We start from the raw sequence: 56,043 nt of genomic DNA on the forward strand, positions 1-56,043 counted from the left end.
TCATCGGCGAGATCTCCGAGGAGTTCGCGCGCGGCACCGCCGACCTCACCGACCGCCAGAATGTGCAGTACCACTGGATCCGGATCGAGGACGTCCCCGAGATCTGGCGCCGCCTGGAGGCCGTCGGCCTGTCGACCACCGAGGCCTGCGGTGACACCCCCCGCGTGATCCTCGGCTCGCCCGTCGCCGGCATCGCCCGGGACGAGATCATCGACGGCACGCCCGCCATCGACGAGATCTACCGCCGCATCGTCGGCAACCCCGACTTCTCGAACCTGCCCCGCAAGTTCAAGTCCGCGATCTCCGGCTCGCCGCTGCTCGACGTGGCGCACGAGATCAACGACATCGCCTTCGTCGGCGTGAACCACCCCGAGCACGGCCCCGGCTTCGACGTCTGGGTCGGCGGCGGCCTCTCCACCAACCCCAAGCTCGGCGTGCGCCTGGGCACATGGGTCTCCCTCGACGAGGTCCCGGACGTCTACGAGGGCGTCATCTCGATCTTCCGCGACTACGGCTACCGCCGCCTGCGCACCCGCGCCCGGCTGAAGTTCCTCGTCGCCGACTGGGGCCCGGTCAAGTTCCGCCAGGTCCTGGAGGACGAGTACCTGGAGCGCAAGCTCACCGACGGCCCCGCGCCCGAGCAGCCCTCCGGCCAGTGGCGCGACCACGTCGGCGTCCACCAGCAGCAGGACGGCCTCTTCTACGTGGGCTTCGCGCCCCGCGTCGGCCGCGTGGACGGCGCCACCCTGACCAAGATCGCGGACGTGGCCGCGCGGCACGGCTCCGGCCGCCTGCGCACCACCGCCGAGCAGAAGATGATCGTGCTCGACATCGAGGCCGACCAGGTCGACTCCGTGGTCGCGGCCCTGGAGGCGCTGGACCTGCGGGTCAAGCCGTCCCCGTTCCGCCGCGGCACGATGGCCTGCACCGGCATCGAGTTCTGCAAGCTGGCCATCGTCGAGACGAAGGCGCGCGGCGCCTCGCTGATCGACGAACTGGAGCGCCGCCTGCCGGAGTTCGCCGAGCCGCTGACCATCAACATCAACGGCTGCCCGAACGCCTGCGCCCGCATCCAGGTGGCGGACATCGGTCTCAAGGGCCAGCTGGTCCTGGACGAGGACGGCAACCAGGTGGAGGGCTACCAGGTCCACCTGGGCGGCGCCCTCGGCCTGGAGGCCGGCTTCGGCCGCAAGGTCCGCGGCCTCAAGGTCACCGCGGCCGGTCTGCCCGACTACGTCGAGCGGGTCGTCACGCGCTTCCAGGACCAGCGCGAGGACGGCGAGCGCTTCGCCTCCTGGGTCACCCGTGCGAACGACGAGAGCCTGTCATGAGCGAGCGCGCCGCACCCTTCTACTGCCCGTACTGCGGCGACGAGGACCTCTTCCCCAACGAGGCCGGTCACGGCGCCTGGGAATGCAGGGCATGCAACCGAGCCTTCCAGCTGAAGTACCTCGGGCTGCTGGCCCGGGGCGTTCAGTCCAACGGACCCGGAGGCGAAGAGATATGACGACGGTTCAGGCAACCGGGACGGAAACCCTCAAGGAGCTGGCCGAGCGCGCGGGCCGCGACCTGGAGGACGCCTCCGCCCTGGAGATCCTCACCTGGGCGGCCGAGACCTTCGGCGCGAAGTTCTGCGTCACCTCCTCCATGGAGGACGCGGTGGTCGCCCACCTCGCCTCCCGCGCCTTCCCCGGCGTCGACGTGGTGTTCCTGGACACGGGCTACCACTTCGAGGAGACCATCGGCACCCGTGACGCGGTCGAGGCGGTGATGGACGTCAACGTCATCACGCTGAGCCCCCGCCGGACGGTGGCCGAGCAGGACGCCGAACACGGTCCGAAGCTCCACGACCGCGACCCCGACCTGTGCTGCGCGCTGCGGAAGGTCAAGCCCCTCGAAGAGGGACTGACCGCCTACGACGCCTGGGCGACCGGCCTGCGCCGCGACGAGTCCCCGACCCGGGCGAACACCCCGGTCGTCGGCTGGGACGAGAAGCGCCGCAAGGTGAAGGTCTCGCCGATCGCCCGCTGGACCCAGGACGACGTGGACGCGTACGTCGCCGAGCACGGCGTGCTCACCAACCCCCTCCTGATGGACGGTTACGCCTCGGTGGGCTGCGCTCCCTGCACCCGCCGCGTGGCGGAGGGCGAGGACGCCCGCGCCGGCCGGTGGGCCGGACGGGGCAAGACCGAGTGCGGACTGCACGGCTGATGACGACGCGCGAAGACCGCGAACGGCACGAAGACCTTACGGAGAAGAAGCAGATGAGCGTGAGCGACCAGGGCGCCACGGTGTGGCTGACCGGGCTGCCCAGCGCAGGGAAGACCACCATCGCCTACGCGCTGGCCGAACGGCTGCGCGACGAGGGACACCGGGTGGAGGTGCTCGACGGGGACGAGATCCGCGAGTTCCTCTCGGCCGGTCTCGGTTTCACCCGTGAGGACCGGCACACCAACGTGCAGCGGATCGGCTTCGTCGCCGAACTGCTCGCGAGCAACGGGGTCAAGGCCCTGGTGCCGGTGATCGCGCCGTTCGCCGACAGCCGCGAGGCCGTCCGCAAGCGGCACGCCACCGAGGGCACCACCTACCTGGAGGTGCACGTCGCGACCCCGGTCGAGGTGTGCTCCGAGCGGGACGTGAAGGGCCTGTACGCCAAACAGGCGGCGGGCGAGATCTCCGGTCTGACCGGGGTCGACGACCCGTACGAGGCGCCGGAGTCCCCGGACCTCCGTATCGAGTCGCACACGCAGACCGTGCGGGAGTCGGCCTCGGCCCTGCACGCGCTGCTCACCGAGAGGGGTCTGGCATGACCACCGCCGCACACCTGCACACCGATTCCGGTTCCGACGCGCCGTACGCGCTGTCGCACCTCGACGCCCTCGAATCGGAGGCCGTGCACATCTTCCGCGAGGTGGCGGGCGAGTTCGAGAAGCCGGTGATCCTCTTCTCCGGTGGCAAGGACTCCATCGTCATGCTCCACCTGGCGCTGAAGGCCTTCGCCCCGGCGCCGGTCCCCTTCACGCTGCTGCACGTGGACACCGGGCACAACTTCCCCGAGGTCCTGGAGTACCGCGACCGCACGGTGGCCGAGCACGGACTGCGCCTGCACGTGGCCTCCGTCCAGGAGTACATCGACGCCGGCAAGCTCCGCGAGCGCCCCGACGGCACCCGCAACCCGCTCCAGACCGTCCCCCTCACCGAGGCGATCCAGCGGCTCAGGTTCGACGCCGTCTTCGGCGGCGGTCGCCGCGACGAGGAGAAGGCCCGCGCCAAGGAGCGCGTGTTCTCCCTGCGCGACGAGTTCTCCCAGTGGGACCCCCGTCGCCAGCGCCCCGAACTGTGGCAGCTCTACAACGGCCGGCACGCCCCCGGCGAGCACGTCCGGGTCTTCCCGCTGTCCAACTGGACCGAGCTGGACGTGTGGCAGTACATCGCCCGCGAAGGCATCGAACTCCCGCAGATCTACTTCGCCCACGAGCGCGAGGTCTTCCTGCGCCACGGCATGTGGCTGACGGCCGGCGAGTGGGGCGGCCCCAAGGAGGGCGAGGTCCCCGAGACCCGTCTGATCCGCTACCGCACGGTGGGGGACATGTCCTGCACCGGCGCCGTGGACTCCGACGCCACCAGCCTCGACGCGGTCATCACCGAGATCGCCGCCTCCCGCCTCACCGAGCGGGGCGCCACCCGCGCCGACGACAAGATGTCCGAGGCCGCGATGGAAGACCGCAAGCGCGAAGGGTACTTCTAAGATGACCAGCACCACCGAGCAGGGCGCCGGCCTGGCCGACCTCGCCGCCACCACCCTGCTGCGCTTCGCGACCGCCGGTTCCGTCGACGACGGCAAGTCCACCCTGGTGGGACGGCTCCTGCACGACTCCAAGTCGGTCCTGACCGACCAGTTGGAGGCCGTGGAGGCCGCCTCGGCCAAGCGCGGACAGGACACGCCCGACCTCGCCCTCCTCACCGACGGCCTGCGTGCCGAGCGCGAGCAGGGCATCACCATCGACGTGGCCTACCGCTACTTCGCGACCACCCGGCGCCGGTTCATCCTCGCCGACACCCCCGGGCACGTGCAGTACACCCGCAACATGGTCACCGGTGCCTCCACCGCCGACCTCGCGGTGGTCCTCGTCGACGCCCGCAACGGCGTCATCGAGCAGACCCGCCGGCACGCGGCCGTCGCCGCCCTGCTGCGCGTCCCGCACGTGGTCCTCGCCGTCAACAAGATGGACCTGGTCGAGTACCGGGAGTCCGTCTTCGCGAAGATCGCCGAGGAGTTCACGGCCTACGCCTCCGACCTCGGCGTCCCGGAGATCACCGCGATCCCGATCTCGGCCCTGGCCGGGGACAACGTGGTCGAGCCGTCCGCGAACATGGACTGGTACGGCGGCCCGACGGTGCTGGAGCACCTGGAGACGGTCCCCGTCAGCCACGACCTGACGGCCTGCCCGGCCCGCTTCCCGGTCCAGTACGTGATCCGCCCCCAGTCGGCGGAGCACCCGGACTACCGCGGCTACGCCGGCCAGATCGCCTCCGGCGTGCTGCGCGTCGGCGAGGCCGTCACCGTCCTGCCGTCCGGCCGCACCAGCACCATCGCGCGCATCGACGCGCTCGGCCAGAGCGTGGACATCGCCTGGGCCCCCCAGTCGGTGACCCTGCGCCTCAAGGACGACATCGACATCTCGCGCGGCGACCTGATCGCGCCGTCCGCGAGCACGCCGGCCACCACGCAGGACGTCGTCGCGACGGTCTGCCACGTGGCCGACCAGCCCCTGGTCGTGGGCGCGCGGGTGCTGATCAAGCACACGACGCGCACGGTCAAGGCCATCGTCAAGGAGATCCCCTCGCGGCTGACCCTCGACGACCTGTCCCAGCACCCGAACCCCGGGCAGCTGGTGGCCAACGACATCGGCCGCGTCGTCGTCCGCACCGCCGAGCCCCTCGCGCTCGACGCGTACGCCGACTCGCGCCGCACCGGATCGTTCCTGCTGATCGATCCGGCCGACGGAACCACCCTGGCGGCGGGCATGGCGGGCGAGTCCTTCGCCTCCCAGGCCCAGACCACCGTCCAGGCGGACGAAGAGGGATGGGACTTCTGACCATGCTTCCCGACATCTACTCGACCTTCGCGAAGGAGGGCGGCCGCGTGGGCAGCGGCGCCCTCGGCAGCGGCCAGGGAGGGGTGGCGCGATGTGCGCGATGACGTACGCGCACTGCCTGCGCGCCCACTCCCCCCACCAGCCGTACCCGTCCCCGCTCCATAGACGAAGACCCGCGTCATGACGCCATGACGCTTCGAGAGGAAGTCCTCCCGTGCCTGCCACCGGTACCCGCACCACCCTGCGCCGCAGCATCGTCGCCGCTGCCGCCCTGCCGCTCCTGATCGGCGCCCTCGCCTCCTGCGGCTACGGCTCCGAGGCCAAGAAGGACGAGCCCAAGGACGCCTCGCCCGCCGCGGCGGCCGACGGCGCCAAGAAGCTCTCCGCCTCCGAGGTCCGCATCGGGTACTTCCCGAACCTGACCCACGCGACCGCTCTGGTCGGCCTCCAGGAAGGCCTGATCGAGAAGGAACTGAACGGCACCAAGGTCAAGCCGCAGTCCTTCAACGCCGGCCCGTCCGAGATCGAGGCCCTCAACGGCGGCTCTCTCGACATCGGCTTCATCGGCCCCTCGCCGTCGATCAACGGTTACGTGAAGTCCAAGGGCTCCAACCTCCGCATCATCTCCGGGTCCGCCTCGGGCGGCGTCAAGCTGGTCGTGAACCCGGACAAGATCAAGACCCTGGACGACCTCAAGGGCAAGAAGATCGCCACCCCGCAGAAGGGGAACACGCAGGACGTCGCGTTCCTCAACTGGATCGCCGAGAAGGGGTGGAAGGTCGACCCGGAGTCCGGCAAGGGTGACGTCTCCGTCGTCCGCACGGACAACAAGGTCACCCCGGACGCCTTCAAGCAGGGCTCCATCGACGGCGCCTGGGTGCCGGAGCCGACCGCTTCCAAGCTCGTCTCCGACGGCGGAACCGTCCTCCTCGACGAGACCGCCCTGTGGCCCGACAAGAAGTTCGTGATCACGAACATCATCGTGTCGCAGAAGTTCCTCAAGGAGCACGCGGACGTGGTCGAGGCCGTGCTGAAGGGCACGGTCAAGACCAACGAGTGGATCAACGCCAACCCCGACAAGGCGAAGGCCTCCGCCAACGCCAAGCTCGCGGCGGACAGCGGCAAGCCCCTCGACGCGAAGGTCATCGACCCGGCCTGGACGAGCATCCTCGTCACCGACGACCCGCTGGCCTCCACCCTCAAGACGGAGTCCGACTGGGCGGTCAAGGCCAAGCTCATCGAGCAGCCCGACCTGGCCGGCATCTACGACCTCTCGCTCCTGAACAAGGTGCTGAAGGCCGCCGGCAAGCCCGAGGTCTCCGACGCCGGTCTCGGCGCCAAGTAAGTCCGTAGATCAGCAACCCAGGAGGTGACGACCATGGCCACCACGCTCGCCAAGGCTGCCGAGGGCACCACCGCGGAGCGGCACCAGCACGCCGCCCGCATCGAGCACGTCTCGAAGTCCTTCTCCGGCCCGGCCGGATCGCAGCTCGTCCTGGACGACATCAGTCTCGATGTCGCTCCCGGCGAGTTCGTCACCATCCTGGGCGCCTCGGGGTGTGGCAAGTCCACCCTGCTCAACCTGGTCGCCGGCCTGGACAAGCCGTCCGCGGGGTCGATAGAGACCCCCGGCGGCCGGCCGGCGCTCATGTTCCAGGAGCACGCCCTCTTCCCGTGGCTGACCGCGGGCAAGAACATCGAACTGGCCCTGCGCCTGCGCGGGGTCGCCAAGGCCGACCGCAAACCGGAGGCCGAACGACTGCTGGAACTGGTCCGCCTCGGCGGCGCGTACGGCAAGCGCGTCCACGAGCTCTCCGGCGGCATGCGCCAGCGCGTCGCGCTCGCCCGGGCCCTGGCCCAGGACAGCCGACTGCTGCTCATGGACGAGCCCTTCGCCGCCCTCGACGCCATCACCCGCGACGTGCTGCACGGCGAACTCACCCGCATCTGGGCCGAGACCGGGCTGTCCGTCCTCTTCGTCACGCACAACGTGCGCGAGGCCGTCCGCCTCGCCCAGCGCGTGGTCCTGCTCTCCTCCCGCCCCGGTCGGGTCGCGAAGGAATGGACCGTGGACATCACCCAGCCGCGCCGCATCGAGGACGCGGACGTGGCCGAGCTGTCCCTAGAGATCACTGAACACCTGCGTGGGGAGATCCGCCGCCATGGCCAGCACTGACACCACCCCGAAGGCCGCGGCCAAGAACGACGACCTGGCCGGCCTGGAGGCCGGACTCGACGCGCTCGACGCGGTCCAGACCCACCGCACCTCCTTCCGCGAGTTCTTCACCAAGAAGACGCTGCCCCCGCTGCTGGCCGTCGGTCTCGTGCTGGTCGTGTGGCAGGTGCTCGTCTCGATGAAGGTCGCCGACGAGACCAAGCTGCCCGCGCCGTCCGCGGTCTGGGACAGCCTCTCCGAGATGTGGGCCAAGGGCACCCTGCTCGACATCATCTGGACCAGCGTGTCGCGCGGTCTGCTCGGCTTCCTGCTGGCCCTCGCCATCGGCACCCCGCTCGGCCTGCTCGTCGCCCGGGTGAAGTTCGTCCGCGCCGCGATCGGCCCGATCCTCCAAGGCCTTCAGTCCCTGCCCTCGGTGGCCTGGGTGCCGCCGGCGGTCCTCTGGTTCGGCCTCAACGACGCCATGATGTACACGGTGATCCTGCTCGGCGCCGTCCCGTCCATCGCCAACGGCCTCGTCTCCGGCATCGACCAGATCCCGCCGCTGTTCCTGCGCGCCGGACGCACCCTGGGCGCCACCGGCCTGCGCGGTGCCCGACACGTGGTCATGCCCGCCGCGCTGCCCGGCTACCTGGCCGGCCTCAAGCAGGGTTGGGCGTTCTCCTGGCGCTCCCTGATGGCCGCCGAGATCATCGCCAGCTCCCCCGACCTGGGCCTGGGCCTGGGCCAGTTGCTGGAGAACGGCCGCAACAACATCGACCTGCCCGGCGTGTTCCTCGCGATCCTGCTGATCCTCGTGGTCGGCATCGCCATCGACCTGCTGATCTTCAGCCCGGTCGAGCGGTGGGTGCTGCGCAGCCGCGGCCTGCTGGTCAAGAGCTGAGTTCCGTGTCCCGCGCCCTTCTGGTCATCGCCCACGGCAGCCGCGACCCGCGGCACGCGGCGACCGTGCACGCCCTCGTCGGGCGGGCGCGGGCGCTGCGGCCGGGGCTCCGGGTGGAGACCGCCTTCCTGGACTTCAACGCCCCGACCGTCCCCCAGGCCCTGGCCTCGCTGTACCTGTCCGGCGTACGGGAGGTCGTGGCCCTTCCGCTGCTGCTGACCCGGGCCTTCCACGCCAAGGCGGACATCCCGGCGGTGCTCGCCGAGTCCACGTCCCGACTGCCGGGCCTCGCGGTCCGCGTGGCGGACGTGCTCGGACCGTCGCCGCTGTTGGTGTCGGCCCTGGAGCGGCGCCTGACCGAGGCCGGAGTCGGCCTCACCCCGGCGGAGCGCGCCGGCACCGGTGTGGTGCTCGCGTCCGCCGGATCCTCGGACCCGGAGGCGATCGCAGTGATCGCTGAAATCGCGCGGGAGTGGCGGCACACCGGTTGGTGCGCCGTGCGGCCTGCGTTCGCCTCCGCTGCTCTTCCCCGTACGGAGGACGCCGTACGGGCCCTGCGGGCCGAGGGCGTCGAACGGATCGTCGTCGCCCCGTACGTGATCGCCCCCGGCCGGCTCCCGGACCGGATCGCGGCCGGCGCCGCGGAGTCGGGAGCGGACGCGGTGGCCGGTGTCCTGGGCGCCGCCCCGGAACTGGCCCGCCTCCTCCTCCTCCGCTACGACGCGTCCCTCTGCGCCCCGGCCCGCCTCCCGGCCCTGTCGGCCTGAGCGCGGCTCTCGGACGGCCTAGCCCCGGGACTCCGCCTCGTCGGCGAGGGCCGTCAGGTCGGCGATGGACATCGCGCCCGGCGGGAGGGACTCCCGCGCGAAGATGTTCGCGGCGTGCCGGAGCACCTCGTTGACCGGGGTCGCCACCCCGTGCAGCCGGCCCAGCAGGGCGATCTCCCCGTTGAGGTAGTCGGCCTCCACCGAGCCCGTTCCGCGCGCCAGGCTCTGCCAGGAGGAGCCGCCCCGCACTCCGGCGGGCTGGAGGACCTTGCCCTCGCGGGCCGCCGCCTGTTCGGCCTCCGGGGTGTGATCGATGCCGGCCGCGTCGTAGACGGCTTCCGCCTCGGCGATGGCCCGCAGCAGCAGGGTCTCCTTCGCCGGGTCCGGTTCGGGGCCGGTGGTCGCCTGGACGGCGTTGCCCAGGTTCCCGAGCAGCTTGGCGTACTTCCAGCGCATCACGTCCTCGACGACGGGCGCGCCGAAGCCGGCCGCCTCCAGGTCGGCGGCGACCTCCCTGATCCGCCGGTCGGCGCCGCCGGTCGCGCGCCCCAGATGCAGGATCCCCGTCAGCGGGGCGCACAGCGCGGAGACGGTGCCCGGCTCCAGGAAGGTGGAGGGCAGCCAGACGCACACCCCGTACACGCGCGCGAAGCGCCGTAGGGCCATGCGTTCGCTCTCCACGCCGTTCTGCGCGCAGAGCAGCGGCAGGCGTTGGGCCGCCGTGCCGCCGCCCGCGACCTCCGCGTCACCCCAGGCGTCGAGCGCGGCCACCGCGTCCTGGGTCTTCACCGTGAGCAGCAGGACGTCGTCCGGGCGCAGTTCGCCGAGTTCGGCGGGTCCGGCGACGACCGGGAGCCGGTGGACACGGGTCCCGTCGGCGGTGGTCAGGCTGAGACCGTCAGCCTTCAGCGCCTCGGCGTGCGCGCCGCGCGCGACGAGGATGGTGTCGCGGCCCGCCTCGGCGAGCCTGCCCCCGATGGCCGCGCCGATCGCGCCGGCGCCGATGATGATGTATCGCATGACCCGAGCCTGGCACAGCCGCGGCGGTGTTCCCCGGTCGGGTCGACGGGCGGACGGTGGAGCGGGCGGGGTGGGCGGGCGGCGAGGGCGGGCCGCGGCTCAGGGGCTGTCGGGCCCGGTGAGTTCGACGAGTTTGACGACCGTGTTCCAGTTGCGGGTGGTCACGTCGAACCCCTTGACCACGGCCGGCCTGGCCAGGGCCTCGCCCAGTTTGGAGCGGCCCAGGCCGTCGGGGGCGTAGAGGTAGACGACGCGGTCGCCGAGGCGGAACTCCTCGGGGAGGAATCCCGTCCCGCCGAGGGCGGCGAAGCGCTCCGCGCCGGGTTGCGCGGAGAAGAAGGTGGCGTGGAGCTGCCTGCCCTCCAGTTCGGCGGCGGGGAAGGGGCAGGCGTCGGCGACGGCCCGCAGGTAGGCGGCCTCGACGACCAGGCAGGGCACCCGGAAGCCGAAGTGGGCCTCGATGGCCGCCTCCAGTTCACGGGCGAGGGCGTCCGGGTCGGTCCGGGCACTGGCGAAGACGGCGTTGCCGCTCTGCAGGTAGGTCCGCACCCCCGCGTGGCCGAGCCCTTCCAGGACGGTGCGCAGCTCGGCCATCGGGACCTTCTTGTTCCCGCCGACGTTGATGCCGCGCAGCAGGGCCGCGTACTTCTTGTCGCTCGTCATGGCCGCACCCTAAGGGCCGCCTGTGACAGCTCGGCTTCGATGAGGTCGGCGGCCAGGGGGGCGCCGCCCTCGGTGGCGGTCCGCTCGCGGAGGGCGGCGGCGCGCGGGGCGGTGGCGGGGTCGGCGAGGAGTTCCAGGACGGCCGTGCGCAGGGTGTCGGCGTCGGCCTCCTCCATGGGGACGTGTCGGGCCACGCCGAGGGAGACCAGCATCTCGGCGTTGCCGAACTGGTCGACGGCCTGGGGGACGGCGACCATCGGGGTGCCGGTGGCGAGGCCCTCCTGACTGCCGCCGGCGCCCGCGTGTGTGAGGAAGGCGTCTGCCTTGCCGAGGATGTCGAGCTGGGGGACCCGGCGGTGGACCTCGGCGTTGGCGGGGATCTCGCCGAGGTCCGCCCGGTCGGTGGAGCGGCCGATCTGGAGGACGACGTACCAGTCGGGGTCGTCGCGGAAGGCGTCCAGGCAGGCCCGGTAGAAGGCGGGTCGCCGGGTGAAGGTGGAGCCGAGGGAGACGAGGAGCAGTTTCCGGCCCTCGGCGGCCGGCGGCCGTTCCCAGGTGCCCTGGGTGGCGCTGCGGTCTCCCTGGCAGGCGCCGACGAAGGTGTGGACGTCGAGGTCGACCCGGTCGGCGTGCGGTTGGAGGGCGCTCGGGATGAGGACGATGCTGCGGCGGGGTCGGCCGACGAAGCGGTCGGAGTCGTCCTCGATGCCGTTCTCGTCGAGCCAGGTCCGGAAGCGGGCGAGGTGGTCCCGGCCGCGTTCGCTCGCGCGCAGGGCGGCGGTCATGGGGGCGCCGACCTCCTCCTCGTAGCCGGTCCAGGCGACGAGGTTCGGGGAGAGGGAGACGGCGGGGACGCCCCAGCGGCGGGCCAGGACGATCGCCGGGTAGGAGGTGATGTCGTGCAGGACGAGGTCGGGCTCGTCGCCCTCGAAGGCGGCGGCGAGTTGGGGGAGGGCCTGGATCGCGTCGTCGAGGAAGGGTGCGAGCTGGTCGACGAGTTCGGTGCCCCAGGCGTCTGGGTCGTCCTCGGTGGGGAGGGTGGAGGTCCAGACGACGGGGGTGGCTCCGGTCTCGGCGACGAGGTCGGCGTAGCCGGCGGGGATCGCGTAGCTGACGCGGTGGCCGCGGGCGACGAGTTCCCGGATCACCTCGATGCTCGGGTTGACGTGGCCGGCGGCGGCGATGGAGAACATGGCGATGTGGGCGGGTTCGGCAGGGGTCATGTCTCCAGGTTAACGAGACGAGACGTCTCGTGCACGTCTTTTACGTACGTCCCCGCGCCCCTCCTCCCCCGGGGCGCCGCCGGCGGCCCCTCGGGATGCGAGACTGACCCGCACCACGAAGATCGACGGACCAGGGACGAGACGGACGGCATGGACGAGGCACGGGCCAGGGACGTACTGCAGGAGGCGGGCCTCGACGAGCCCGCCGAGCTGCTCGCCTTCGGGGAGAACGCCGTCTTCGCCGTCGGGGACCTGGTGGTGAAGGTCGGCCGGGAAGCCGGGCTGTTGGAGCGGGCCGAGCGGGAGCTCGCCGTCGCCGGCTGGCTCGCGGACGCCGGGATCCCCGCCGTCCGCGCGGCCGAGCCCGACCCCCGGTTGGTGGCGGGACACCCGCTGACCCTGTGGCACCGGCTCCCCGGAGCCGTCCGCCCGGCCGGCCCCGAGGACCTCGCGGCGCTGCTGCGGCCCCTGCACGCGCTGCCCGCCCCGCCCTTCGCGCTGCCCGCGCGCGACCTCCTCGGCGGGGTCGAGCGCTGGCTCCGCCTCGCCGGGGACCACGTCGACCCGAGGGACGCCGCGTACCTGCGCGACCGGCGCGACGCCTACGCCGGCGAAGTGGCCGCCCTCGTCCCGCGCCTGGCCCCGGGCGTGATCCACGGCGACGCCCTGCCGCGCAACGTCCACGTGGGCCCCGACGGGCCGGTCCTGATGGATCTGGAAACCGTCGCGGGCGACCTGCGCGAGCACGACCTCGTGGTGATGGCGCTCTCCCGCGACCGCTACGGACTGCCCGCCGCCGCCTACGAGGCCTTCACCGACGGCTACGGGTGGGACGTGCGCGAGTGGGACGGCTGCGCGGTGCTCCGCGGCGCCCGGGAGACGGCGAGCTGCGCCTGGGTCTCCCAGCACGCGCCGTCCAACCCGAAGGCACTGGCCGAGTTCCGCCGCCGGGTGACCTCGCTGCGCGACGGGGACACCGAGACGCGCTGGCACCCCTTCTGACGGCCCGAGGGGTCGGCGCCCGCTAGGTCGGCCCCTGCGGGGTCGGCACCTGCGGGGTCAGCGCCTGCGGGGTATGAGCGGCCAGGACGGTTCGACGACCGTCGTCGGGTCCGCGGTGCGTCGCAGGTAGGCCTGGAGGGAGACCGACTGCTCGGCCGCCGCCCGCACCTGGAGGTCGTGCAGGTCCGTGAGCGCCATCGCGGCCACCGGCCGGTGGCGGGCTCCCATGCTCCGCACCACCCTGGCCGCGGCCACGGCGTCGGCCCGCGCGTCGTGCGCGTCGTCGAGCGACACCCCGTAGTGGTCACACAGCGCGTACAGGGCCCGCTTGCCCTTGCGGTACTTGTCCACGTGCTTGTCGATCACCAGCGGGTCGATCACGGGCGCCGGCACGCCGCCCAGCCGCTCGCTGACCGACGCCACCCCGTGCCTGCCGCACTCCCGGTCCAGGAGCGACAGGTCGTAGCGCGCGTTCATCACCACCAGGGGCGTGCCGCGGCGCAGCCCCTCGGCCACGGCCGCCGCGATCTCCTCGATCGCGGCTGCGGCCGGCGCCCCGTGCGCGCGGGCGTGCTCCGTCGAGATGCCGTGGATCGCCGACGCCTGTTCGGGTATCGCCACTCCGGGATCGAGCAGCCAGGTCCGCTCCCCCGCGACGGCTCCGTCGGGGCCCAACCGCACCACCGCCGCCGTCACGATCCGGTCGGTCTCGACGTCGGTGCCCGTCGTCTCCAGGTCGAAGGCCATCAGCGGTCCGCTGATCCAGCTCATCTCCGGGCCGCCCGTCCCACGGCCCCGACGGTCGTCCGCCGGTCGGCCCCGCTCCGCGTTCCCCCGTACCACGCCTCCATGACGCGCCCCTCCCCCGTATATCCGGTCAACGCGTTTCAGCCTGCCACGGGCCACTGACACCGGGTGGAGGCGCCCCCCTCCCCGGCTACGGGGCGGATGCCGGCGGCGCCGTCAGGACACCGGCCGGGAGTCCTCCCAGACCGACTCGAACTCCTCGCGGTAGGTCGGGAAGAGCCCGTGCTCGGAGTCCTTGGACGCCCGGCGCCCGCCCCCGCGCAGCACCAGCACCGGGGCCTCCATGCCGCGGGCCCGACGCAGGTAGGACTGGACCACGGCGATCCCGGAGGACTCCCCCTCCACCAGGTAGGCGGTGAAGCGCGGGGTCTCGTCGAAGACGTGGATGTCGAAGCGCGAGGGGTCCTTCAGGCCCGCCCGGACCCGGCGCACGTGCAGGATGTTCATCTCCACCGACCGGCTGAGCTCGCCCTTGCGCAGCCCCAGCTCGCGCTCGCGGCGCTTGACGGCGCTGCTGGCCGGGTTCAGGAACAGCAGCCGCACCCGACAGCCCGCCTCGCTGAGGCGTACGAGTCTTCGCCCGGAGAAGTTCTGCACCAGCAGGTTGAGGCCTATGCCGATGGCGTCGAGCCGCCGCGCGCCCCCGAAGAGGTCCTCCGCCGGAAGCATCCGCTGCAGCCGCACCCGATCGGGGTGGACGGAGATGACATCCGCGTACCGGTCGCCCACGAGGCCCTCGACGGCGTCGATCGGCAGCCGGTCCGCGGCCGGGCTGCCCGCGCCCGCCCCCAGCACCTCCAGCAGCCGCGCGGAGGCCCGCTCGGCCTGCTCCAGCACGGGGCGGGACAGGGCGCGGTTGCGGGAGACGACGTTGCGGGTGACCTCCAGCTCGTCGAGGGCCAGCTCGATCTCGCGGCGGTCGTCGAAGTACGGCTCGAAGCAGGGCCAGTGTTGGACCATCAGCTCACGCAGCTGCGGGAGCGTCAGGAAGCTCAGCACGTTGTCGTCGGCGGGGTCGAGGAGGTAGCCCTTGCGCCGGCTGACCTCGCGGACGGCCACCGCCCGCTGCACCCACTCCTGCCCGGCGGGCCCGGCCGCCGCGACCACCCAGTCGTCCCCGCCGTGCACCGGCTCGTAGACCGGGCGCAGGACGGCGCCGACCACGGATCTCAGCCGCTGTTCGATGAGATTCAGCCAGATGTACGCACGTCCCGCGCGCTGGGCCCGCGTCCGGACCTCGCTCCAGGCGTCCGCGCCCCAGTCCAGCTCGGCTCCGGCCCGCGCGTCCTCGGCCGCCGGCGGGGCCAGTGACACCGCACCCGCCGCCAACGCACCCGGCGCACCGCCCGGATCCCCGACAGGGGTCTCCGCCGAGCCACCCTCGTGACCGCTGTCACCAGGGGGCAGCTCCAGACCTCCCGAGCTCACCCGTGCACCGCCTTCTGCGTCTGGACGCCCGTCTCCAGTGATCACGGAAGGGTACTCCGCGCACACGCCCCGATGCAGCCCGAAGTGGGGCGAGCCCCCGGTCCGATGGTCCGTCGACCCATTATGTGATGCGCAGACAGTCCACTGAGCCGACTGTCGGGTCTCCGGGTCACCCGGTAGGAGCATCCCAAGTCCGCGCGTGCGAGCCCCCTTTCGGGGAAGATCTGATGTGACGCGTTCCGCGCCGGATCGAGCCGGACCAGGATGGGAAGAGTCGTTATCTATGCAGGTCTGGCCGGGACAGGCGTATCCACTGGGTGCCACGTACGACGGCGCCGGGACCAATTTCGCGGTGTACTCCGAGGCCGCGCGCCGCATCGAGCTGTGCCTTCTGCACGACGACGGCTCGGAGACCGCCGTCGAACTGCGCGAGACGGACGCGTTCGTCCGGCACGCCTACCTGCCCGGGATCATGCCGGGTCAGCGCTACGGGTTCCGCGTGCACGGACCCTACGAGCCCGAGCACGGGCTGCGCTGCAACGCGGCGAAGCTGCTGCTGGACCCGTACGCGCGGGCCGTCAGCGGGAAGGTCGACTGGGGCGAGCAGGTCTACGGCTACCACTTCGGCCGGCCCGACTCGCGCAACGACCTCGACTCGGCGCCGCACACGATGAGTTCGGTCGTGGTGAACCCGTACTTCGACTGGGCCAACGACCGGCCGCCGCGGCACGAGTACCACCACACGGTGCTCTACGAGGCGCACGTCAAGGGTCTGACCATGCGTCACCCCGACCTTCCGGAGGAGCTGCGGGGCACCTACGGGGCCCTCGCGCACCCGGCGGTCATCGGGCACCTCACCAAGCTCGGGGTGACGGCGCTGGAGCTGATGCCGGTCCACCAGCACGTCAACGACCACCGCCTGGCCAACGACGGGCTGAGCAACTACTGGGGCTACAACACCATCGGCTTCTTCGCCCCGCACAACGGCTACGCCTCCGGCGACCGGGGCCAGCAGGTGCTGGAGTTCAAGTCGGCGGTGCGGGCCCTGCACGAGGCGGGGATCGAGGTGATCCTGGACGTGGTCTACAACCACACCGCCGAGGGCAACCACCTGGGGCCCACCCTCTCCTTCCGGGGGTTGGACAACGCTTCGTACTACCGGCTCGCGGACGATCCCCGGCACTACATGGACACCACCGGCACCGGCAACTCCCTGCTGATGCGCTCCCCGCACGTGCTCCAGCTGATCATGGACTCGTTGCGGTACTGGGTGACCGAGATGCACGTGGACGGCTTCCGCTTCGACCTCGCGGCCACCCTGGCGCGGCAGTTCCACGAGGTGGACCGCTTGTCCTCCTTCTTCGACCTGGTCCAACAGGACCCGGTGGTCAGCCAGGTGAAGCTGATCGCGGAGCCCTGGGACCTGGGCGAGGGCGGCTACCAGGTGGGCAACTTCCCCCCGCTGTGGACCGAATGGAACGGCAAGTACCGCGACACCGTGCGGGACATGTGGCGCGGACAGCCGCGTACGCTCGCCGAGTTCGCGGGCCGGCTGACGGGCTCCTCCGACCTCTACCAGGACGACGGGCGGCGCCCGCTCGCCTCCATCAACTTCACCACCTGCCACGACGGCTTCACCCTGAACGACCTCGTCTCCTACAACGACAAGCACAACGAGGCCAATCGGGAGGGCAATCGGGACGGCGAGACCCACAACCGCTCTTGGAACTGCGGGGTCGAGGGGCCGAGCGAGGACCCGGAGGTGGTGGAGCTGCGCGAGCGCCAGATGCGCAACTTCATCGCCACGCTGATGCTGTCGCAGGGCGTGCCCATGCTCAGCCACGGCGACGAGTTCGCCCGCTCCCAGGGCGGCAACAACAACGCCTACTGCCAGGACAACGAGCTGTCCTGGGTGAACTGGCCCGACCCGGGCAAACCGGCTCCGGGGTTGCTGGAGTTCACCCGGCGGATGGTGTGGCTGCGCCGTGACCACCCGGTCTTCCGGCGGCGCCGGTTCTTCCACGGGCGGCCGGTGGAGGGCACGCACGACGAGCTGTCGGACATCGCCTGGTTCACCCCGCACGGCGAGGAGATGCGGGCCCGGGACTGGCAGGCGCAGCACGCGAAGGCGCTGACCGTGTTCCTGAACGGGGAGGCGATCTCCGAGCCCGGCACCCGGGGCGAGCGGATCACCGACGATTCGTTCCTGCTCATGTTCAACGCGGGCGCCGAGCCGCAGGACTTCACCGTCCCGGCCGGGCACGGCACGCGGTGGCGCCTGGTCGTGGACACGGCGAGATCGGACGTACTGCCACCCGGTACCGGACCGCAGTTCGCGGCCGGTGACCGGGTGGCTCTGACAGGGCGGTGTCTGGTGGTGCTTCAGCGGCCGGCGTAGGCCCCCGTCCCTTCGGCGGCCGGCGCCTCCCCGAGGGCCGGGGAGGCGGCCTGCTGCGCGGGGATGAAGGGCTTGGCCGCCCGGGGGCGGGTGGACGGCACCTTCGTGACGAGCGCGAGGGTCAGGCACAGCGCGGCCGCCCCGACCGCCACGGCGAAGGCCCCGCCGGGTCCGTAGGACTCGGCGAGCCGCCCGGACACGGCCAGGGCGGCGGCCTGGCCGGCCACCAGGGAGCTGGCGGCGAACGCCATCGACTCGGCGAGCCGGGCGGGCTCCACCACGCGCTCGGTGAGCGCGAAGGCGGTGATCAGGTGCGGGGCGTAGGCGGCCCCGAGGACGGTGACCACCACGTACAACGGCCACAGGGTCTCGGTGAACAGCAGCGGCACCGACAGGACCAGCGCCGCGGCGGTGGCCACCCGCCAGCGCAGCCGCAGCCCGAAGCGGGCGGGCAGCGCCCCGAGCGCGAGGCCCACGGCCGCGCTGACCACGCCCATGGCGGCGTAGACGATCCCGGCCTGTCCGGGCACCCCCAACTGGGCGGTGAGCGAGGCGATGCCGGCCTGACAGGCGCCGAACATGGCGCCCTGGAGGGCGAGCGAGCCGCGGACGGCGTGCACCACGCGCGGCTGACGGACCCGGGCCCGCGCCCCCCGTTCCCGCGCGGGCGCACCGGCCGTGACGGCGGCCGTCGGGTGCAGCGCGTAGGCGGAGGCGAAGACGGCGACGAGGGCCGCGGCCCCTCCGAGGGCGACGGCGGGGTGCGCGATCAGCGCGGCGAGCCCGACGAGGGCGGGGCCGAAGACGAAGGAGACCTCGTCCAGGGTCCCTTCGAGCGAGTGCACCGCGCCCACCACGCTCTCGTCGGCCTTCGCGCGGTGCGCGAGGGCCACGGAACGGGTCCGGGCGAGGGGCCCGATCAGCGGCACGGAGGCGCCGGTGACGGCTCCGATCGCGGCGAGCGGGACGGTCGCGAGGCCCCCGAGGGCCCCGGCGACGAGCGCGGCGGTGGCGACGGCGTTGACCGCCGCGGCGGCGAGTACGACGGGACGCTGCCCGTACCGGTCGGCGAGCCGGCCGAGGACGGGTCCGAAGACCACCTGGCCGGCGGAGAGGACGCCGCCGACGATCCCCGCGGTGGCGAGGGAGCCACTGGTCTCGGCGACCAGGAGAACACTGCCGAACTGGGACATCGCGACGGGCAGTCGGGCGAAGAACGAGACGAGCGGGAGAAGGGGCCCGGTGAGGGCGATGACTTTTCTATAGGTGTTGACGGTTCCAACCACTTGATCAACACTAACGCGGCGGAGTCACCCGTATGCATTGGGTAATGGCACGGAATCCGGCAGGCTGGGTACGTACGTTCTCATGAGCCTGCCGCAGCCGTGCATCCGATCGGAATCTGATGTTCCGAACCCTGTCACCCCGGCGTCGACCTACCGTATCCAGCTGCACCCGGGGTTCTCCTTCGACGCCGCCCGGGAAGCCGTGCCGTACCTCGCCTCCCTGGGCGTCTCACACCTGCACCTGTCGCCCGTGCTGGAGGCGGTGCCCGGCTCCACGCACGGGTACGACGTCACCGACCACGCGCGGGTCCGCGCCGAACTGGGCGGCGAGGAGGGCCTGCGGGCACTCGCCGGGGCCGCCCGGACGCACGGACTCGGTGTGGTCCTCGACATCGTGCCCAACCACATGGCCGTCCCCGACCCCCTGCGCCTGAACCGACCCCTGTGGGAGGTGCTGCGGGAGGGGCCGCACTCCCCGTACGCCCGCTGGTTCGACATCGACTGGGAGGCGGGCGGCGGACAGCTCCTGCTCCCCGTCCTGGGCGGACCCGACGAGGCCTGCGCCGTGGACGCCCAGGAGGGCGTACTCCGTTACGGGGAGAAGGAGTTCCCCCTGCGCGTCGGGACCGCGCACCTTCCCGAGGCCGAGCTGTTGGCCGCGCAGTGGTACCGGGTCGCCTGGTGGCGCGAGGCCCGTACGGGACTCAACTACCGGCGCTTCTTCACCATTTCGGACCTGATCGGGGTGCGGGTCGAGGACCCGGGCGTCTTCGCCGCCACCCACGCGAAGGTGCTGGAACTCGTCCGCGACGGCGTGGTCCACGGCCTGCGCATCGACCACGTCGACGGACTCGCCGACCCCGAGGGCTACTTGCGACGGCTTCGCACGGCCGTCGGTGACGACTGCTGGGTGGTCGTCGAGAAGATCCTGGCCCGCCAGGAGCGGCTGCCGGCCCGGTGGCCCGTCGCGGGCACCACCGGATACGACGCCCTGCACCGGGTGGACGGCCTCTTCGCCGACCCCACCGGCACCGCCGAACTCGCAAGCTCCTTCCAGGAGTCGGCCGACGCCGACTCCTGGGAGGACACGGCCTCGGCGGCCGCCCGCGAGGTGCTCACCGTGGACCTGGCGGCGGAGCTGGCCACCCTGGAACGCCGGGCCGGCCCGGATCTCGCCCCGGCCGTGCGGGAGTTGCTCGTCACCTATCCCGTGTACCGGCCCTACCCCGGCGACGCGGACCTGGACCCCGACGCCCTGACCCGGGCCACCGCACGGGCCGGGAAGAGCGCGGTGGAGGGCGTACGCGACCTCGTGCTGCGCGACCGCGCCTTCGGAGCCCGCTTCGCCCAGACCTCGGCGGCCCTGCGCGCCAAGTCCCTGGAGGACCGGGCCTTCTACCGCTGGGCGCCGCTCCTGTCGGCCACCGAGGTCGGCGGGGAACCCGGCGCCCCGGCGGTGTCGGTCGCGGAGTTCCACGCGTACTGCGCCGACCTGGAGCGGGACTGGCCCGCCTCCGGGACCGTGCTGTCCACGCACGACACGAAGCGGAGCGCGGACGTCCGCGCCCGGATCGCGGTACTGTCCCAGGCCCCGGAGGCCATGGCCCGCCCCGCCGGCCCGGACCCCCGGCTGGCCTGGGTGGCCGGGCAGAGCGCGCTCGGACTCGGCGGCGCCCCCGAACACGGCCCCCGTCTGGAGGCGGCCCTGCTCAAGGCGGCCCGGGAGGCGGGGCTGCGCACCTCCTGGACCGACCCCGACGAGGAGTACGAGGCGGGCATCGCGGACCTGGTGCCCGCAGACCCCGTACGGATGCCGCCCGCGCTGGTCGGGGCGGCCCGCGCGAACCTGCTCGGGATGACCCTGCTGCACCTGGCGATGCCGGGGGTGCCGGAGATCTACCAGGGCTCGGAGACCGAGTACCGGGCGCTGGTGGACCCGGACAACCGCCGCCCGGCGGCCTTCCCCCGCGCCGCACTGGCCGCGCTGGACTCGGGCGCCGCCCCACGGGACGTCGCGGCGGAGAAGCTCGCGCTGACGGCCGCCCTGCTGAGGCTGCGCCGCGAGCGCCCCGAGCTGTTCACGGGCTACACCCCCCTGACGGCCCGGGGCCCGGCGGCCGAGCACTGCGTGGCCTTCACCCGCTCACCCGGCCTGGCGGCGGTGGCGACCCGCCTCTCGCACCGCCTGGCCGGCGCGGGCGGCTGGCGGGACACCACCCTGCTCCTCCCCCCGGGACACTGGAGCCCCCTCCCGAACCCCACCCGAACCTTCGAAGGCCCCACCCGCCTGGACACCCTGCTGAACGCCACCCCGGCGATGGCACTGGTCCGGGTGGGGTAGGGGGGCGGGGGCGGGGCGGGGGCTGCGGGGAACCTCGGCGGGGTGCGTGCGGGGCGGGCTCTCGGATGGTTTGGGGGTCTCCCGCCAGTCCACTGTCCTTCCGTGCCGGTCCGGTCCCTCAAGGGCGCTCCTTCGTCGCGTCGCTACGCGATTTCGCTGCGCTCCACCCTTGACCGACCGGCCCGTCACGGAATGCCAAAGACTGTCGGGAAGCCCCCAAAAGAACGGGCTGGTCTGAAGCGAGGAGGAGCGGCCCCGTCATGGGACATGGGACGGGCGCTTCGGCCGGCAGGCCGGGCATCCGGGTCCCTCGCAGAACCTTTCAGGACTCGGCTCGGACTACTCCACACCTGCGGTTGATCAGGACAGTGGGACGGGACCGGGGGCGCAACGGATCGCTCCACGCTTGCTCTCGGCTTGGCGGCTGCGGCCCGTCTGGGGCTGGGAGGGGTCTCTGGTGCCTGGGGACGGCCTGTCAGAGCTTGCGTGTGGGGGACGCGAGGCCCCATGCAAGGGCGCCGGCGAAGAGGAGGGCGACAGCTGCGAGGGCGGGGATGCTGTGGGCTGGGTAGAGCGGTAGCGCCCACCAAGAGCCGGTTCGGTACCCGAGGGAGTCGTGGGGCTGCCCGAGCATCACGTTGGCGATGATGTAGAGCAGTCCGGCGGCCACCGCCGTGGCCTCGTTCGCGCACCTATGCCTCGGCTGATGCGGCTGATCTGGCGGCCTGCTCGATCCTCGCGCAGTAGGCGGCGCGGGCTTCCTCGTCGATCTGCGTCTCATGTTCGGGGCGCATCCCGGTTCGGCCGTCGACGCTTTCGCGCAGGATGTCGGCATGCCCGGCATGCCTGTTGGTCTCGCTGAGGACGTGGACCATGACGGCGAACAGGTTCGTGTTGGGATGAGGCTCCGGCCACCACGGCACGTGGCCGGGGGCGTCGAGGGGAAGCTCGTTGATCGTCGCGTCCGAGTGTTGCCACGTGCGCCGGTAGGACTCGATGATCTGATCGCGGGTCTCGTCCTGGGTCGCCCACAGATCGCTGCCTTCGTGGTCCTGCCACCGGGGCAACGGTTCCGGGGAAGGGCGGCCGAAGACCTCGCCGAAGTACCTGGCCTCGACGCTGGCCACATGTTTGATCAGGCCGAGAAGGTTGGTCCCGGTAGCCGTCAAAGGTCGGCGGGCGTCGTATTCGGACAAGCCCTCAAGCTTCCAGAGCAGCGCTTCGCGGTCCCGCCGCAGTCTTCCGTGCAGGTTGCCCTTCGCGAATTCATCGATCATGCGGCCTCAGCCTGCCATGCGCTGCTCGCGGTCTCAAGATCCCTTAGTCGGTCCGCAACGACCGCCAGAGCCGAGGCCCTGCCATGGCCACCCCGCCCCGAGCAGCTACAAGAAGCTCCCATTCTTGCCACGTGAGACAACCCCCTTTTGCCCAGCCCCAGACGGACCGCAGACGCTGAACCGAGTGCGAGTGCGTAGCGATCCGTTGCGCCCCCGGTCCTGTTCCACTGTCCTGATCACCCTCAGGTGTGGAGTAGCCCGAGCCGAGTCCTGAAAGGTTCTGCGAGGGACCCGAATGCCATGCGTGCTCGCCGAAGCGCCCGTCCCTCTGCTCATGACGGGGCCGCTCCTCGTCACTACAGACCAGCCCGTGCTTTTGGGGGCTTCCCGACAGTCTTTGGCATTCCGGGACGGGCCGGTCGGTCAAGGGTTGAGCGCAGCGAAATCGCGTAGCGACGCGACGAAGGAGCGCCCTTGAGGGACCGGACCGGCACGGAAGGACAGTGGACTGGCGGGAAACCCCCAAACCATCCGCGAGACCGCCCGACCGCATACCGCCGGGGTTTCCCCCGCCCAGCCCTCAAGGCGTTGGCCAGGGGTTCTTGGGGAGATTGGGGGCGTGCGGAGTGGTAGGGGGCGTGCGCGGCGGGCATGGCATCAGGTGTGACCCTCCTCCGTGACATGTGCTACCCCACGCCCCACGAACTCGCCCTGTCCGCAAGCACGCTGGCGGACGAGCACCCGGCGCGGGTCGCCCTCCGGCGGGCCGGGACGTCCCGGGGCGGGCGGCCGTTGTGGGTGCTCTCCGTCGACGGGCGGAACGGCGGCGGGCGGCAGGTGCTCGTCGTCGCCGGGGCCCACGCCAACGAGCCCGTCGGCGGGGCCACCGCGCTGGACCTGGCCCGGCGGGTGATCCGGGGCGGCGGTGGCGGGGCCGGCTGGCACTTCCTGCTGTGCGCCGATCCGGACGGGGCCGACCTCCACCGCACGCCCCACCCGTACTCGCTCGCGGACTACCACCGGAACTTCTTCCGCCCGCCCGGGCCCGAACAGCCGGAGTGGGCGCCGTCTTTACTCGCCCCTGACCGGCTCCCGCCCGAGACCCTCGTCCTGACCGGGCTCATCGACGAGCTGCGGCCCGTGCTCCAGGTCTCCCTGCACGGCACCGATCTGGGCGGCTCCTGGGTGCAGCTGACCCGGGACGTACCCGGTCTGGCCGAGCCGTTCGGGAAGTCGGCGGCCGAGCTGCGGATCCCGGTGGAGACGGGGGCCTCCGACGCCGCCGGGTGGTCCTCCCCCGGGCCCGGGATCTTCGTGATGCCGGAGCAGCGCAACGAGGCGGGGGCCTTCCACCCCGAGGACATCCGGCTGAGCACCTGGTACCACGCCCACCGCCACCGGGGCACGACGGCCATCGTCGAGGTGCCCATGTGGGCGTCCGACCTGGTGGACGATCCCGCACCGCACCCCGACCCACGGGGCGCCCTGCGGATGCTGGCGGGGCGGCTCATCGAGGACGCGGCCCTGGTGGCCGGGCCGCGTCGAGGCGTACGGGGGGCGGGTGGGGACGCCGCCGCGCTGCTGCGGGCGGTGGACTGGACGCTCGCCCTGATCCCCTCGGTCGCCGCCCAGTGGACGGGGGCCGGGGCCTCCGCCGAGGCCACGACCGCGTCCGTGGGCAGCATCGACGCCTTCGGGCGCAGACTCTCGCTGCGCGCCGGCGCGATGCTGCTACGGGTCCTGCGGGCCGAGGGGCATCCGGCGGCGCCCGCGCTGGACCGTCTGGTCACGGGGTGGTGCGAGGAGTTCGCGGCCCGCTTCCAGGCACGCTGGGTGCCGGTGTCCACCCAGGTCGAGCACCAGTCCCGGACGGTCCTGGCCGCCTACGAGAGGCTGGCGGACCGCTGACGCCGGGCCGGGGGCCGCTTCGGTGGGAGCACGTTCAGCGCACGGGCGGTTCAGTCCACGGGCGGTTCAGTCCACGGGCGGGCCCGTCCGGGACAGGCGTCGGTGGTGGCCGGGGGTGACTCCGAAGGCCGTCCGGAAGATCCGTCCGGCGTGGGCGGGGTCGGTGAGGCCCCAGTGCGCGGCGAGTTGGCGGAACGGTCGCTCGGCGAGGGCGGGATCCGCGAGGTCGTGGCGCAGCCGCTGGAGCCGGCTGGTGCGGATGTGCTCGGCGACGGTGGTGTGCTCGGGCTCGAAGAGCTTGTGCAGGTGGCGCAGGGAGATGTGGTGGGCGGCGGCGATGGTGCCGGGCGTCAGCCCGGGGTCGCCGAGTTGGTCCCGGATGAACCGGTGGACCTGGGTCAGGAGCAGCGCGTGTCGGGGTGGGTCCCCGCACCCGCCGGCGGCGGGGCCGGCCGGCGCGGAGAGCACCTCCACGAGCAGGCCGACGGCGGCGTCCGCGAGGCGGGAGGCGTCCGCGAGGCGGGAGGCGTCGGCTGCCCCGTGGTCGGTCGCGACGCGTGACATCTCCTCCAGGTGGCGTCGCAGGAGGGCGCCCGTTCCGGTTCCGCCAGGGACGTGGGCGGGGGACGCCGCGTCCAGCAGGTCGGACCGCAGCGGGAGGTGGACGCGCGGCACCTGGACGACGAGCGAGGCGGTGTCGGGTCGTGCGCCGGAGAGGCACCGGGCCGTGAACGGCCGCGAGGAGTCGTAGACGAGGAGGTCCCCCTCGGTGGCCGTCACCGCTCGGCGATCCCGGGTCAGGGTGATCGCCCCGCGGACCGTCAGCCATACGTGGAGCACTTCCGGGTCGGCCCGGCGGATCAGCCGTGCGCTCCTGTGGGCCGTCAGCGGCGGGCACCGCAGTGCGAACAGTTGGAGGCGTCCGAGGTCCAGCACGCGGCAGGAGGCCGAGAACTCCTCCCGGCGCTCGATGGTGAGCGTGCACGCCATCGCGTGTCGGGCGAGGGCGGCTTCCCAGGGGGCCGGCCGGCGCGGAGCCGCGAGGTGGTCCGTCGGGAACTCGGCTGTGAGGGTCATCAAGGCATCCTTCCGCGGGGCCGTTCGGCCGGCAGCCCGGTGACCTTGACGCGCGCGGGGGCCGGCGCTCTTGTAGAAAATGGCGCCGGGGCGCGGAATGGCCGGTGCCGCGCGGCCGGCCGGCGCGAAGCCGCCCGCGACGCGCGGCGCCGAGGCCGTCCCGGAGCGCGCCCCAAAGCCTCCTCGGGGGCCGTCCCGGGGGGCCTGCTCAGGGGGCCTGGACGGGCCAGGCGTAGCGGCGCTTGGGGCGGGCGGTCGCGCCGAGGCGGTCGTAGAACCGTACGGCGCCCTCGTTCCACTCAGGGGTCTGCCATTCGACGCGGTCGAGGCCGAGTTCGGCGGCGAGGGCCGCCACGCCGGTCATCAGGGCGGCGCCGAGGCCGTGTCCGCGCGCGTCCTCGGCGAGGTAGAGGCAGTCCATGTGGAGGTAGTGGCGGCCGTCCCAGAAGGCGAACTCGGTCGAGCAGGCGGCGTACCCGGCCACCGTGCCGTCGGGGGTTTCGGCGAGGAGGACCCACAGGCGGGCGTCGGGGGCGAACAGCTGCGGGCCGAGGCGGTCGGCGAGTCCGGGCGGGCGGGGGTCCGCGCGCTCGTACGCCACGTGCTCGTGGACGAGTTCGACCAGCCGGGGCAGGTCCTCGGGGCGGGCGGGGCGGACCACGGGGGCCGCGTCGGCGGGGGCCTCGCCCTCCGGCGGTACGTCGGGGGTGGTGTTCATGGCGCCATCCTGCGCCCCCGGGCGGCCGAGGGAGCGGGCGGGACGGGGCCGGCGGGAGGGGCCGATGAGAAGGGTCAGTGGGCGGAGAGGCGGAAGCTCACGGTGCCGAAGCCGATCTGGTCCCCGTCGCGGACCACGGCGGAGCCGGACAGGCGACGTCCGTTGACGGTGGTGCCGTTGGTGGATCCGAGGTCGGTCAGGACCCACAGGCCGCCGCGCAGGCTCAGCTCGGCGTGCGCGCGGGAGACGGTGTCGTGGGTGAGCCGCAGGCCGTTGCCCGGGTCGCGGCCGATCCGCAGGGGGCCCGCGGCCGGGTGCGGGAGCAGCAGTTTGGGCAGCCGTTCCGCCTGCCAGGCGCGCCGTACGCCGACGGAGACGGCCGAGGCGCGGCCGACCCAGCCGAACAGGCGGTGGGTCCAGGGGCTTTCGGTGCCCGGGCGGGCCTGGAGGTCGGCGGTGAGGACGGCGAGCTCCTCGGCGCGGCGCGCCACGAGGGCCAGCTCCATCCGTCGCATGAAGGTGTCGTGCGACAGCTTTCCGAGGGCCGCACCCTCCCTGAGCTGGCCCAACGCCCGGTCCCGCTCAGCGTCGGACAGGCGCGGAGCGGGGAAGGCGGAGAACTCGAAACTCGACGTCACAGGGTGATTGTCGGCCCGTCGGGTGCGGAGTGTCCAGAAGTCCCCCGGCCGGCCCGGAATGATGGGCACGATACGCATGCTGGACACCGCCGGAGACGAGGGGACCGTCCGTGCAGTTCGAGGTATGGGCACCGCTGACAGGTCGGGTCGCCATGCGACTGAACGACACCGACTACGAGATGAACGCCGATCCGGGTCCGGAGCGCGCCGGCTGGTGGACCGTCGAGGCGGCGGCCGGCGACGGCGACCGGTACGGGTTCCTGTTGGGCGAGGATCCGACGGTCCGTCCGGATCCGCGCGGGCGGCGGCTGCCGGACGGCCCCGACGGGCTGTCGGCGGTGGTCGCCTTCGGGCCGCTGACCCCCGAGGGGCCCGGCCCGCGGGTCCCCCTCCAGGACTCGGTGCTGTACGAGGTGCACGTGGGCACCTTCACCCCCGAGGGCACCTTCGACGCGGCGGTCGCCCGCCTGCCCCACCTGGCCTCGCTCGGGGTCACGCACGTGGAACTGATGCCGGTGTGCCCCTTCCCGGGCCGGCACGGTTGGGGGTACGACGGGGTCGCGCCGTGGGCGGTGCACGAGCCGTACGGCGGTCCGGCGGGGCTGGCCCGGTTCGTGGCGGCGGCGCACGCGGCGGGGCTGGGGGTGGTCCTGGACGTGGTCCACAACCACCTGGGCCCCTCGGGCAACCACCTGCCCGCCTTCGGTCCGTACTTCACCGACACCCACCACACCCCCTGGGGCGCGGCGGTGAACCTGGACGCGCCCGGATCGGACGAGGTCCGCGCGTACCTGGTCGGCAGTGCGCTGGCCTGGCTGCGGGACTACCGGATCGACGGGCTCCGGCTGGACGCCGTGCACGCGCTGGCCGACGGGAGGGCGCTGTCCTTCCTGGAGGAGCTGTCCACCGCGGTGGACGCCCTCTCGGCGGAGACGGCCCGGCCGCTGTTCCTGATCGCGGAGTCCGACCAGGGCGACCCCCGGCTGACCACGCCCCGTACGGCGGGCGGGCTGGGGGTGCACGCGCAGTGGAACGACGACTTCCACCACGCCCTGCACTGTGCGCTGACCGGTGAGTCCCAGGCGTACTACGCGGACTTCGCCGAGGCCCCGCTCGGGGCCCTCACCAAGACCCTGACCAGGGCCTTCTTCCACGACGGAACCTGGTCCTCGTTCCGCGGCCGGACGCACGGACGCCCGGTGGACCGCCGCCGCACCCCGGCGCACCGGTTCCTCGGCTACACCCAGACCCACGACCAGATCGGCAACCGGGCCCTCGGCGACCGGCTCTCCGCGACCCTCTCCCCCGGGCTGCTGGCCTGCGCGGCGACCCTCGCCCTGACGGGGCCGTTCGTACCGATGCTGTTCATGGGCGAGGAGTGGGGGGCCCGCACCCCCTGGCAGTACTTCACCGACCATCCGGATCCGGAGCTGGCGGAGGCGGTCCGCACGGGCCGGCGCCGGGAGTTCGCGGCGCACGGCTGGAAGGCGGAGGAGATCCCCGACCCGCAGGACCCGGCGACCCGGGAGCGCTCCTGCCTGGACTGGGAGGAGCCCCGGCGCGACGCGCACGCCCGGCTCCTGGACTGGTACCGCGTCCTGATCGCGCTGCGCCGCGCCCAGCCCGACCTGCGCGACCCGGACCTGGCTGCGGTCCGGGTCGCCCACGACGAGGAGCGGCGCTGGGTGACCTTCCGGCGCGGTGACGTCCGGGTCGTGGCGAACCTGTCGGGAGAACCGGTGACGATCGCGCTCGGCCGCAACGGGGTGCGGGTGCTGGCCGCGTGGGAGCCGGTGGAGCATCCGGGTCCGGACGGGCGGATCCGCGTACCGGGCGAGTCGGCGGTGGTCCTCGGCCCCTGAGGCCGTCCGCCTACTCGACGACCGCCAGCTCGCGCGGGGCGTGGTTGAGGCGGGCGCCGCCGTCCTCGGTGACCGTGACGATGTCCTCGATGCGGACGCCGAAGCGGCCGGGGAGGTAGACGCCCGGCTCCACGGAGAAGCACATGCCGGGGACGAGGGGCTGCTCCTCGCCCTCGATCATGTACGGGGGCTCGTGGGTGGTGACGCCGATGCCGTGGCCGGTGCGGTGGATGAAGCGTTCGCCGTAGCCGAACTCGGTGATCACCGCGCGGGCCGCCCGGTCCACCTCCTGGCAGGCGACCCCGGGGCGGACGGCGGCGACGCCGGCCTGCTGGGCCTCGCGGACGATGTCGTGGACGCGCTGCTCCTCGGCGGTGGGCTCGCCCACGTGGACGGTGCGGGAGATGTCGGATCCGTAGCCGTGCTTGAGGCCGCCGAAGTCGAGGACGACCATGTCGCCGTGCCGGATGACGCGCTCGCCGGCCTCGTGGTGGGGGTTGGCGCCGTTCGGGCCGGAGCCGACGACGGTGAAGTCCACCTGGGAGTGTCCGTGGACGCGGAGCAGCCCGGCGAGGTCGGCGGCCACCTCGCTCTCGCGGCGGCCCGCGAAGGGGACGTGCAGGATCTGCGCGTAGGCGGCGTCGGCGGCGGCACCGGCGGCGGCGAGCCGGGCCAGTTCCCGTTCGTCCTTGACGGCGCGCAGCATCGGCAGGGCGTCGGTGAGGGGGGCGTAGGAGGTGGTGGGCAGCTCTCGCTGGAGGCCGAGGAGGTGCAGGGCCCAGGTGTTGTCGCTGACCCCGAAGCGGCCGCGCGCGTCGAGGAGCGGGGCGGTGACGGAGTAGGGGTCCTTGCCGTCGGTCCAGTCGCGCAGGGTGAGGGCGCCCGCGCCGGGGGCCTTCTCGGCGTCGGGGGCTTCCAGGGCGGGCACGACCAGTACGGGGTCCTGGCCTGCGGCGAGGACGAGCACGGTGAGGCGCTCGGTGTCGACGGGCCGGTAGCCGGTGAGGTGGGTGAGGTCGGGTCCGGGGGCGATCAGCAGCCCCGCGAGGCCGGCGTCGGCGGCGCTGCGCGCGGCGGCCTCCATCCGGGCGGCGTAGTCGGCGGTGGTGAAGGGGGCCGGTTCGGCGTGGATCGGGTCGCCGTGGATCGGGTCGGAAGTCATACGGGGATCCTGCCGCGAGCGGTACGGCCGGCGCATCGGCCGCGCCGGTCGGGTTCCCGGGCGCGGTCCTGGGCGCGGTCCGGGGCACGGTCCGGGGCGCGGTCCGGGGCGCGGGAGTCGCGTGCGGTGCGCCGGGCGCTCGGTGGCGTCGCGCGCGGGGCCCCGCAATATGCGTCGCGGGAGCACCCCGCTGATCGGCTATGCTGTGCGTGCACGACGAACGGGTGGTCCGCCGCCCTTCGTGGTGGGTGTAGCTCAGTTGGTAGAGCACCTGGTTGTGGTCCAGGTGGCCGCGGGTTCAAGTCCCGTCACTCACCCTGTTGATCCCGTGGGGGGTACGAGGTTTTCCTCGTACCCCCCACGGGTTTTTCGTCTTCCGGCCGGGTCAGGCCCGCAGGAACGCCTCGATCTCGGCGGCGAAGGCGACCGGGGCCTCGTGCGGCGGGTAGTGGCCCGCGCCCGGGAGGGTGTGCACACGACAGTCCGGATACCAGGCCTGCCAGGTGGCGTGCATCAGCTCGGCGGTGAGGGCGAGGTCGTGGGCGCCGACGAGGACCAGTACCGGGACGGTGTTGCCCTTGATCGCGGACGTCAGGTCGAGGGGCTGCCAGCTCGCGAGGTACGCCGCGAAGGCCTCGGGGCGCGAGACGGCCCGGGAGTGGGCGACCATGTGCTCCAGCCAGTGCGGGCTCGTCCGGTGGCCGGTGACCAGGTCCAGGATGACGCGTCGCTTGGCGGGGTCCTCGGCCGCTCCGTAGAAGAGGGCGTGGGTCTGGTCGTCCATCGTGTAGGGGGCGGCCGGGAGCGGGGCGAGGCCGATCAGCTTCTCGATCCGCTCGGGCGCGCGGGCCAGTACCTGCTGGGCGGCCTTGGCGCCCATGGAGTGGCCGAGCAGGGAGAAGGTGTCCCAGCCGAGCTGGTCGGCGAGTTCGAGCACGTCGTCGGCGATCTCGGGGAGGGTGTACCGGCCGGGGACGTCGCGGCGCTCACCGTAGCCCCGGTAGTCGAGGAAGGCGTACGAGAACTCCTCCGGGTCCAGGTACTCCAGGACGGAGCCCCAGTTCGCGGAGGTGCCGAACCAGTCGTGCAGCACGATGACGCGGACGGGTCCGGTGCCGATCCTGCGGTGGGCGATGGCCATGCGTTCTCCCTCGGTGACGAGATGGAGGAAAGCGACGCCGTACGTTCTGCCCAGCGGGCCTACCATCACACCGTGGAGCCGGCGCGGCCTCGTCGGCCGCCCGCGATGAGCCCCCCCCGACGCGCCCACGACGCACGCGGCCACCGCCCCGGCGGCCTCTCGGTGCCGGGGCGGTGGCCGCCGCGCGCGTCGCGGGACCGGATCAGACGGTCTTGATCGCCGGGTCGGAGACGCCCGGGGCGCCCGTCTCGACGTGGCCCGCGAAGCGCCGCAGGAAGGTGGCGTCCGCGTCGGAGACCACCGAGACGTCGTACCAGCGGCCGGTGGCGCGCAGGTCGACGGTGTGGGAGACGGTGGCCCCCGCGTTGACCTTGAAGGTCTGGGCGGCGCCGCCGTAGGAGTTGGTCACCGTGAGGTTGACGGCGGTCGTGCCCCCGTTGGTCAGGGTCAGGGCCAGGTTGCCGGTGGCGTCCGCGTGGCGGGCCGTGACCTCGGGGCCGCCCTTCTTCGTCGGGCCCTTCCAGGTGCGCAGGAAGCCGTTGGGGCCCCACACCGTGAGGTTGATCTGGTTGCCGGTGGAGCTGCTGGTGCTCCAGGTGTCGGAGAGGGTCTTGCCGGCCTCGACGGTGTAGGGCCAGGGGCCGTCCGTGCGGTTGCCCGAGGTGCTGTGGAAGTGCGCGCCGAGCGAGGCCCCGGAGGAGAAGGTCAGGGTGAACTTGGCGGTGGAGACGGTGGCCTTGCCGTCCACGTACGGGCTGTAGCGCAGCGCGCGGGTCGGCTTGGCGCCCGCCTCCTGCTTGGGCAGCGCGCCCGTGGTCGGCGGGACCGGGTGGTAGGAGGGGTGCGCGTTGTGGTCGGGCGGCAGGTAGCCGGCCGTGGAGGGCAGCGCGGCCGGGGAGGCGTCCGCCTTGGTGAAGTCGAAGGCGGAGGTCAGGTCCCCGCAGACGGCGCGGCGCCAAGGCGAGATGTTGGGCTCCTGCACCCCGAAGCGCTTCTCCATGAAGCGGATCACCGAGGTGTGGTCGAAGGTCTCGGAGCAGACGTATCCGCCCTTGCTCCACGGGGAGACGACGATCATCGGGACGCGCGGGCCGAGGCCGTAGGGGCCGGCCGCGTAGCCGCCGCCCCCGGCGTACAGGTCGCGGGTCACGTCCGCCGTGGACAGGCCCCAGGCGGAGGAGGTCGGCGGGTACGGGGGCACGACGTGGTCGAAGAAGCCGTCGTTCTCGTCGTAGGTGATGAAGAACGCCGTCTTCGCCCACACCGCCGGGTTCGCGGTCAGCGCGTCCAGGACCTGGGATATGTACCAGGCGCCGAAGTTTACCGGCCAATTCGGGTGCTCGCTGAAGGCCTCGGGGGCCGCGATCCAGGACACCTGGGGCAGGGTGCCGCCCACGACGTCGGCGCGCAGCTTGTCGAAGTAGCCCTCGCCCGCCTTGGCGTCGGTGCCCGTACGGGCCTTCTCGTACAGGGCGCTGCCCGGCTGGGCGTTGCGGTAGCTGTTGAAGTAGAGCAGCGAGTTGTCGCCGTAGTTGCCGCGGAAGGCGTCGCCGATCCAGCCCCAGGATCCGGCCGCGTTCAGGCCGTCGCCGATGTCCTGGTAGATCTTCCAGGAGACCCCGGCCGCCTCCAGGCGCTCCGGGTAGGTCTTCCAGCCGTAGCCGGCCTCCTGGTTGCCGAGGACGGGGCCGCCGCCGGTGGCGTCGTTGCCCGTGTGACCCGTCCACATGTAGTAGCGGTTGGGGTCGGTGGCGCCGATGAAGGAGCAGTGGTAGGCGTCGCACACGGTGAAGGCGTCGGCCAGGGCGTAGTGGAACGGGATGTCGTTCCTGTTCATGTACGACATGGTCGTCGTGGTCTTGGCGGGGACCCACTTGTCGTACTTGCCGTTGTTGTAGGCCTGGTGGCCGCCGGCCCAGTCGTGGTTGAGGCCTTCCACGAACTGCATGCCCAGGTCGTTGACCTGCGGGTGGAAGGGCAGGACGTCCTTCGTCCCGTTGGACTGGTAGAAGACGGACTTGCCGTTGTCCTGAAGGACGGGCCGCGGGTCTCCGAAGCCCCGGACCCCCTTCATCGAGCCGAAGTACTGGTCGAAGGACCGATTCTCCTGCATGAGGACGACGATGTGCTCGATGTCCTGGATGGTGCCCGTGCTGCCCTGCGCCGGAATGGCGGCGGCGCGCGCGATGCTGTCGGTGAGCATCGTCGCGGCGGCGGTGCCTCCGGCGATCTGGAGGAACCGGCGGCGGTTGAGTTCAGCCATGGGTGACGACCTCTGGGGGTGAGGGGGGAGTCGAGGGGCGCCCCAAGGACAGCGGTCCTGGGGTACCGGACGGAGATCCCCGTCTGACGTCGGGCCGTACAGCGGGCGAACGCCAAGGACGGCCCGACGGGTGTGCGGGACCCGTCACGAAGTCGCCGCTCCGCCGCGAAAACGGTAAGGGCTACCCCCTCGCGACAACAGACCCTCGCGTCACAGGAGTTGGGATCCCCGCCGTCGCCGCGCGTCCGAACGGTCTTCTACTCGGCGGCCGGGGCGGGGAGATGAGCACCCGCACTCGGGCCCGCGTCGACCCGCCCTGCCCTCGTGAGGCCATGACCAGGCCGCTCCGGAGGCCCCGGCTGGGGCCCGGGCGCGTACGACGTGACGGACGCCGAGCCGTGCGACCGGGACGCGGCGGTCGGCGCCGCGCTGCGGGCCCACGGCGTGCGGGCCCCGGTCCGGCACCTGCCGCCGCCGGTGGCGCGGGGGGTGCCGGACGTGCCCAGGGCCCGGTCGCGGGTTGGATCTCGCGACCGGGCCCTGGAGGACCACCTCAGCTCGCTGCGGGCTCCTCCGGCGTGAGGCGCAGGGAGATGCTGTTGATGCAGTAGCGCTGGTCGGTGGGGGTCGGATAACCCTCACCTTCGAACACGTGACCGAGGTGAGAGCCGCAGGTGGCGCAGCGGACCTCGGTGCGGACCATGCCGTGGGCGGTGTCGGCGATCAGCTCGACGGCCTCGGTGTCCTTCGGGTCGAAGAAGGACGGCCAGCCGCAGTGCGACTCGAACTTCTCCGTGGAACGGAACAGCTCGGCGCCGCAGCCGCGACACGAGTAGACGCCCTCCGCCTTGGTGTCGGTGTACTCGCCGCGGAAGGCCGGCTCGGTGCCCGCGAGGCGCAGCACCTGGTACTCGGACGGGGTCAGTTCGGCCTGCCACTGCTCGTCCGTCTTCTGGACCTCGTACGCCATGACGTTCCCGCTCCCTCAGTTCGACAGACGGGCGAGGATCTGGGGTCCCAGGTCCGTGACGTCGCCCGCGCCCATGGTGAGAACGAGATCACCGGGCTTGGCCATTCCCGCGATGACGTCGGCGACGGCCGCCTTGTCGTGCTCGGGGGTGACGTCGGCGCCGGCGGTACGGGCCGCGGCGATGATGATCTCGCTGGTCACCCCGGGGATCGGGTCCTCGCGGGCCGGGTAGATGTCGAGGACCACGGAGGCGTCGGCGAGGGAGAGGGCCCGGCCCATCTCCTTGCCGAGTTCCTGGGTGCGGGAGAAGAGGTGGGGCTGGAAGACGACCAGGATGCGGGAGTCCCCGGCGGCGCCGCGGATGGCCTCCAGGTCGGCGGTCATCTCGGTGGGGTGGTGCGCGTAGGAGTCGATGACCTGCACGCCGGCCGCCTCGCCCTTGAGCTGGAGGCGGCGCTTGACGCCGGTGTACTTGCCGAGCGCGGAGGCGAGGTTGTGCGCCGGGATGCCGAGGGCGACACCGGCGGCGAGGGCGGCGACCGCGTTGTGCGCGTAGTGGCGGCCGGGCACGGAGACGGTGAAGGTGAGCATCCGGCCGTCGATGACGACGGTGACCTCGCTGGTCAGGCCGCGCGGGGTGACCTTGGTGACGCGGACGTCGGCGCCCTCCGCCTCCCCGTAGGTGACGACCTTGAGGTCCGCGTTGCCGGCGACGCGGCGGGCGATCTCGGCGGCGCCCTCCTGCCCGTGGGCGACGATCAGGGTGCCACCGGGGACGATCTTCGAGACGAAGGTCTCGAAGGATTCGTAGATCTCCTCCATCGACGCGTAGTTCGCGTGGTGGTCGAGCTCCGCGTTGAGGATGATCGCGACCTCGGGGGCGTACTTGTGGAAGCTGCGGTCGCTCTCGTCCGCCTCCGCCACGAAGATCTCGCCCTCGCCGTGGTGGGCGTTGGAGCCGGGGGCGTCCAGGTCGCCGCCGATGGCGTACGAGGGGTCCAGGCCCAGTGCCGAGAGGGAGACCGCCAGCATCGAGGTGGTGGTGGTCTTGCCGTGCGTGCCGGCGACGGCGATCGGGCGCAGCCCGTCCATCACGGAGGCGAGGGCGTCGGAGCGGTGCACGACCGGGATGCCCAGTTCGGCGGCGCGGGCCAGCTCCGGGTTGTCGGCGCGGATGGCGCTGGAGACGACCACGCAGCTGGAGTCGGCGGCGAGGTGGCCGGCGGCGTGTCCGATGTGGACCGTGGCGCCGTGGGCGCGCAGGGCCCCGGCGGTCTCGGAGTCACGGGAGTCGCTGCCGGCCACCACCGCGCCGCGCTGGGCGAGGATCTTCGCGATGCCGGACATGCCGGCGCCGCCGATGCCGATGAAGTGGGGCCGTTCCATCGCGGTCGGCAGGCCGGGCTTCATTCAGGTCGCTCCAGGGAATCGTCGTGCGCTGGGTCTACGGGTGCGTGCCCCCGCGAAGGGGTGCGTGCCCAGCCTATTCGTTGTGGGCGAAGAGCTTGAGCACCGGAACCCCCACCTTGTGACGGGCCCGGGAGGCCCAGTCCCGGTGGAAGAACTCCTCCACGAAGTGGGGGGCGGTCAGGACGATCACCTCGTCGGCGTTCGTCTCTTCCACGACGGCCTTCAGTTTGTCGAGGGGGTGGTCGTCGATGACCTGGCCGACGGCCGTGGCGCCCTTCTTGCGCAGGGCGACGAGGGAGGCGTGGAGGGCCTGTTCGGCCGGCCCCCGGGCGTCGTCGCCCTCGGGGACGTCACCCTCGTGGACGGCCTCGGGAAGCTCGCCGAGCGCGACGTCGTCGATGGCGCGGAGCAGTCGGTCCTGGTCGCCGCGAGGTTGCATCAGGACGAAGAAGGAGACCCGGTCGTCTCCGTGCAGGGTGGTGACGAAGTCCACGTCCACCGTGGTCAGCGGCTGCTCGATCATCAATACGCTCGTGAACACGGACGCCCTCTCCTTCATGCGCGGGGGCCGGTCGGCCGGCCCCTGCGGAAACCATCCTGCCCCGCTGTCGCGGGGCCTTGCCGTGTTATCTGTGCCCAGGAACCTGCCCGCCGGAAGCAAAGCGGAACGTGAAATTCCGCCTACTTGTCAGATCCGACGGTAGCTCGTGAAGAGGAAGCCGGCCTCTTCCAGTACGCAGGCGGGCGCGAGCCGGTGCGGAACCGTGACGGAGGGCCCGCCGGAGATCCGCTGGGCGCCACCCGCCGTGAGCGTCGGGGAGATCGTCAGGCACAGCTCGTCCAGCACGTCGGCGGCGATGAACTGGCCCAGCAGCCGGGGCCCGCCCTCGGTGAGCTGGCGGCGCAGCCCGCGCGCGGCCAGCTCGCGCACCGCCCGGGCCGGGTCCGCTCCCGCTCCGTCGCCCGCGACGACCACCTCGACACCGGCCGCGCCGGCCGCGGCCACCCGTTCGGCCGGGGCGCCGGCTCCGGTGACCACCAGGGTGGGCACCAGGGGGGAGGTGAACAGGGGGAGGGTGAAGTCCAGGTCGAGGGAGGCGGTGACCACCGCGACGGCGGGGGCCGGCCCCTGCCCGGCCGCCTTGCGCCGCTGCGCGAAGACCTCCCGGGCCCGAGCCGGGCGGTAGCCCTCCTGGCGAACCGTTTCCGCTCCGACGACCACCACATCGGCGAGCCCCCGCAGGGTGCCGAAGATCCGCATGTCGCTCTCGCCGGAGATGGCCTGCGACCGGCCGTCGTGCTGGGCCGCCCCGTCGAGGGTGGAGACCATGTTCGCCCGCAACCAGTGGCCGCCGGGGATCGGATCGGGGTAGGCGTAGGCGTCCGCCAGCTCGTCCAGGGACCACTCCCGGTCGACCGACGGATCACCGCTCGGATCGGCGGGCCGGGGGGCGGCCGGGTCGACGGACCGGGGGGCGGGAGCGGATGTCTGATCGGTCACAGGGAACAGGCGTCGCATCGGTGCAGTCTGACACGCCGCGTAGAGTTAAGGGCTGTGTCAACTTCACTCTCGACCTCCGGTTCGGCATCCTCCGGGCGACCCCCGATAGCCGACGCGGGCCCCCTGGCCCTGTGTGCCCGTGAACCGCGCGTGCCCGCCGAACGGCTGGTGGCCGAGATGGTGCCGCCCCCGCGCTTCGACTCCGTGCGCTTCGACACCTACGACCCGGACCCCGACCAGCCGAGCCAGACCGAGGCCGTCAGCGTGCTCAGCGGCTTCGCCGCCGGCCTGGGCGGGGCCCACGCGAGCGGCGCCGCCAAGCGGCGCTGGTTCTCGAAGAAGCCCGCCGCGAGCACCGGCCCGCGCGGGGTCTACCTCGACGGCGGCTACGGCGTCGGCAAGACCCACCTCCTGGCCTCCCTGTGGCACGCCACCCCGGCCGAGCCCGCCCTCAAGGCGTTCGGCACCTTCGTGGAGCTGACGAACCTGGTCGGCGCCCTCGGCTTCCAGCAGACCGTGCAGACCCTGGGCGGACACCGTCTGCTGTGCATCGACGAGTTCGAGCTCGACGACCCGGGCGACACCGTCCTCGTGTCCTCCCTGCTCCGGCGGCTCGTCGAGCAGGGCGTGGCGCTGGCCGCCACCTCCAACACGCTGCCCGGCAAGCTCGGCGAGGGCCGCTTCGCCGCCGCCGACTTCCTGCGGGAGATCCAGGGGCTGTCGGCGCACTTCCGGCCGCTGCGCATCGACGGCCAGGACTACCGCCACCGCGGCCTGCCCGAGGCCCCGGCGCCCTACTCCGACGAGCAGGTCACGAAGGCCGCGTACGCCACGCCCGGGGCGAGCCTCGACGACTTCCCCGGACTGCTGGAGCACCTGGCGAAGGTCCACCCGAGCCGCTACGGAGCCCTCACGGACGGGATTGCCGCCGTCTGCCTGACCGACGTCGGCCCGGTGCCCGACCAGTCGACGGCCCTGCGCCTGGTGGTCCTCGCCGACCGGCTCTACGACCGCGAGATCCCGGTGCTGGCGTCCGGCGTCCCCTTCGACCGTCTGTTCAGTGAAGAAATGCTCAACGGCGGTTATCGGAAGAAGTACTTCCGGGCCATATCGCGGCTCACCGCGCTCGCCCGCGACGCGAAGCCCCTGGTATCCCAGTAGGTTTGGCACGGCCGGAGCGATCTTCTCGCGCCCCGGCCGTTGCCACTTCTGCGAAGGGATCACCATGGCCACCACGCGTACCGCCCACACCAACTGGGAGGGCAACCTCCTCAAGGGTTCCGGCGTCGTCACCCTCGACTCCTCGGGCCAGGGCTCGTTCGATGTCTCCTGGCCCTCCCGCGCCGAGGCCGCGAACGGCAAGACCAGCCCGGAAGAGCTGATCGCCGCCGCGCACTCCAGCTGCTACTCGATGGCCCTCTCGCACGGCCTGGACGGCGCCGGCACCCCTCCCACCCGCGTGGAGACCAAGGCCGACGTCACCTTCCAGCCCGGTGAGGGCATCACCGGCATCCACCTGACCGTGCGCGCCGAGGTCCCCGGCCTGGACGCGGAGGCCTTCGCCGCCGCCGCCGAGGACGCCAAGAAGAACTGCCCGGTCAGCCAGGCCCTGACGGGTACGACGATCACCCTGAGCGCCGAGCTCATCTGATCCTCCCACCGCCATCGGGCCCCCTGTGTACGGCTCGGGGGCCCGGTGGGGTGACGGGCCGGCCGCCGCGCACGCGTCGCGGGGCCGGGCCCGGTGCGCCGTGGTACCACGGGCCGGTCACATCTCCAGTCCCACCACGGGGAGTTGCCGATGTCCGTCACCCGACGCAGCCTGCTCGCGGCGGCCTCCATCACCTTCACCGGGACGACGGGCGCCCTCTTCGCGGGGAACGCCGCCGCCACCCCCCGGGCCGGCCGGGGGTACGGGGCGCTGTTGCCCGATCCGCGCGGGCTCCTCGACCTGCCCGCCGGCTTCTCCTACCGGGTGCTCAGCCGCGCCGGCGACCCGCTCCGCTCCGGCGAGGGGACGGTGCCCGCCAACTGTGACGGGATGGCCGCCTTCGACGCGGGCGGGGGCCGGGTGCGCCTGGTCCGCAACCACGAGAACCGCGCCGACGCCGCGCTGCGCGTACCGCCCGTGGCGGGGCTCACGTACGACCCCGCGGCCCTGGGGGGCTGCACCGCCCTGGAGTTGGATCCGGCGGGTTCCGTCGTCTCGGAGCGGGTCGCGCTGGCCGGGACGGCCGTCAACTGCGCGGGCGGGCGGACCCCCTGGAACACCTGGCTGAGCTGCGAGGAGACCGAGGAGCGGGCCGGCGACTCCGGGTACTCCCGCGACCACGGCTACGTCTTCGAGGTGGACCCGGCCGACCCGCACCGCCTGGGCGCGGTGCCCCTCACCGCGATGGGCCGCTTCGCGCACGAGGCCGTCGCCGTGGACCCGCACCGGGGGGTGGTCTACGAGACCGAGGACGCCTTCGTACGCCCCTTCGGGCTGTTCTACCGGTTCCTGCCCCACCGGCCGCGGGGAGGACCCGGCTCGCTGCGGGCGGGCGGACGCCTGGAGGCGCTGCGCGTGCCCGGGGTCGCGGACCTGTCGGTGGTGACGGAGCCCGGCACGGAACTCCCGGTGCAGTGGGTCCCCGTACCGGACCCCTCGGCCGCCGGGACCCCGATCCGTTTCCAGGACTTCGGCCCGGGCGGGATCACGCACGCGCAGAAGCTGGAGGGCTGCTACTGGGGCGACGGCGGCGTGCACTTCGTCTCCAGCTTCGCCCGCTCCCACGACGGGTCCGCCGCCGACCACCACGGCCAGGTGTGGTTCCACGACCCGCTGCGCGCCCGGATCAGGCTCGACGCGCGCTTCGGGGCGGCGGCCGACGTCGACCTCCCCGGGGACTCCCCCGACAACATCTGCCTGGCCCCCGACGGCGGGCTGATGGTGTGCGAGGACGGCGGCGGTCACCAGTACGTCTTCGGAGTGACCCCGGCCGGAGAGGTCTACCCGGTGGCCCGGGGCGCCCAGGACGTCGGCGGGCCCGGGGCCCCGGCATGGGGGGAGTTCGCGGGAGTCACCTTCTCCCCCGACCTGCGGACGATGTACGTCAACGCCTACGCGCCGGGGACCACCTTCGCGGTGACGGGCCCCTGGAGGTGACGTCCGGGCCCCGCCCCCGGTCGCGTCGCGGTCCCGTTCGCCGTGATGCGGGGCGCGTGGCCGGCGCACCCGCCGGCCGACTTCGATGTGACCGAGTGCCGTAAACGTCCGCTTGCCACATAGTCATATATTTTGCGTATGTGATCCTCTCTGTACGCAATTCCGTACGCACAGTAGCGGCCGTCGCCGCACTCGGTGCCGCCCTCGCGGGATGCGGGGGCGGTACGGGCGCCCCGCAGGGCTCCGGGCAGGCCCGGATGGGCTCCCCGGGGGCCTCCGCCGCCCCGGGCACCCCGGCCTCCCCCTCCGGCGCCTCCCCCTCAGGCGCCGCCGTGTCCCCGCAGCCGGGCGCGCCCGGCAAGGCCCCGACGCTGGCCCCCGGTCCGAACGGCCTGACCCCCGTCTTCGAGCGGGCGCGCCGGCGCACGGACAAGGTGGTGGCCCTGACCTTCGACGCCGACATGACCTCCGACCAGGGCCCGCGCGCCGCCTCGGGGGAACGTTTCGACAACCCCGGGCTGATCTCCACCCTGCGCGGCCTCCAGGTGCCCTCTACGGTCTTCATGACGGGCCGTTGGGCCGAGGAGTACCCGGACCAGGCGAAGTCCATCGGCACCGACCGGAACTTCGAGATCGCGAACCACTCGTACAGCCACCACGCCTTCAAGTCCCCCTGCTACGGGCTGCCCACGCTCGACGAAGAGGGGGCCCGCGCCGACGTGGAGCAGGCCTTCGAGGCCTTCCGCGCGGCGGGCGCGGTCAACACCGTCCCCTACTTCCGCTTCCCCGGCGGCTGCTACGACGACCGGGCGCTGCGGGCGCTCGCGGCCGCCAAGGTGACCGCCGTCCAGTGGGACGTGGTCAGCGGGGACGCCTTCGCGAAGGACCCCGACGCGGTGGCGGAGGAGGTCCTGGCCGGGGTCAAGCCCGGCTCGGTGGTGGTGATGCACTGCACGCGCAGCGCGGCGCCCGTCACCGAGGAGGCCGTCCGGAAGATCGTCCCGGAGCTGCGCAAGCGCGGCTACCGCTTCGTGAAGGTGTCCGAACTGATGGGCACCTGAGCCGCGGGCCCTGCGAGGAAACGATTCAGCCGGAGCAGGCGGTGCGCTGGGCGTCCTGCCACTCGCACACCGGGCACAGCACCACGCCCGGGGTCGCCACCCCGTACTCGGTCGGCTTGCCGCACTCCACGCAGTCCGCGTAGGGCGGCCCGGGCACCCGCCCGGCGGGGACGCTCGGCGCGGGGCAGTACGAGGCGCTGTCCTGCTGCTCTTCCATGCGTACGAGCCTACTCGCGCCGGCCGGGTCGACCCCCGGCCGGGCGGGACCGCCCGGACCCGGCGGTCAGTGTCCGGCCGCCGTCTCGACGGCCTCACTGGGGCGGACGATGACGAAGCCCTCGCCGCTCAGCTTCAGCTGGACGGCCTCGCCGGAGCCCCCGCGGATCATCGAGCCGACCGACTGGGAGCGGTGCAGTCCGGTCTCCAGCCGCGCGCTCCAGCCGACGACCGCGTCGGTGTCCACGTACACGGGTGCCTGCGGGGTGACCGGTATGACGATCGGGCTGGCGTCGCAGACCACCGCGAGCCGGCCGGTGCCGGTGAAGACGCTGTTGAAGAGGCCGCCGCCGGTCATACCCGCACCCTTGATCATCTTGATCTCGTAGGAGAGCGTCGGGTCGAAGCACAGGACGTTGCGGCCGTTGACGCTCAGCGCGTCGCCGGGCTCGAAGTCGATGAGGAAGCAGTGGCCGCCCCGGTGCCCGAACCACGCCTCGCCGCGACCGCGTACGGACATCAACGCGAGCCCCTCGCCGGTGACGGCGCGCTTGAGCATCCCGCCGATGCCCTGGCCCTGGCGTTCGAAGCGGAGGTCGCCGCGGAAGGCGACCATCGAGCCCTGGCGGGCGAACATCTCGCCGTCGACGGCGTACTTGACCGACTTGGCGTTCTGGAGGGACATGCCGGGCGCGGTGAACGGCGCGGCGGTGTGCTCGGAGGCGAAGAGATCACTCTGCATGGCTCCGATCCTCGCCCGACGCTCGGACCCGGGACATCATCCTCAGGTCGGAGGCCGGCATCCTTGGCCGGATGAGCACCGAAGACACCCGGCAGAGCCCCGACGTCCCCGCCGTGGGGGCGGACAGCCCGTTCCGGCGGGAGCACGCGCTCCGCGACGAGGCCCCGCAGTTCGTCCTGCCGCTGGTCGTCCACATCGAGAAGGACGCGCCGCCCTCACGGACGGACGCCCTGGAGACGGCGGCCCGCGCGGTGCTCGTGCTGCTGACGGACGAGCGGGCGCGGGGCGAGGGCGAGTGGGCCGCCGCCGTGCGCGACTGGCAGGACGCCCGGATCCGCAAGGTGGTCCGGCGGGCCCGCGGGGCGGAGTGGCGCAAGGCGGGGAACCTGCCGGGGATCACCGTCGAGGGCGGGGCCGCCGAGGTGCGGGTCTTCCCGCCCGTTCCGCTGGACGGCTGGCCCAAGGAGCTGGCCAAGCTCCAGGTGTCGGGCACCGACCTGGACGACCCGGAGCCGCCCCCGCCGGTCGGGGCGGGGGCGGCGGTGCTGTGGCTGAATCCGGAGCTGGACATGTCGGCGGGCAAGGCCATGGCCCAGGCCGGGCACGCGGCCCAGTTGGCGTGGTGGGAGCTGTCGGCCGCCGAGCGCGAGCGGTGGGCGGCCTCCGGTTTCCGACTCGCCGTGCGCCACGCGGCGCGCGAGGAGTGGGCCGCGCTGAGCGGGAGCGGGCTGCCGGTGGTGCGGGACGCCGGTTTCACCGAGATCGCGCCGGGCTCCTGCACGGTGGTGTCGGACCATCCCGCCCTGCGGGCCCGGCTCTGAGGACGCGCGCTCGCCGTGACCGCCTGCGGCTGGCGCGTCTCGGCATCCGATCGGGCAGCCGATCCCGGAACCTCAAATGTTGCTCTGAACGTCTGCCACTCACGGTTGGCCCGAGTACGTCGGGGTCATGACACCGGCAGAGACGCCGTGAGACGGCACGTTCGGAAGGACAGGGGGCGAGGGGACATGAAGCCCGTGGCACGCCTGGGGGTGGGCATCGGCTGGCGGCCGGAGATCGCGGACGCCGTGGAACGGTTGGACGGCCTGGACTGGGTCGAGGTGGTGGCCGAGACCATCTGCCCGGGCCATCTGCCCGCCTCACTGCGACGGCTGCTCGACCGAGGGGTCCGCGTGGTCCCGCACGGGGTCTCGCTCGGCCTCGGCGGAGCCGACCGGCCCGATCCGGAGCGCCTGGCCGTGCTCGGGGAACGTGCGGTGGCGCTGGGGGCGCCGCTGGTCACCGAGCACATAGCCTTCGTACGCAGTTCTTGGCCCGCCCTGGAGGCCGGGCACCTGCTGCCCGTGCCGCGCACCCGGGACGCGCTGGACGTGCTCTGCGAGAACGTCCGCATCGCGCAGGACGCGCTCCCGGTGCCGCTGGCCCTGGAGAACATCGCCGCGCTGTTCTCCTGGCCCGGTGAGGAGCTGACGGAGGCCCGCTTCCTGACGGAGCTGGTGGAACGGACGGGCGTACGGCTCCTCGTGGACGTGGCCAACCTGCACACCAACCGGGTCAACCGGGGCGAGGACCCGGCCGCCGTCCTGGACGCGATCCCGCTGGAGGCCCTCGCCTACGTGCACGTGGCGGGCGGGGTGGAGCGCGACGGGGTCTGGCACGACACCCACGCCCACCCGGTGCCGCCGGTGGTGCTCGACGTCCTCGCGCGGCTGCGCGAGCGGGTGGACCCGCCGGGCGTGCTGCTGGAGCGCGACGACGACTTCCCGCCGGAGGCGGAGCTGGCCGGCGAACTGACCCGGATCCGCGAGGTGATCTCCCGCCCCGGCGCGGGGCCGGCCTCGGCAGCGGGCCCCGGCCGACCCGTCCGGGAATCGGCGCCGGACGGGTCGCGCGCTCCCGGCCTGGCCGACGGGCCTGAGGTGCCCGACGGGCCTGAGGTGCCCGACGGGCCTGAGGTGCCCGACGGGCCTGAGGTGCCCGTCGAGCCTGAGGTGCCCGGCGAGCCGCTCCCGCCCGTCGCGCCCGTCTCCGAGGGCGTGCGGGCCGGTGTCGGGATCGGGCAGGCGGCCCTGCTGTCCGCGCTCGTCGCCGGGACCCCCGTACCCGAGGGCTTCGACGAGCGGCGCGTCCGCGTCCAGGCCCGGGCGCTGGCCGCCAAGCGGGCCTCCGTGGTCGCGAAGCTGGCGCCCGAGCTGCCCCCGATCCTGGGCGGGCCCGACGCGTACCGCACCGCCTTCCTGGCCTACGCCCGCAACCGCCCGATGACGGCCGGCTACCGCCGGGACGCCATGGAGTTCGCGGAACACCTGCTGATCCAGGACCTGCCCGCCGACCCGGCCGCCCGGCGCCGGCTCACCCTCTGGTGGCAGGACCGGGCCGGCGCCCGGCCGCCGCACCGCATCGTGCGCTGGGCCCGTGCCCTGGTGGGGAGGGCCGCGTGAACACCGTCGCCGTCGTCATCTGGGTCGCCGTCCTGACCTCCTGCGCGCTCCTGCTGCGCGCCCTGCGCCGGGCCCGACCCCGCTCCCCGGGGCCCGCCCCGCTCCTGCACGACCTGTCCGAGGCGGCCTTCCTCACGGGTGGGCCCGGGGCCGTGGTCGACGCCGCGCTCGTCTCCCTGCTCGGGGACGGCCGGATGCTCGCGGGCGGCCCGGGCCTGGTCCAGCCGCGCCCCGGGGCGCGGGCGGCCGACACCGCCGAGCGGGCCGTGCTGGGGGCGCTGTCGCGGGCCCCGTCCGGGTGGCTCTACCAGGTGCGGTACGCCGCCATGACCGACCCGGCCGTCCAGGAGACCGGGGAGGCCCTGTCCGCGCGCGGGCTGGTCTCCGCTCCGGGGTGGGGCCGCGGGATCCGGCGCTGGGGGGTGGTCCAGGCGGTGGTGTGCGCCGTCCTGGTGCCGATGTCGCTGCCGCTGACCTTCGTGGCCTGGGCACTGCAACCCGGGAGCCAGGTCCCGTTCATCGTGAAGGTGTTCCCGGTGCTGCTGGGCGGGATCGTGTTCGGCTCCGTCTGCGGGAAGCGGGCCGCGCGGCGGATCACCCCGGCGGGGCAGGACGCCCTCGACGCCTTCCGGATGCGGTACGCGGCGGACCCCTCGCCCCACGTGCAGACCGCGCTGTTCGGGCTGCGCGGAGTGCCGGACGCGGCCCTGCGCGCCCAGCTCCTGTCGGCGGCCCGGAGCACCCGGCTGGCGGCCGCCCAGGCCCGCGGACGCCGGCCGCACACCTCCTCCGCCGCCGCTTCGTCCTCCGACTCCTGCGGATCCTCCGGCGTCGGGCTCGTCCCGGTCGTCTGGTGCGCCGGCGTCGACGGGGGCGGGGGCGGGTCCGGGTGCGGGGGCTCGACCGGTTGCGGGGGCTCGTCGGGGTCCGGCTGCTCCAGCGGGTCGAGCTGTTCCAGCGGGTCGAGCTGTTCCAGCGGGTCCGGTTGTTCCAGCAGCAGTTCGAGCTGCTCCAGCGGTTCCAGTTGCTCCAGCAGCTCCTCCAGTTGCTCCAGCAGCTCCTGATCGGCTCCTGACCGGCGGGTTCCCCACCCCGCCGGCCGGTCACCGGTACGTCACGAGCTGCTCACGCTTGAGTCGTACGGCCGGTCGGCGGGGCGTGCGAGGGGTAGGAATCAGCCATGTTCCGGTTCCTGTTCCTCCTCCTCGCCTGGGCCGCGGTGCTCGTGGCGTGCACCCGCCTGCTGCGGGCCGCCACCGAGGCCGCCGAGCCCGTCCCCGGCTCCTGCCCGGCGCCCGGGCCGCGGGAGCTGAGCCTGTACGAGGCCGCGTACCTGGCCGGGGGCCCGGAGCGGGTCGCCGTACTGACCCTGCTCTCGATGGAGCGCCGGCGCCGCCTGCTGCTCGCGCACACCGGCTGGGCCACCCTGCTCGACCCCGTCGGCCGGGATCCGCACGAGCGGTCCGTCCTGGGGGCGTTCGGCCCCGACGGACAGTGCCCGGTGCCCGCCGTTCGCGCCGCCGCGGCCTCCGCCGAGGCCGTACGGGCCCTCGCGGACCGGCTCGGCGAAGCCGGGCTCACCCTGCCGGCCGCGGTCCGGGGCGGCGTCGCGGAGGGCGTCCGATCGGTGCGCCGGGCCACGGCGGCCACCGCGGTCCTGGCCGCCGCCTCCCTGGCGCTCCCCGCGCCGGGCGCCGGCACCGGGGGCATCCTGTGGTGGTTCGCGCTGCCCCTGTTGCTGTGTCTGGGCTGCCTGGCCATCGCCGCCTTCGAGGGCCCGGCCCACTCCCCCTGGGCCTCCCCCGCCGGGCGCGGCCTGCTCGCCGCCCTCCTGCGGGAGCGCCGCGGCCCGGACTCCCTGATGGCGGTGGCCCTTCGGGGCCCGCGCGCCCTGCGCGACCGGGCGCTGCGTTCCGCGCTCGCCTGACCCCGCCCCTACGAGGGGCCGCCCGCCCGATCGGCCGATCCGCGCCTTCCGGGCGTACGGCAACCGGGGGACCCGGGCCGACACCCGGCGGCGGAGGTGTACAGCGGGGACGGCTCTGACATCTCATCGGACGATCCGATGAGATCAAGGGGCCGCCATGCGGATGACGTTCGTACGCCCGGGGGCCACCGTCGCGCTCCTCGCCCTCGCCGTCCTCGCCCCCGGAGCCCCCGCCCGGGCGGCCGGCCCGGCCCCGGCCGTCGGGAACGGCGCGTCGGCCGCGACCGCCACTACCGCCACTACCGCCGAACGAACGGGCGCCGAGCTGGCGGCCCGTCGGGCCGCCGCCGGGAAGCCGCTCCGCTTCGGGGACTGTCCCGCGAGCGAGGGGCTGTACCGGCCCGTGCGCTGCGCCGTGCTGCGGGTGCCGCTGGACTACGCCCGGCCGGACGGCCCGTCGATCGCGCTCACCGTCAGCCGGGTCGCCGCGAGCGGTCGGGGCGGCGCCGTCCGGCAGGGCGCGCTCGTCTACAACCCGGGCGGCCCCGGGGGCTCCGGGACGTACTTCCCCCTGCTCGGCGACCGGCCCGCCTGGACCGGTGTCGCCGCCGCCTACGACCTGGTCGGCTACGCCCCGCGCGGGGTGGGCCGCTCCGCCCCGCTGAGCTGCCGCGATCCCGCGGCCGGGCCCACCCAGGTCCCGGCGGTGCCCGACGCCGCCTACAAGCGGGAGCGCCGGGCGGCGGCCCGGGCGTACGCCGAGGGGTGCGCGCGCCGGGCCGGGGCGGCGCTGGCGTACTACACGACCCTGAACAACGCCCGTGACCTGCACGTCCTGCGGGCCGCCCTGGGCGAGCGGCGGCTGACGTTCCTCGGAGCCTCGTACGGCACCTATCTCGGTGCGGTCTACGCCACCCTCTACCCGGACCACGTGCGCCGGATGGTCCTCGACTCGGCGGTCGACCCGGACCCGCGCCGCGTCTGGTACCTCGACAACCTGGCCCAGGCCCCCGCCTTCGAACGCCGCTGGGCGGACTTCCGCACCTGGGCCGCACGCCACCACGCGGTGTACGGGCTCGGGCGCACCGCGCGGGCCGTCCGGGCGAGCTACGAGCGGGTCCGCGCGGCGGTGGCCCTGCGGCCGGCCGGCGGGGTGGTGGGGACGGGCGAGTTGCACGCGGCGTACCTCCAGGCGGCGTACGACGACGACGTGTGGCCGCAGCGGGCGGCGGCCCTGGCCGCGTACCTGCGCGGGGATCCCGGTCCGTTGGTCGAGCAGGCGGCGCGGGATCCGCGCACGGCCCGGGAGGCGGAGAACGCGACGGCGGTCTACACGGCGGTGCTCTGCAACGACGCCGCGTGGCCGGCCGATTGGAAGACCTGGGACCGGGACAACACCGAGCTGGCCCGGCGGGCGCCCTTCGAGACCTGGGCCAACGCCTTCCTGAACCTGCCCTGTGCCTCCTGGCCGGTGCCCGCGAGGCAGCAGCCGGTGGACGTCGGCGACCGGCGCGGGCTGCTGCCCGGAACGCTGATCGTGGCGGCGGAGCGGGACGGGGCCACCCCCTATCCGGGGGCCCTCGAACTCCAGCGGCGGCTCGGCCCGAGGGCGGCACTGGTCACGGAGTCGGGGGCGGGCACCCACGGGGTGGCCGGCGGACGCAACGCGTGCGTGGACCGGCGGGTGGAGCGGTACCTGCTGACGGGGGCCACCCCGGGGTGGCGCGTCAGGTGCGCGCCGCATCCGGAGCCCGCACCGGTGTCGCTGGACGACCGGGCAGCGAGCGCTCCCAGGGCGCTGCTGCCGCCAGTCGTCTGAACTTCCGGGCGGGGTCTCCGGCTGCGTCGATTCGGGGGCAGTGCCTCCCGATCACCGGCAGGACAGAGGTCCTCCGGTCCTTCCCCCCAGGGGAGGTATCAGGCGAGTCCGTCGATCAGATCGGCGACAGACTTGCGGCGCCCGGTGTAGAAGGGCACCTCTTCTCGGACGTGCATGCGGGCCTCGGAGGCGCGCAGGTGACGCATGAGGTCGACGATGCGGTACAGCTCGTCGGCCTCGAAGGCCAGCATCCACTCGTAGTCGCCGAGCGAGAACGAGGCGACGGTGTTGGCGCGCACGTCGGGGTAGCCGCGGGCCATCATGCCGTGGTCCTTGAGCATGCGGCGGCGGTCCTCGTCGGGCAGCAGGTACCAGTCGTAGCTGCGCACGAAGGGGTAGACGCTGACGTAGTCGCGCGGCGTCTCGTCGGCCAGGAAGGCCGGGATGTGGGACTTGTTGAACTCGGCCGGGCGGTGCAGGGCCATGTTCGACCAGACCGGCTCCAGCGCGCGGCCCAGTCGGGTGCGGCGGAAGAGGTTGTAGGCGGTCTGCAGCTCGTCCGAGGTCTCGGCGTGCCACCAGATCATGACGTCCGCGTCGGCGCGCAGGCCGGAGACGTCGTAGGTGCCGCGAACGGTGATGTCCTTGGCGGCCAGCTGGTCGAACAGCTCCTGGACCTCGTCGGCGAAGCCGCCCCGGTCCTCGGGCAGTACGTCCTTCAGCTTGAAGACGGACCACAGGGTGTAGCGAATGACCTCGTTGAGGTCCTTCGCCTTCTTCCCCGCGTTGGGAATCTTCTCCGGTGCAGTCATGTGTCCATTGTCCCGTGTGCTGATCAGTGGTCCGTGCCAGGGGTGGCCAACGAGGCGATCACCACATCGGCGGCCTTCCCCGCGCTCGCGACGCAGGCCGGGATGCCGACCCCGTCGTAGAGGGCTCCGCAGACGGCCAGGCCCGGCAGCTCGGCGACGGACGCCCGGATCCGGGCGACCCGGGCGAGGTGGCCGACGGGGTACTGGGGCAGTCCGCCGTCCCAGCGGGTGACGGTGGAGGCCACGGGCCGGGCGGTGAGGCCGACGGCCTCGCCGAGGTCGCCGAGGGAGACGTCGACCAGTTCGCCGTCTTCGCGCCCCAGGTCCGCGTCGTCGCCGTGCCGGCCGACGGAGGTGCGCAGCAGGAAGAGTTCCGGATCGGCGCCGGCCCAGGCCCACTTGTTGCTGGAGAAGGTGGAGGCCTTGATGGTGCGGCCGTCCACGGGCGGTACGAGGAAGCCGCTGGCGTCGCCCGCGGTGATCGCGGCGGGCAGTTCGGAGCGCCGGAAGGCCAGGGTGACCAGGGCCATGGAGGCGTACTCGACCTCGCGCAGGGCGCCCGCGGCGGCCGGGGCGAGCGCGGCGAGGAGGGCGGCGGCGGGTCCGGCGGGGGTGGCGAGGACCACGGCGTCGGCCTCGATCACCTCACGGGCGTCGGCTCCGGCCACGACCCGCCAGCCGGTGTCGGTGCGGTGGACCTCGTGCACGGGGGTGTCGGTGCGCAGATCGGCGCCGGCGGCGCGGCAGGCGTCGGCCACGGCGAGCGGGAGCCGACCGATGCCGCCGGCGATGCCGGCGAAGACGGGCCCGGAGGCCTGGGGCTGTTCGGCCGCCCGGCGTTGCAGTTCCCGTACGCCCTCGCCGAGCATGGCGTGGGTGCGGGCGGCCTCGAAGAGTTGGGGGACGGCGGCGCGCATCGAGATGCGGTAGGCGTTGCCGGCGTAGACCCCGCCGAGCAGCGGTTCCACGAGCCGGTCGACGACCTCGTGGCCGAGCCGGGCGGCGACGTACGCCCCGACGGCGACGTCCTCTCCGATCTCGGTGGGCGCCAGGGTCGCCTCGGCCTCGATCCGGGCCAGGCCCTCGGCGGAGAGCACCCCGGACGCGGCGAGCGGGCCGGAGTCGGCGGGGACGCCCATGACATGGCCGCGCGGCATGGGGCGCAGGGCCCCGCGGGTCCACAGGTGGGCGGTGGCGGTGGCGGGTGCCTGAAGGGCGTCGCCGAGGCCGACGGCCCGGGCCAGTTCCACGGCCTCGGGGCGGCGGGCGAGGACCGATTCCGCGCCGAGGTCGACGGGGAGCCCGGCGAGTTCGCCCGCGCGCAGCTTGCCGCCGAGGCGGGGGCCGGCTTCCAGGAGGGTGACGCGGACGCCGTCGGCGAGCAGCCGGTGGGCGGCGGCGAGGCCCGCGATGCCGCCGCCGATGACGACGACGTGGCCGGGAGTGCCGGGTCGGGCCGTGCGCGGGTCCGTACTCGTGTCCGCTTCGTGCATGGACACATCGTCTCAGACCGGCCGGCGAGGCCGGACCGTGACCGCATCGGGACCGCTCCGAGGCCGCCCGTGCGAAACCGGCGACGGGACCATCGACGTCGAAACGGGGACATCAGCCGATCCCTCGGGGGGTATTCACGATGCACGCGCTCCACAGACACCGCACCGCGGCCGCGCTGGCCGGACTGTCGATGGCCGCGGCCCTGGCGCTCACCGGCTGCGCGGGCGACTCGGGCGCCGCCTCCGACAAGGCGGCCGTGGCTCCGGCGGACCGGGGCGAGGCCGCGCCCGCGCAGCCGGGTGGCGCCGGGGCGGCGGCGCCGCAGGGGAGCGCCGGGGCCGACTCCAAGGCCGGCCAGGCGCCCGCCGCGATCCGCCAGAACGTGATCCGTACGGGCAGTCTGGCGCTGGAGACGACCACGCCGGAGAAGGTGCTCGCGGCGGCCCGTACGGCGGCCGGCGCCGCGGGCGGTTACGTGGGCAAGGAGTCCACCGAACGCGACGCGGACGGGCGGGTCACCTCGACGCTGACCCTGCGGGTGCCGGGCGAGCGGTACGACGCGGTGCTCGCCTCCCTCCAGGGCGACGCGAAGCTGTTGAGCCGCAAGGTCGACGAGCAGGACGTGACGCAGAAGGTCGCGGACGTGGACAGCCGGGTCAAGTCACAGCAGGCCAGTGTCACCCGGGTGCGGGAGATGATGGAGAAGGCCTCGGGCCTGAGCGACGTGGTCATGTTGGAGGCGGAGTTGAGTCGGCGTCAGGCCGAACTGGAGTCGCTGCTCGCCCAGCAGAACGCGCTCAAGGACCAGACCTCGCTCGGCACGATCACCCTGACCGTGTCGCAGCCCGCCCCGAAGCCGGTGGCGCCGCGGGACGAGCCCGAGCCCGGGTTCACCGACGCCCTGCACGGGGGCTGGTCGGTCTTCACGCGGATCATCCGCTACCTCGGGCTGGCGTTGGCGGCGGTGCTGCCGTTCGCGCTCGCGGCGGGGCTGGTGGCGGCAGGGTTCCGGGGCTACCGCAGGCTGCGCCCGGCCAAGCCGAAGACGGGCCTCACCCCGACGTGGGTGCCCCGCCAGACCCGGGTCCCGGCGGGGGTCGGTGCCGAGGTCGGGGTCGGTTCCGGCGCAGGTGACCGCGCCGACGGCGGCGCCCCCGCCGAGGCCGGCGGCCCCGACCGGGCGGGCGACGAAGGCCGAGGCCCGGACCGCCCGTAGCGTGTCCCCTTGGCCCGGAGGTACGCCGGGCACGGCGAGCGGACACGGCGCGGAACGGGGCGGACGATGGCGAAGGAACGACTGGTGGTGGTCGGCGGGGACGCGGCGGGGATGTCCGCCGCGTCACAGGCCCGGCGGCTCAAGGGCCCGGCGGAGCTGGAGATCACCGCCTTCGAGCGGGGGCACTTCACCTCGTACTCGGCGTGCGGGATCCCGTACTGGATCGGCGGCCAGGTGACGGAGCGGGACGACCTGATCGCCCGCACCCCCGAGGAGCACCGGGCCCGGGACATCGACCTGCGCACCCGCACCGAGGTCCTGGAGCTGGACCTCGCCGGCCGCCGGGTCCGGGCCCGGGACCTGGAAAGCGGCGCCGAGTCCTGGACCGGGTACGACAAGTTGGTCCTGGCCACCGGCGCCCGCCCCGTCCGCCCCCGACTGCCCGGGATCGGGGCGCACGGGGTGCACGGGGTGCAGACCCTGGACGACGGGCAGCGCCTGATGGCCACCCTGGAGCGGACCTCGGGCCGCCGGGCGGTCGTCGTGGGCGCGGGCTACATCGGCGTGGAGATGGCGGAGGCCCTGCTGGGCCGGGGCTTCGAGGTCACCGTCCTGCACCGGGGCGCGCAGCCGATGGCCACCCTGGACCCGGACATGGGCGGGCTGGTGCACAGCGCGATGAACGCGATGGGCATCCGTACCGTCGCGCGCGCCGAGGTGTCCGGGGTGCTGACCGACGACGCGGGCGCGGTCCGCGCGGTGACCACCTCCGACGGCGGGGAGTACCCGGCGGACGTGGTGGTGCTCGGCATCGGTGTGGAACCGCGCACGGCCCTGGCCCGCGCGGCGGGCCTGCCGCTGGGCCTTTCCGGCGGGCTGCTGACCGACCTGTCGATGCGGGTGCGGGACCACGAGGAGGTCTGGGCGGGCGGCGACTGCGTGGAGGTCCTGGACCTGGTCGCGGGCCGCACCCGGCACATCCCGCTGGGCACGCACGCCAACAAGCACGGCCAGGTCATCGGCTCGAACGTGGGCGGCGGCTACGCGACCTTCCCCGGGGTGGTCGGCACGGCCGTCAGCAAGGTCTGCGAGCTGGAGATCGCCCGGACGGGGCTGCGCGAGCGCGACGCCCTGGAGGCGGGCCTGCGCTTCGTGACGGCCACGATCCGCTCGACGAACACGGCGGGCTACTACCCCGGCGCGGCGGAGATGACGGTGAAGGTGCTGGCGGAGCGCCGTACGGGCCGCCTGCTGGGCGTCCAGATCGTCGGCGGGCCGGGCTCGGCCAAGCGCGTGGACGTCGCGGCGGTGGCGCTGACGGCGGGGATGACGGTGGACCAGGTCGTCTCCCTGGACCTCGGCTACGCGCCGCCGTTCTCCCCCGTGTGGGACCCGGTCCTGGTGGCCGCCCGCAAGGCGGTCTCGGCGGTCCGCGCGGCGGGGGTCTGAGACCCCCGCCGGGGGGACTACTTGGCCGTGCGGGTGTGGACGTGCTCCACCAGGCGGGTCAGGGCGTCGGGGTCGGTCGTCGGGAGGACGCCGTGGCCCAGGTTGAAGATGTGGCCCTCCAGGCCGGCCGCGGCGGCGAGGACCTCGTCCGTCTTGGCCTCGACGGCCGCGGTGGTGGAGAAGAGGACGGCGGGGTCCAGGTTGCCCTGGAGCGCCTTGCCGGGGCCGACGCGGCGGACGGCCTCGTCCAGGGCGACCCGGTAGTCGACGCCCATGACGTCCGCGCCGGCCTCGCCCATCAGGCCCAGCAGCTCGCCGGTGCCCACGCCGAAGTGGATGCGCGGGACCCCGTAGGAGGCGACGGACTCCAGGACCTTCGCGGACGCGGGCATCACCGAGCGGCGGTAGTCCGCCGGGGCGAGGGCGCCGACCCAGGAGTCGAAGAGCTGGACGGCGGAGGCGCCGGCCTCGATCTGGACCTTCAGGAAGGCGGAGGTGATCTCCGCGAGGCGGTCCAGGAGGTCGGCCCACAGCTCCGGGTCCCCGTACATGAGGGCCTTGGTGTGCTCGTGGTTCTTGGAGGGGCCACCCTCGACGAGGTAGCTCGCGAGGGTGAACGGCGCGCCGGCGAAACCGATCAACGGCGTGCCGCCCAGTTCACCCGTGAGCATGCCGATCGCCTCGGTGACGTACGTGACGTCCTCGGGGGTGAGGTCGCGCAGCTGTGCGAGGTCCGCACGGCTGCGGATGGGGCGGGCTACGACCGGGCCGACGCCCGGCTTGATGTCGAGGTCGACGCCGATGGCCTTGAGGGGCACCACGATGTCGGAGAAGAAGATCGCCGCGTCCACGCCGTGGCGCCGCACCGGCTGCATGGTGATCTCGGTGACCAGGTCGGGGCGCATGCAGGACTCCAGCATGGCCGTGCCCTCGCGCACCTTGCGGTACTCCGGGAGGGAGCGGCCGGCCTGCCTCATGAACCACACCGGAGTGTGCGGCACCGGCTCGCGCCGGCACGCCTTCATGAAGGCGGAATCGTACGTCTGGCTCGGCTGGCCCGCGGGGCTTTCGTTGGCGCTCACGACCCAAATCCTCGCACGTATGAAGAAGTGCCCGGCCCGGTGCGGGTGTCCCTGCGCCGGACGGGCGCCCGTTCCGCCTAGTCTTCCCGGCATGGCTGCGGCTCAGGGACGATTTTCAGATGGCGCTGACGGTACGGACAGCGCGAAGGAGAGCTCGGTCCCGCTCCCGTTCCGGCGGGCGGTCGACGGCTTGAAGAAGGCGAGACTCAGGTCCGGTATCGAGATCGATCCCACGAAACCGCCGCAGAGACTGGCGCCGTACGCGTACGCGCTGGAGGCGGCCGTCGTGGACGGCGAGGACGACCTGGCCGACGGCCGGTTGATCCTCCTGCACGATCCGGCCGGACACGACGCGTGGCAGGGCACCTTCCGGATGGTGACGCTCGTACGGGCGGAGCTGGAGCCCGAGATGGCCGCGGACCCGCTCCTGCCCGACGTGTGCTGGTCGTGGCTCACGGGGGCGCTGGACGCGCGCGGGCTGACGTACGGGGAGGCGAGCGGGACCGTCACGATGGCGAGCTCGCACTACTTCGGCGGCCTCGCCGAGCGGCGCCCCGCGACCCAGATCGAGATCAGGGCCTCGTGGACCCCCCGGGAGGGGGTCGGAGGGGTGCCCGACACCTCGGCGCACCTGTCCGCGTGGTGCGAGCTGCTGTGCCAGATCTCGGGGCTGCCCCCGGTCGGGCCGACGGACACCGTCACCGGCGTCGTCTCCCTGCCACAGCGGCGCGGTCCGCACCACCCGTAGCCGCGCGGCCCCTCGGGGCCGTCCGGCGGTACGCGCGCGCCGCGGGCGGGGCCCGGGCGCGGGGCGGGGCGCGGTGACGACCGGCGGGGCCGGCTCGACCCGGACACGGCTCGGTTCCGGATCGGGATCGGCTCGAACACGGCTCGGGCACGGCTCGGGCACGGCCGGGTTCCGGATCGGGCACGGCCGAGTTCCGGATCGGGTGCGGTTCGGTTGCGGATCGGGCACGGCGTGCGAACGACCGATCGAGGCCGCGACGGACTGCCGAAACAGTGCGTCCCTTGCGGGCTTCTGATCGCCCCTTGATCGATCGTGCGTCCTAATTGCCCGAATTGTTACTCACCAAATCGTGATCATTCCCTAAAGCCGGGCGGGTGACGTGCCGAAGGAGTCAGTGACCATCCGCACGGTTCGCACCGGCTTCCTTCCCCGAGCCGGCCCGTCCCGCCACTCCCCCAGGAGGCCTAGGTGTCCGTTCTCCTCGAGCAGCCCGCAAGCCTGGTCGCCTACCGCCCGAACAAGCCGACGGCCATGGTCGTCGTGGCCGACCCCCGTGTCCGCTCCACCGTGACCCGCCACCTGTGGGCGCTCGGAGTCCGTGACGTGATCGAGGCGTCGTCCATCGCGGAGGCCCGTCCCCGCGTCAGCAGCCCGCGCGACATCTGCGTGGCCGACGTCCACCTGCCCGACGGTTCCGGTCTCACCCTGCTCTCCGAGACCCGCGCAGCCGGCTGGCCCAACGGCCTGGCCCTGTCCGCCGCCGACGACATCGGTGCCGTGCGCAACGCCCTCGCGGGCGGAGTGAAGGGCTACGTCGTCACCGGTACGCGGACCAACATCGGGCTCCCCACCCGGCCCGGCGCAGCGC

General features: G+C 73.3%; 49 protein-coding genes, 1 tRNA gene and 1 pseudogene (2 of these 51 running past the window's edge). 29 read left to right on the forward strand and 22 right to left on the reverse strand.

What is annotated here, in order from left to right; all coding sequences use genetic code 11:
- The 10 genes from ACIOD1_RS15950 to ACIOD1_RS15995 all read left to right on the forward strand — a co-directional run.
- Positions 1-1,331: the 3' portion of a nitrite/sulfite reductase gene (locus ACIOD1_RS15950; RefSeq protein ID WP_365616736.1), read on the forward strand. 376 nt of this gene lie to the left of the window's left edge; the window shows 1,331 of its 1,707 coding nt (coding positions 377-1,707); its start codon lies off the left edge, out of view; the stop codon is at positions 1,329-1,331.
- Entirely contained in the window at positions 1,328-1,507 is a 180-nt protein-coding gene (locus ACIOD1_RS15955) for a hypothetical protein (RefSeq protein ID WP_365616734.1), read from the forward strand. Before ACIOD1_RS15950 ends, ACIOD1_RS15955 begins: the two co-directional genes overlap by 4 nt.
- Positions 1,504-2,211: a phosphoadenylyl-sulfate reductase gene (locus ACIOD1_RS15960; protein WP_401902757.1), complete on the forward strand. Its 708-nt coding sequence runs from the start codon at positions 1,504-1,506 to the stop codon at positions 2,209-2,211. Before ACIOD1_RS15955 ends, ACIOD1_RS15960 begins: the two co-directional genes overlap by 4 nt.
- On the forward strand, positions 2,211-2,810 hold the full coding sequence (gene cysC / locus ACIOD1_RS15965; RefSeq protein WP_365616730.1) for an adenylyl-sulfate kinase: 600 nt from the start codon (positions 2,211-2,213) through the stop codon (positions 2,808-2,810). The genes ACIOD1_RS15960 and cysC overlap by 1 nt, the downstream gene beginning before the upstream one ends.
- The gene (gene cysD, locus ACIOD1_RS15970; protein WP_365616728.1) at positions 2,807-3,748 is read left to right on the forward strand and encodes a sulfate adenylyltransferase subunit CysD; all 942 of its coding nucleotides are present in this window, start codon (positions 2,807-2,809) and stop codon (positions 3,746-3,748) included. Before cysC ends, cysD begins: the two co-directional genes overlap by 4 nt.
- A gap of 1 nt (position 3,749) precedes the next feature.
- Positions 3,750-5,099: a sulfate adenylyltransferase subunit 1 gene (locus ACIOD1_RS15975; RefSeq protein ID WP_401902762.1), complete on the forward strand. Its 1,350-nt coding sequence runs from the start codon at positions 3,750-3,752 to the stop codon at positions 5,097-5,099.
- Between the two features lie 214 nt (positions 5,100-5,313).
- Entirely contained in the window at positions 5,314-6,444 is a 1,131-nt protein-coding gene (locus ACIOD1_RS15980) for an aliphatic sulfonate ABC transporter substrate-binding protein (RefSeq protein WP_401902765.1), read from the forward strand.
- A 33-nt stretch (positions 6,445-6,477) separates the two neighbouring features.
- Positions 6,478-7,275 (forward strand): ABC transporter ATP-binding protein, encoded by a 798-nt coding sequence (locus tag ACIOD1_RS15985; RefSeq protein ID WP_365616722.1) that lies wholly within the window; start codon positions 6,478-6,480, stop codon positions 7,273-7,275.
- Complete coding sequence (locus tag ACIOD1_RS15990) at positions 7,262-8,158, forward strand: ABC transporter permease (protein ID WP_365616720.1); 897 nt, start codon at positions 7,262-7,264, stop codon at positions 8,156-8,158. The genes ACIOD1_RS15985 and ACIOD1_RS15990 overlap by 14 nt, the downstream gene beginning before the upstream one ends.
- 5 nt (positions 8,159-8,163) lie before the next feature.
- Positions 8,164-8,925, forward strand: a complete 762-nt coding sequence (locus ACIOD1_RS15995; RefSeq protein WP_365616718.1) for a sirohydrochlorin chelatase — start codon at positions 8,164-8,166, stop codon at positions 8,923-8,925.
- 18 nt (positions 8,926-8,943) lie between these two features.
- Here the strand turns inward: ACIOD1_RS15995 and ACIOD1_RS16000 are convergent, their stop codons facing one another.
- From ACIOD1_RS16000 to ACIOD1_RS16010, 3 genes and pseudogenes are all read right to left on the reverse strand, one after another.
- Positions 8,944-9,945, reverse strand: a complete 1,002-nt coding sequence (locus ACIOD1_RS16000; protein WP_365616716.1) for a 2-dehydropantoate 2-reductase N-terminal domain-containing protein — start codon at positions 9,943-9,945, stop codon at positions 8,944-8,946.
- Between the two features lie 99 nt (positions 9,946-10,044).
- On the reverse strand, positions 10,045-10,608 hold the full coding sequence (locus tag ACIOD1_RS16005) for a DUF1697 domain-containing protein (RefSeq protein WP_401902771.1): 564 nt from the start codon (positions 10,606-10,608) through the stop codon (positions 10,045-10,047).
- A pseudogene (locus tag ACIOD1_RS16010) lies at positions 10,605-11,866 on the reverse strand (macrolide family glycosyltransferase). The gene ACIOD1_RS16005 and the pseudogene ACIOD1_RS16010 overlap by 4 nt, the downstream one beginning before the upstream one ends.
- Positions 11,867-11,981: 115 nt before the next feature.
- On the opposite strand from ACIOD1_RS16010, the gene ACIOD1_RS16015 reads away from it, so the two are divergent.
- A complete protein-coding gene (locus ACIOD1_RS16015) occupies positions 11,982-12,833 on the forward strand; it encodes an aminoglycoside phosphotransferase family protein (protein ID WP_365616710.1) in 852 nt (283 codons plus the stop codon).
- Between the two features lie 57 nt (positions 12,834-12,890).
- Here ACIOD1_RS16015 and ACIOD1_RS16020 read toward each other — a convergent pair whose 3' ends face one another.
- Together ACIOD1_RS16020 and ACIOD1_RS16025 are read right to left on the reverse strand one after the other, a co-directional pair.
- The gene (locus ACIOD1_RS16020; RefSeq protein ID WP_365616708.1) at positions 12,891-13,604 is read right to left on the reverse strand and encodes an exonuclease domain-containing protein; all 714 of its coding nucleotides are present in this window, start codon (positions 13,602-13,604) and stop codon (positions 12,891-12,893) included.
- 192 nt (positions 13,605-13,796) lie between these two features.
- A complete protein-coding gene (locus ACIOD1_RS16025) occupies positions 13,797-15,068 on the reverse strand; it encodes an SAV2148 family HEPN domain-containing protein (RefSeq protein ID WP_365616706.1) in 1,272 nt (423 codons plus the stop codon).
- Positions 15,069-15,351: 283 nt separating this feature from the next.
- On the opposite strand from ACIOD1_RS16025, the gene glgX reads away from it, so the two are divergent.
- Positions 15,352-17,466 (forward strand): glycogen debranching protein GlgX, encoded by a 2,115-nt coding sequence (glgX, locus tag ACIOD1_RS16030; RefSeq protein ID WP_365616704.1) that lies wholly within the window; start codon positions 15,352-15,354, stop codon positions 17,464-17,466.
- On the opposite strand, the gene ACIOD1_RS16035 is transcribed toward glgX, so the two are convergent.
- Entirely contained in the window at positions 17,451-18,752 is a 1,302-nt protein-coding gene (locus ACIOD1_RS16035) for an MFS transporter (protein WP_365616702.1), read from the reverse strand. The two genes, glgX and ACIOD1_RS16035, sit on opposite strands and share 16 nt — an antisense overlap.
- Positions 18,753-18,834: 82 nt before the next feature.
- On the opposite strand from ACIOD1_RS16035, the gene treY reads away from it, so the two are divergent.
- A complete protein-coding gene (gene treY, locus ACIOD1_RS16040) occupies positions 18,835-21,093 on the forward strand; it encodes a malto-oligosyltrehalose synthase (RefSeq protein WP_401902773.1) in 2,259 nt (752 codons plus the stop codon).
- Between the two features lie 692 nt (positions 21,094-21,785).
- Here the strand turns inward: treY and ACIOD1_RS16045 are convergent.
- Positions 21,786-22,370, reverse strand: coding sequence for a DinB family protein (locus ACIOD1_RS16045; protein ID WP_401902775.1), 585 nt, complete (start codon positions 22,368-22,370; stop codon positions 21,786-21,788).
- Positions 22,371-23,033: 663 nt separating this feature from the next.
- Between ACIOD1_RS16045 and ACIOD1_RS16050 the strand changes: the two genes are divergently transcribed.
- Positions 23,034-24,278 (forward strand): M14 family zinc carboxypeptidase, encoded by a 1,245-nt coding sequence (locus tag ACIOD1_RS16050; protein ID WP_401902776.1) that lies wholly within the window; start codon positions 23,034-23,036, stop codon positions 24,276-24,278.
- A 66-nt stretch (positions 24,279-24,344) separates the two neighbouring features.
- Here ACIOD1_RS16050 and ACIOD1_RS16055 read toward each other — a convergent pair whose 3' ends face one another.
- From ACIOD1_RS16055 to ACIOD1_RS16065, 3 genes are all read right to left on the reverse strand, one after another.
- Positions 24,345-25,355 carry a helix-turn-helix domain-containing protein gene (locus ACIOD1_RS16055; RefSeq protein WP_401902778.1) on the reverse strand — a complete coding sequence of 337 codons (1,011 nt, stop codon included), beginning with the start codon at positions 25,353-25,355 and terminating at the stop codon, positions 24,345-24,347.
- Positions 25,356-25,563: 208 nt separating this feature from the next.
- Positions 25,564-26,073, reverse strand: coding sequence for a GNAT family N-acetyltransferase (locus tag ACIOD1_RS16060; protein ID WP_401902780.1), 510 nt, complete (start codon positions 26,071-26,073; stop codon positions 25,564-25,566).
- A 74-nt stretch (positions 26,074-26,147) separates the two neighbouring features.
- On the reverse strand, positions 26,148-26,711 hold the full coding sequence (locus ACIOD1_RS16065; RefSeq protein ID WP_365616690.1) for a DUF1707 and FHA domain-containing protein: 564 nt from the start codon (positions 26,709-26,711) through the stop codon (positions 26,148-26,150).
- 110 nt (positions 26,712-26,821) lie between these two features.
- Here ACIOD1_RS16065 and treZ point away from each other — a divergent pair, with 110 nt between their 5' ends.
- A complete protein-coding gene (gene treZ / locus ACIOD1_RS16070) occupies positions 26,822-28,573 on the forward strand; it encodes a malto-oligosyltrehalose trehalohydrolase (RefSeq protein ID WP_401902783.1) in 1,752 nt (583 codons plus the stop codon).
- Positions 28,574-28,583: 10 nt separating this feature from the next.
- Here the strand turns inward: treZ and ACIOD1_RS16075 are convergent, their stop codons facing one another.
- Entirely contained in the window at positions 28,584-29,735 is a 1,152-nt protein-coding gene (locus ACIOD1_RS16075; RefSeq protein ID WP_365616686.1) for an aminopeptidase P family protein, read from the reverse strand.
- Positions 29,736-29,979: 244 nt separating this feature from the next.
- Here ACIOD1_RS16075 and ACIOD1_RS16080 point away from each other — a divergent pair.
- Positions 29,980-30,052, forward strand: a tRNA-His gene (locus tag ACIOD1_RS16080).
- Between the two features lie 68 nt (positions 30,053-30,120).
- Here ACIOD1_RS16080 and ACIOD1_RS16085 read toward each other — a convergent pair.
- The 6 genes from ACIOD1_RS16085 to ACIOD1_RS16110 form a co-directional block, all read right to left on the reverse strand.
- A complete protein-coding gene (locus ACIOD1_RS16085; protein ID WP_365616684.1) occupies positions 30,121-30,876 on the reverse strand; it encodes an alpha/beta hydrolase in 756 nt (251 codons plus the stop codon).
- Between the two features lie 202 nt (positions 30,877-31,078).
- Complete coding sequence (locus tag ACIOD1_RS16090) at positions 31,079-33,139, reverse strand: phosphocholine-specific phospholipase C (RefSeq protein WP_365616682.1); 2,061 nt, start codon at positions 33,137-33,139, stop codon at positions 31,079-31,081.
- 553 nt (positions 33,140-33,692) lie between these two features.
- Entirely contained in the window at positions 33,693-34,109 is a 417-nt protein-coding gene (gene msrB / locus ACIOD1_RS16095) for a peptide-methionine (R)-S-oxide reductase MsrB (protein ID WP_365616680.1), read from the reverse strand.
- Between the two features lie 15 nt (positions 34,110-34,124).
- Positions 34,125-35,519, reverse strand: a complete 1,395-nt coding sequence (gene murC, locus ACIOD1_RS16100; RefSeq protein ID WP_365616678.1) for a UDP-N-acetylmuramate--L-alanine ligase — start codon at positions 35,517-35,519, stop codon at positions 34,125-34,127.
- Between the two features lie 73 nt (positions 35,520-35,592).
- Positions 35,593-36,060, reverse strand: coding sequence for an indole-3-glycerol phosphate synthase (locus tag ACIOD1_RS16105; protein ID WP_365616676.1), 468 nt, complete (start codon positions 36,058-36,060; stop codon positions 35,593-35,595).
- Between the two features lie 147 nt (positions 36,061-36,207).
- Entirely contained in the window at positions 36,208-37,038 is an 831-nt protein-coding gene (locus ACIOD1_RS16110; protein ID WP_365616674.1) for a pyrimidine reductase family protein, read from the reverse strand.
- A gap of 36 nt (positions 37,039-37,074) precedes the next feature.
- On the opposite strand from ACIOD1_RS16110, the gene zapE reads away from it, so the two are divergent.
- The 4 genes from zapE (at position 37,075) to ACIOD1_RS16130 (ending at position 41,229) form a co-directional block, all read left to right on the forward strand.
- Positions 37,075-38,181, forward strand: coding sequence for a cell division protein ZapE (gene zapE, locus ACIOD1_RS16115; RefSeq protein ID WP_401902787.1), 1,107 nt, complete (start codon positions 37,075-37,077; stop codon positions 38,179-38,181).
- Positions 38,182-38,245: 64 nt separating this feature from the next.
- A complete protein-coding gene (locus ACIOD1_RS16120) occupies positions 38,246-38,671 on the forward strand; it encodes an OsmC family peroxiredoxin (RefSeq protein WP_365616670.1) in 426 nt (141 codons plus the stop codon).
- Between the two features lie 150 nt (positions 38,672-38,821).
- Positions 38,822-40,168 (forward strand): alkaline phosphatase PhoX, encoded by a 1,347-nt coding sequence (locus tag ACIOD1_RS16125; protein WP_365616668.1) that lies wholly within the window; start codon positions 38,822-38,824, stop codon positions 40,166-40,168.
- A gap of 140 nt (positions 40,169-40,308) precedes the next feature.
- On the forward strand, positions 40,309-41,229 hold the full coding sequence (locus tag ACIOD1_RS16130; RefSeq protein WP_401902791.1) for a polysaccharide deacetylase family protein: 921 nt from the start codon (positions 40,309-40,311) through the stop codon (positions 41,227-41,229).
- 25 nt (positions 41,230-41,254) lie between these two features.
- On the opposite strand, the gene ACIOD1_RS16135 is transcribed toward ACIOD1_RS16130, so the two are convergent.
- On the reverse strand, positions 41,255-41,446 hold the full coding sequence (locus tag ACIOD1_RS16135) for a hypothetical protein (protein ID WP_365616664.1): 192 nt from the start codon (positions 41,444-41,446) through the stop codon (positions 41,255-41,257).
- A gap of 66 nt (positions 41,447-41,512) precedes the next feature.
- A complete protein-coding gene (locus ACIOD1_RS16140) occupies positions 41,513-42,187 on the reverse strand; it encodes an AIM24 family protein (RefSeq protein WP_365616663.1) in 675 nt (224 codons plus the stop codon).
- Positions 42,188-42,258: 71 nt separating this feature from the next.
- Here ACIOD1_RS16140 and ACIOD1_RS16145 point away from each other — a divergent pair, with 71 nt between their 5' ends.
- The 5 genes from ACIOD1_RS16145 to ACIOD1_RS16165 all read left to right on the forward strand — a co-directional run bounded on the left by ACIOD1_RS16145 (position 42,259) and on the right by ACIOD1_RS16165 (position 48,374).
- Complete coding sequence (locus tag ACIOD1_RS16145) at positions 42,259-43,008, forward strand: aminoacyl-tRNA hydrolase (RefSeq protein WP_365616661.1); 750 nt, start codon at positions 42,259-42,261, stop codon at positions 43,006-43,008.
- Positions 43,009-43,194: 186 nt separating this feature from the next.
- Positions 43,195-44,628, forward strand: coding sequence for a DUF692 domain-containing protein (locus ACIOD1_RS16150; RefSeq protein WP_401902794.1), 1,434 nt, complete (start codon positions 43,195-43,197; stop codon positions 44,626-44,628).
- Positions 44,625-45,692: a TIGR04222 domain-containing membrane protein gene (locus ACIOD1_RS16155; RefSeq protein ID WP_401902797.1), complete on the forward strand. Its 1,068-nt coding sequence runs from the start codon at positions 44,625-44,627 to the stop codon at positions 45,690-45,692. Before ACIOD1_RS16150 ends, ACIOD1_RS16155 begins: the two co-directional genes overlap by 4 nt.
- Positions 45,693-45,808: 116 nt before the next feature.
- Entirely contained in the window at positions 45,809-46,555 is a 747-nt protein-coding gene (locus ACIOD1_RS16160; protein ID WP_365616656.1) for a TIGR04222 domain-containing membrane protein, read from the forward strand.
- A gap of 163 nt (positions 46,556-46,718) precedes the next feature.
- Positions 46,719-48,374 (forward strand): alpha/beta hydrolase, encoded by a 1,656-nt coding sequence (locus ACIOD1_RS16165; protein WP_401902799.1) that lies wholly within the window; start codon positions 46,719-46,721, stop codon positions 48,372-48,374.
- Positions 48,375-48,472: 98 nt separating this feature from the next.
- On the opposite strand, the gene hemQ is transcribed toward ACIOD1_RS16165, so the two are convergent.
- Positions 48,473-49,186, reverse strand: coding sequence for a hydrogen peroxide-dependent heme synthase (gene hemQ, locus ACIOD1_RS16170; protein ID WP_365616653.1), 714 nt, complete (start codon positions 49,184-49,186; stop codon positions 48,473-48,475).
- A 23-nt stretch (positions 49,187-49,209) separates the two neighbouring features.
- Positions 49,210-50,679, reverse strand: coding sequence for a protoporphyrinogen oxidase (gene hemG, locus ACIOD1_RS16175; protein ID WP_401902802.1), 1,470 nt, complete (start codon positions 50,677-50,679; stop codon positions 49,210-49,212).
- Between the two features lie 140 nt (positions 50,680-50,819).
- On the opposite strand from hemG, the gene ACIOD1_RS16180 reads away from it, so the two are divergent.
- Both ACIOD1_RS16180 and ACIOD1_RS16185 read left to right on the forward strand, forming a co-directional pair.
- Positions 50,820-51,896 carry a DUF4349 domain-containing protein gene (locus ACIOD1_RS16180; protein WP_401902805.1) on the forward strand — a complete coding sequence of 359 codons (1,077 nt, stop codon included), beginning with the start codon at positions 50,820-50,822 and terminating at the stop codon, positions 51,894-51,896.
- A gap of 66 nt (positions 51,897-51,962) precedes the next feature.
- On the forward strand, positions 51,963-53,345 hold the full coding sequence (locus ACIOD1_RS16185; protein WP_401902807.1) for an FAD-dependent oxidoreductase: 1,383 nt from the start codon (positions 51,963-51,965) through the stop codon (positions 53,343-53,345).
- Positions 53,346-53,362: 17 nt separating this feature from the next.
- Here the strand turns inward: ACIOD1_RS16185 and hemE are convergent, their stop codons facing one another.
- The gene (hemE, locus tag ACIOD1_RS16190; protein WP_365616645.1) at positions 53,363-54,427 is read right to left on the reverse strand and encodes a uroporphyrinogen decarboxylase; all 1,065 of its coding nucleotides are present in this window, start codon (positions 54,425-54,427) and stop codon (positions 53,363-53,365) included.
- A gap of 91 nt (positions 54,428-54,518) precedes the next feature.
- On the opposite strand from hemE, the gene ACIOD1_RS16195 reads away from it, so the two are divergent.
- Together ACIOD1_RS16195 and ACIOD1_RS16200 are read left to right on the forward strand one after the other, a co-directional pair.
- Positions 54,519-55,175, forward strand: coding sequence for a DUF3000 domain-containing protein (locus ACIOD1_RS16195; protein ID WP_365616643.1), 657 nt, complete (start codon positions 54,519-54,521; stop codon positions 55,173-55,175).
- A gap of 468 nt (positions 55,176-55,643) precedes the next feature.
- Positions 55,644-56,043, forward strand: partial view of a response regulator transcription factor gene (locus ACIOD1_RS16200; protein ID WP_365616641.1) — the 5' portion only. The gene runs 263 nt beyond the window's last position; only the first 400 of its 663 coding nucleotides appear in the window; it begins with the start codon at positions 55,644-55,646; its stop codon lies beyond the right edge, outside the window.

This window comes from Streptomyces sp. NPDC088097 (assembly GCF_044741845.1).
Lineage (GTDB): Bacteria > Actinomycetota > Actinomycetes > Streptomycetales > Streptomycetaceae > Streptomyces.

Excerpts from the sequence above, each read along its gene's own strand:
- ACIOD1_RS16150 (WP_401902794.1), top strand. The coding sequence starts at position 43,195 with ATGAAGCCCGTGGCACGCCTGGGGGTGGGCATCGGCTGGCGGCCGGAG.
- ACIOD1_RS16085 (WP_365616684.1), bottom strand. The coding sequence starts at position 30,876 with ATGGCCATCGCCCACCGCAGGATCGGCACCGGACCCGTCCGCGTCATC.
- ACIOD1_RS16055 (WP_401902778.1), bottom strand. The coding sequence starts at position 25,355 with ATGACCCTCACAGCCGAGTTCCCGACGGACCACCTCGCGGCTCCGCGC.
- ACIOD1_RS15960 (WP_401902757.1), top strand. The coding sequence starts at position 1,504 with ATGACGACGGTTCAGGCAACCGGGACGGAAACCCTCAAGGAGCTGGCC.
- ACIOD1_RS16140 (WP_365616663.1), bottom strand. The coding sequence starts at position 42,187 with ATGCAGAGTGATCTCTTCGCCTCCGAGCACACCGCCGCGCCGTTCACC.
- hemG (WP_401902802.1), bottom strand. The coding sequence starts at position 50,679 with ATGCACGAAGCGGACACGAGTACGGACCCGCGCACGGCCCGACCCGGC.
- ACIOD1_RS15985 (WP_365616722.1), top strand. The coding sequence starts at position 6,478 with ATGGCCACCACGCTCGCCAAGGCTGCCGAGGGCACCACCGCGGAGCGG.
- ACIOD1_RS15955 (WP_365616734.1), top strand. The coding sequence starts at position 1,328 with ATGAGCGAGCGCGCCGCACCCTTCTACTGCCCGTACTGCGGCGACGAG.
- ACIOD1_RS16145 (WP_365616661.1), top strand. The coding sequence starts at position 42,259 with ATGAGCACCGAAGACACCCGGCAGAGCCCCGACGTCCCCGCCGTGGGG.
- ACIOD1_RS16110 (WP_365616674.1), bottom strand. The coding sequence starts at position 37,038 with ATGCGACGCCTGTTCCCTGTGACCGATCAGACATCCGCTCCCGCCCCC.
- ACIOD1_RS16135 (WP_365616664.1), bottom strand. The coding sequence starts at position 41,446 with ATGGAAGAGCAGCAGGACAGCGCCTCGTACTGCCCCGCGCCGAGCGTC.
- cysC (WP_365616730.1), top strand. The coding sequence starts at position 2,211 with ATGACGACGCGCGAAGACCGCGAACGGCACGAAGACCTTACGGAGAAG.
- ACIOD1_RS16090 (WP_365616682.1), bottom strand. The coding sequence starts at position 33,139 with ATGGCTGAACTCAACCGCCGCCGGTTCCTCCAGATCGCCGGAGGCACC.
- ACIOD1_RS16015 (WP_365616710.1), top strand. The coding sequence starts at position 11,982 with ATGGACGAGGCACGGGCCAGGGACGTACTGCAGGAGGCGGGCCTCGAC.
- ACIOD1_RS16180 (WP_401902805.1), top strand. The coding sequence starts at position 50,820 with ATGCACGCGCTCCACAGACACCGCACCGCGGCCGCGCTGGCCGGACTG.
- ACIOD1_RS16000 (WP_365616716.1), bottom strand. The coding sequence starts at position 9,945 with ATGCGATACATCATCATCGGCGCCGGCGCGATCGGCGCGGCCATCGGG.
- hemQ (WP_365616653.1), bottom strand. The coding sequence starts at position 49,186 with ATGACTGCACCGGAGAAGATTCCCAACGCGGGGAAGAAGGCGAAGGAC.
- ACIOD1_RS16075 (WP_365616686.1), bottom strand. The coding sequence starts at position 29,735 with ATGACTTCCGACCCGATCCACGGCGACCCGATCCACGCCGAACCGGCC.
- ACIOD1_RS16125 (WP_365616668.1), top strand. The coding sequence starts at position 38,822 with ATGTCCGTCACCCGACGCAGCCTGCTCGCGGCGGCCTCCATCACCTTC.
- ACIOD1_RS16020 (WP_365616708.1), bottom strand. The coding sequence starts at position 13,604 with ATGAGCTGGATCAGCGGACCGCTGATGGCCTTCGACCTGGAGACGACG.
- ACIOD1_RS16165 (WP_401902799.1), top strand. The coding sequence starts at position 46,719 with ATGACGTTCGTACGCCCGGGGGCCACCGTCGCGCTCCTCGCCCTCGCC.
- msrB (WP_365616680.1), bottom strand. The coding sequence starts at position 34,109 with ATGGCGTACGAGGTCCAGAAGACGGACGAGCAGTGGCAGGCCGAACTG.
- ACIOD1_RS15975 (WP_401902762.1), top strand. The coding sequence starts at position 3,750 with ATGACCAGCACCACCGAGCAGGGCGCCGGCCTGGCCGACCTCGCCGCC.
- treY (WP_401902773.1), top strand. The coding sequence starts at position 18,835 with ATGAGCCTGCCGCAGCCGTGCATCCGATCGGAATCTGATGTTCCGAAC.
- cysD (WP_365616728.1), top strand. The coding sequence starts at position 2,807 with ATGACCACCGCCGCACACCTGCACACCGATTCCGGTTCCGACGCGCCG.
- ACIOD1_RS16185 (WP_401902807.1), top strand. The coding sequence starts at position 51,963 with ATGGCGAAGGAACGACTGGTGGTGGTCGGCGGGGACGCGGCGGGGATG.
- murC (WP_365616678.1), bottom strand. The coding sequence starts at position 35,519 with ATGAAGCCCGGCCTGCCGACCGCGATGGAACGGCCCCACTTCATCGGC.
- ACIOD1_RS16045 (WP_401902775.1), bottom strand. The coding sequence starts at position 22,370 with ATGATCGATGAATTCGCGAAGGGCAACCTGCACGGAAGACTGCGGCGG.
- ACIOD1_RS16005 (WP_401902771.1), bottom strand. The coding sequence starts at position 10,608 with ATGACGAGCGACAAGAAGTACGCGGCCCTGCTGCGCGGCATCAACGTC.
- ACIOD1_RS16060 (WP_401902780.1), bottom strand. The coding sequence starts at position 26,073 with ATGAACACCACCCCCGACGTACCGCCGGAGGGCGAGGCCCCCGCCGAC.
- ACIOD1_RS16120 (WP_365616670.1), top strand. The coding sequence starts at position 38,246 with ATGGCCACCACGCGTACCGCCCACACCAACTGGGAGGGCAACCTCCTC.
- glgX (WP_365616704.1), top strand. The coding sequence starts at position 15,352 with ATGCAGGTCTGGCCGGGACAGGCGTATCCACTGGGTGCCACGTACGAC.
- ACIOD1_RS15990 (WP_365616720.1), top strand. The coding sequence starts at position 7,262 with ATGGCCAGCACTGACACCACCCCGAAGGCCGCGGCCAAGAACGACGAC.
- ACIOD1_RS16160 (WP_365616656.1), top strand. The coding sequence starts at position 45,809 with ATGTTCCGGTTCCTGTTCCTCCTCCTCGCCTGGGCCGCGGTGCTCGTG.
- ACIOD1_RS16195 (WP_365616643.1), top strand. The coding sequence starts at position 54,519 with ATGGCTGCGGCTCAGGGACGATTTTCAGATGGCGCTGACGGTACGGAC.